This is a genomic window from Imperialibacter sp. EC-SDR9 (genome assembly GCF_902498805.1).
Taxonomy (GTDB): domain Bacteria; phylum Bacteroidota; class Bacteroidia; order Cytophagales; family Cyclobacteriaceae; genus Imperialibacter.
This window is the reverse complement of record NZ_LR701581.1, coordinates 1-57,671: the sequence shown is the minus strand read 5'-3', so window position 1 is coordinate 57,671 and position 57,671 is coordinate 1. Positions and strand designations below refer to the sequence as shown.

Below are 57,671 nucleotides of genomic sequence, written 5' to 3'. Positions count from 1 at the left end.
GCGGATATGAAGACTGTATTTGACGAAAACGTAAGGGCGGAATTAATCGGCAGGGTTAACACAATTACCGACTCAAATGTGGCTCAATGGGGCAAAATGAATGTATTTCAAATGTTGAAACATTCTACAAAGTGGGCTGAGTGGGTACTTGGCACTCACAAACCGGTTTATAAGCAGGAGCTATTGGGGCGAATCTTTGGTAAAATGGCGCTACGCAGCAATGTAAAAGACGACCAGCCAATGAAGAAAAACATTCCGGCAGGTCGGGACTTTGTGATAAAAGACAAAACCGGCGATGTGGAGCTTCAAAAAAAGGTCTGGGTAGAACGAATCGGCGAATATGAGCATTTTGACAACCCTGCCTTTATCCACGATTTCTTTGGAGAAATGACAAGAGAGCAAATTGGCATTTTTGCCTACAAGCACTCCGACCACCACTTACGCCAGTTTGGAGCATGAGCAAGAGCGGGGTAGTCAGGGCTTAGCCCAGGGCAACTTTCTGATTCTTTTCAAGCTAAACCGTCTGAAAAGAATCTCCTGCCACCACGTGAGTCGTCTTCAGTCCAGGAAACTTCTTGTTCATCCAGCCCACCAGGTATTTCATGCCGGGCTCTTCGCTGCGCTGATGACCTAAAATGATGAGGGCCTTGCGGATGCCAGCAGTTTGGGCGTCCCGCACATACTCAGCTGTTTCCCATTCGTTGATCTCTCCCACTACCAGCAGCTCAATGTCTTCTTTGCTCAGCATGTTGATTTGGCTTGTGCCGCCGGAAGCCCCGAGCCGCAGTCCTACTTTACTCACTTTCATGGAAGCATCGCCCACAATAAATGGCCGCTTCAAATCCAGTTTTTTCTTTAGCTCAAGGGCAACATCCTTCACAGAGGCACCGGGTATGGTCAGCAGATTGGATTTTTCGCTGTCTTTGCTCTGGTATTTCTTCCAGTTGGTTTCTTCAAGGAAACCCTCGGTAATCCCATCAGGCCGGTGGCGGTGCCAGTAGTCATGAAAGCGCCACACCACAATGCCATTGTCGGCAATCAGCTTCTTCTTGTACTGGTATACTGGGTCGCTTTCCAACCATTCGGTATTGTCGAGGTGGTTGTAGAAGGTAGGTTCATGGCTAATGATGAAGTTGGCACCCAGGCTGGCTGCTTTTTTTATCACTTCGGCATTGTCCATAAAAGTGGTGAGCACGCCAGTGCACTTTTGGGATCCATCGCCTTGTTTAATCGTATCCACCGTTTGATCCAATTTGCCACCAGGGATCGTAGCAATGATCTGATCGATGACCTGCTGGATGGTGAGGTCGCCCTGCACCGGGGCTGGGTTGGCCCAGGCAGTGAATGCACCCGTGCCGAGCAAAGTAGCTCCTGCAACCGAGGCGGTGGTGTTTTTGAGGAAGGTTCTTCTGGTGTTCATGGTAAGTTCTTGTTTCAATTGGTGACAGTTCAAAGAAATATGGGTTGCCCAACGCTCCCTAATACACGGTAATTGCGAGCGAATAAACAGATCTTCCTCTTATGAAGAAATGTAGATGAGCGTGGCAATCTGTTCAAGATACCGCAATCCTAATAGACAGATTGCCACACTCGCTTATTGATCACTGACATAGAACAACAGTATTTGGCTCGTTTCTCGCCGGTGGGCGGACAGGCGCAATGACCGGCTAATGTATGATCTCATTTACTTTATAAAATTCCACTCTTTCCTGTACTCTCTCGATAGATAGCCGTTGGCTTCGGCGTCACCAACGAACTGTTCTTTTTTAGCATTCCACTGTAGCGGCCTTCCCAGCCTGTAGCTAATTAACGCCAGGTGCATAGGTAACGTCATGGCCCTGGCATATTCCAGGTTAGACTCAGGCTGCGTGCGTGCTTTCACAGCATCCACAAAGTTTTGCTGGTGACCAGGAGAACGAATAATAGTTTTGGGCACTTCCGGAATATCTTTCACGGTTTCTCCATTGATGGTTATCTCCATCGAGCCGTAATCGCAAATCAGCGTGCCCTTGCTGCCCTCAAAGTAAGCGCCAATACCTCTGTCCTTAGCACCTGGCACATTAGGCGGCTCTGTTGTCCAGTAGAGTTTCAGCCCGTCAAATTGCATTTCCGCATCCAGCCATTTCGGTGCATCGGCAATACCATCGGGCTTTTCGCCCTTGGCAGCCACCGAAGTCAATCCTTTTGGCTCAATCGACCACCAGACAATGTCGGCAATATGGCACCAGAAATCTGCAAAAACCCCACCTGAATAGTCAAGGAAGTACCTGTAAGTGAAATGAGTTCTTTCTTTGATATAGGGCACTTTGGGTGCCGGGCCAAGCCACATGTCGTAGTTGAAAGTGCTCGGAGGAGTGGAAGGGCTGGGATTGCCCATGTCCGGGGCTCCGCCTGTTTTCCAAAGGCGAACGGTATGCACATCGCCAATCGCACCCGACTTGATGATCTCTGCCACCCGATGGTAGTTGTCGCCAGCATGTATCTGCGTACCCAGCTGGAATATCTTCTTTTCTTTCTTCAGCGTTTTCAGCATGATCTGCCCCTCGGCGATGTCGTAAGAGAGCGGCTTTTCGCCATACACATCCTTACCGGCCTGAAAGGCCATCGTGGCTATTTGTGCATGCCAGTGGTCGGGCGTAGCCACGCTGATGGCGTCTATTTCTTTATCGTCGAGAATCTTGCGGAAGTCACCATACAACTTGGCTTTCGTATTTGGTACCAGGCCTTGCAATATTTTGAAAGTGGAGTTAAGGTGGTCTGAATCTACGTCGCACAGCGCCACGATGTCTACGTCAGGCAGCTTCGCAAACCAGTTCATATGGTTGTTGCCCATGCCTCCCAAGCCTATGTGGGCTACCCGCAGCTTATCGCTTGGAGCTGCTTTGGAGATAAAGTTGGGGAGAATAGTCAGGCCAAGGGCTCCAGCAGCCGACTTGGTGAGAAAGGATCGTCTGTTAAGTGGGTTCATGTAGGTGGTGTTGGGTGTAACGTAATATAGTGACAGAAGTCGGGAGACGGAAGACAGAAGATAGGAGTGGCAACATTATTTGACGGGAGATTGGAAGACGGGAGAGACTTTGCTTAATGATGTAAGTGGTTAGGAGACAGAAGACGGAAGACAGGAAAGGCTGTAATACCCGATGTTATCAATTGGGAAATGGAAGCAGCTACGATACTTTTGATCTAAAGGCAATCATCATATTCATGAGGTTAAAAGAAAAATCATAAAGTACATTGAACTCGTCTTGCGAAATATAATTTCTTCTTTTTGCCTTATGAAGACAAGTAATCACTTCAGCAAGAGATCTAATGGAATAGCCTGTAAACTTCTTGAGTTCCAGATTTGACTGACCGATCGACCCCTCAGAGATATTCAAAGCAATCGAATCGCTGGCCCGCCTTATTTGAGAGCTAAGATTGTAAATTTCATCTTTTGGAAACCGTAGAGCAATTTTATAGATGTCTTCGCCAAAATCCATCGCCTTTTGCCAGATAATCAGCTTCTCAAATTTGAATCGAGCTTCTTCCATTTTAGCTTAAATGAGTTCACATAAATTTCTTTCTCTGTCTGTTTCTTGTCTTCTGTCTCTCTGCCACGAACCTTCCGTCTCCGGTCTTCCGTCTTCCGTCTCCGGTCTTCCGTCTTCTTAACTCCTCACTCCTCACTCCATATAGAAAACTTCTGCGAGCCCCACCGCCACCGGCGAATTATCCTCATTCGTTTCCATAATATCCGCCATATGGGCCCACCACTTCTGCACGATAGGGTTTTGCCCGAGGTTCTGCGATCCACCAGCGCCGCTCACACTTTGTACGGCAAACAAGGTATTGGACTCCTCATCAAGGAAAATGGAATAGTCCGATACGCCGGAATCACTCAGCAGCTGCTTCAGCTCGGGCCAGATCTCGTCGTGTCGCTTTTTGTATTCAGCTGCAAAGCCCGGCTTCAGCTTCATTTTGAATGCCTTCTTCATCGTTACTTCCCGTTTAAATACCCCATATCCATCAGCCAGTCGGCCATGCGCTGCGGCCAGCCCCTTAAGCTGACAAACTCCGACCGGTATCCCATATTGAAGGCGTGCGCACCTTTCGCATAAACGTGGGCTTCCACAGGGCGCTTGGCCTGGCGGTACCTGAGCAGCAGGCTCATGACGGGCTCGGAGCAACAGTCGTCGTTGGTGGCCACCACCATAAAAACGGGAGGCGCATCGGCGGGCACTTTTTCAGGAATGCCCAACGGGCCGGGATAAACCAGCATCTGGAAGTCAGGTTTGCCGTTTACTTTGTCGACAGGATTCTTGGCATTGGCGTCACCTTTGCCGTCTCCGTAAGCCACCCACGACACTACTTCGCCACCGGCAGAGAACCCCATGATCCCGATGCGCTCCGGGTTCACGCCAAACTCTTTTGCTTTGCTCCTGATCGTTCGCACCGCCCGGTAAGCATCTTCTTTGGCTTCCTTGCCTACTGTGTATGGTGAATTTTCTTCTCTGGCCAGGCGATATTTCAGCACAAAGGCAGTAATGCCTAACGAATTGAGGAAGTCCGCTGCCTCTTTTCCCTCTCCATTGTACACAAGGGTTCGGTGTCCGCCTCCTGGACAGATCACCACGGCCGTGCCATTGGCCTTGTCTTTGGGTGGATAATAAACAGTGATGGAGGGATTGTGCACATTCTTGACCCACCAGTCCTTAGCCTCCTCTGGTTGGTCTTTCAGGTTTTCGAAACCGGGTGCGCCATTAGGCCACAGGTACATTTGCTTGCCCGATTCCTGGGCAAAAACTACGAGGCTGGTGAACACAAGGCCCACCAGAACAGACATTCTTTTCATTTTAAGTAGGTTTAAAAAAGGTAAAAAACTCGATAATATCTTCAGCTTACAAAATCCATTTGGCCAGCACCTCCCCTACGAAATAGGCAAAAGCTGCTGCCAACCCACCCAGCGCCAGAGTCTGGATGATGCTTTTCATTTTATTGATATTAGTAACGACTCCCCTCAAGTAACCGACGAGAATAAGCGACAAACCGGTGCCCACGCATGAGATAGGGAAAAGCGCTGAAGGGTTAACATCCGTGAACATGGCGACCACGTACACCACCAGGGGGATAAAACCCACGATGTTAAAACTAATAAAGGTGGCGATGGCGGTACTCAACGGCGATTTACTTTCTCTGGTCATCTCCAGCTCCTCCTTCATCATGGTGTCCACCCACACCTTTTTGTCCGATATAATCGTCTCTACCACATCGTCCAACAATTTCCCTTTAAAGCCCTTGGCTTCATATATTTCCCTGACCTCCTCAATTTCCTTTTCTCTCAGGTGCTCAATCTCCCAGTACTCCACGGCTTCATGCTTGTCGTAATTATCCAGAGCAGCTTTGCTGGAAAAATAATTACCCACCGACATGGAAAAACCGTCTGCTATTAAGTTGGCAAAGCCGAATATCAACACCCACCGGATGTCAGCGTTGGCCCCGGCGGCACCAGCAACTACGGCAAACGTGGTGATGGAACCGTCGATCCCACCGTAGACAAACTCTGCAATGTACTCCTTGTCGAAAAAGAGCCATTTGCCCTCTTTATGTAATTTAGCTTCGTTCATTTATCAAAGATTAGCTGGCGAAAATCCCACACATTTGCCTGACCTGAATTTAAAAAACCATGACTGATAAATAAGGGCGAGGTGAAATTATTATTGTAGAGCTGACCTGTGCCCAAACCCTGAGGCATATCAAGTGGGAATTCTGCCGTAAACTGGGCAATAGCATTCAATCCAATATTTGACTCCAGTGCCGACGTCATCCACCAGCCAACGTTTCTCTTCTGGGCCAGGTCTATCCATTCTCTGGTTGCCATAAAGCCACCTAGCAGCGAGGGTTTCAGCACAATGAACTGTGGCTTGATAAAATCAAGCAGTTCCGCTTTCATGGCCTTTTGTTCCACCCCAATCAGTTCTTCGTCGAGGGCGATGGGCACCGGCGACCGACTGCACAACACATGGTAGGCCTCCCACTGCCCTGCCTGCACCGGCTGTTCGATGGAATGAAGCTGATACTGGCTGAGCTTCTCAAGCTTCACAAGCGCCTCTGCTGGTTTGAAGGCCCCATTGGCATCCACCCGGAGGGTGATATCATTTGGCCCAAATTCTTTTCGAATGCCAGCCAGAATCTCACATTCGGTTTCAAAATCAATCGCACCAATTTTTAGTTTTAAACAGGTGTATCCTGCATCAAGCTTCTCTTTGATTTGTTTCAGCATGAAGTCCTTGTCTCCCATCCAAATAAGCCCGTTGATCGGGATAGGCAAACTGCCGGTGGTGAAGGAGTTTTTGAATATAATGCCCGACCCGCCATTCATAAAGTCCAAAAGGGCTGTCTCCAGAGCAAATCTGAGTGACGGGTAGCCCGACGGCACCAACTGATGCGCACGGTGCAATGCATCCTCCACGGTACCAGGAATTCTTACAGGCAGGATGTCGCTCTGAAGAGTTTTGATAACGTCCGGCAGGTCATCTATGTCTTCCATGCTAAGCCCCTTCAACGGTCCAGCCTCTCCAAGTCCAAACATTTTTGGATCCGAGGGGTCATACAATTTGAGAAGTATACTGGGCTTTTCCTTTAACACACCTCTTGAGGTGCCTGCATCAAATGTAAACTGAAGTGTGTGGGTAGTAAAATCTAGTTTTAAAGGCATGCGGGTCGATTATGTAGCTTTTTGTTACAGACTATGGCCGTATTTGGTTTATTTTTGCCAAAAAAGGTCAATGCCTCCTCAAATTAACGTTTCCGAATATACTTATGATCTACCAGACGAAAGAATAGCTAAATTTCCGCTGGAAGACAGATCGGCATCGAAGCTACTTTTTTACAACAGAGGGAGCATTGAGCACCTTCGCTTTAAAAGCATTCCCAGTCTGCTTCCTGAAAACACCTCTCTCTACTTTAACAATACCAAAGTAATCCCCGCCCGACTTGCCTTTCAGAAACCTACGGGCGCTGTAATAGAAATCTTCTTGCTTCAACCAACTTTGCCGTCGCCTGTCATTTCTGTGGCGATGGAGGCCAAGAGCCCTGTGGTTTGGAAATGCATGATCGGCAATGCCAAACGCTGGAAAGAAGGTATTCTTGAAAGAAATATCAAACTCGAAGGAGCCACGGTGAAAGTTGAGGTAAAACGGCTGGGCACTGACGAAGTGCAACTAAGCTGGAATAAATCCGCTGCCCGTTTTGTAGACGTGGTGGATGCCATTGGCAAAACTCCACTGCCGCCCTATCTGCATCGTGAGGCAATAGAGAACGACAAAAAAACTTACCAAACTGTTTACAGTGAGAAGGATGGCGCCGTAGCGGCTCCCACAGCGGGTCTTCATTTTACGGATGAAGTCATACAACAACTGCGTGGCAAAGGGATTATTACCAACTTTCTGACGCTCCATGTCAGCGCAGGTACCTTTCAGCCGATAAAAACAACCACCGCCGAAGAGCATGTGATGCATTCTGAGCAAGTCATTATCAGAAGAGAGAACCTTGAGCAACTTTTAGTGCCGGAAAGATTCAACGTAGCCGTTGGCACAACTTCCATGCGCACACTCGAAAGCACCTATTGGTATGGGGTTATGCTGGGTCGCAATCCAGACGCTGACTTCCTTATACCCAAGCTCTTGCCGTATGTCCAACAGGCTTCGTTGCTTTCGTCAAAAGAAAGCATCATGAATATATTAAACAGAATGGATGCGTTGGGTGTTGATGAATTGACGGGCTCAACGGAGATTTTCATTTTCCCAGGCTACAAATTCAAATTGGTGAACGGGCTGATTACCAACTTCCATCAACCCAACTCTACGCTGATCCTTTTGGTGGCGGCATTTGTAGGCCCCGACTGGCGAAAGATATACAACGAAGCGCTTGGCACCGGTTACCGGTTTCTGAGCTACGGGGATTCCTCTTTGTTAATTCCCGGGAATTAGTCAATTTAAACCATGGAAAAAGCTGACAAGGTGGGAGAAAGTATCAAAGGCTGGTGGGCAAGTTTCAATGAATTATTACAAACACCACTCTTCTCCTTTGGGGATAGCCAAATAGACCTGGGGCATATATTCTATCTCCTGGTATCGGTCTCTGTACTTGTGATCGCAAGCCGGTGGCTAATGAGGCTGGTGGTTAACAAGCTGCTCAAAAACACTGACATGGAGAAAGGCATGCTTCAGTCGGTCGCTACCCTGGTCAGGTTTGGCATCCTGGTGCTTGGCTTTATCGTTATCTTCCAATCGGCTGGTATCGACCTGAGCTCGTTGAGTATTTTGGCTGGTGCACTTGGTGTTGGTATCGGTTTTGGCTTGCAAAACATCACCAACAATTTTATTTCCGGGCTCATTATTCTTTTTGAGCGTCCCATTAAAGTGGGAGACAGAATAGAGGTGGGTGACATAGCGGGCGACGTCATCAGCATCAATGCGAGGGCCACCACCATCATCACCAACGACAACATTTCGGTGATTGTACCCAACTCCGAGTTCATTTCAGGCACGGTGATCAACTGGAGTCATTCCGACAGAAATGTGAGGTTCCTGTTTCCTGTGGGTGTAAGCTATAAAGAAGACCCTGAGAAAGTAAAAAAGATCCTTTTGGAAGTGGCCGACAAAAACCAATATGTGCTCAAAAGCCCTCCTCCTACAGTCATGTTTGATGAATTTGGCGACAGCTCCTTAAACTTCTACCTTGGCGTTTGGACATCCACCCACATTGAAAAGCCCAGGGTGCTAAAAAGCGAACTCTATTTTGAAATATTTAAGAAGTTTACAGAACACAATATCGAAATTCCATTCCCCCAAAGAGATTTGCACATCAAGACTTCTCCCGTTACAGTGGAACAAATTCAATCAAAACTGAATTGACCTTATTATGACTCCACAACCCTTGAAATCGCAAGCCATTTTTGTTGGAAAAACTGTCGTTGCACATCTGGTCTCCTATGCTGTAGCGGCAACGGCAGGCTACTACTTCCTCCTTCGTGACCTCTACAACAACGAGGCCTCGCCACTGAAAGGCTACCTGGCAACACCTGGAGAACCTGAAGAATGGGCCTTGATAGGGGAAAAGCTTTTTCCCATCGAGTTGGTAAGGGGGTTTCTGATTGGCATCGTCTTTTTTTCTATCAGCAAAACCTTGCAGCGCTGGGGCCGAAAAAGAAGGTTCATCGCTATCATTGGCTTTTACTTTATTGTCGGGTTCCTTGCCAGCCCGGGCATATCTCCGGGTAGTTTGGAGGGCATGCTCTATATGCAAAATCAATTTGCTCCGCTGGTTCACGAGCGGTTTTTCTGGGTCACCTTCCTCCAATCAGTGATTATGGCACTCATTCTTAGCAACTGGATCAGAACCTCCTTGCCCGAAGAGAACTAGCAAATGCCTCAAATCAACATTTTCTAAGGCATTTTTTGTCACATTGTTTAATTTTGCCAATTCATTTCGAAACCAGGCATCATGCGGAAGCTCTTTCTTATAGTTCTCAGTGTTCTTCTTTATACTTCAACAACGGCTCAGTCGGCCGACAACCCAATCTCCGATTCAGTTTCTTTCAAGACACCTTATCAAAGCATCTACACCTTTCTACGCTATCTGCAGGAAGATTCTTACTATCCTGAGCTAGCGGCAGGCATTGTTAAGCAGACCCTTAGAGGCAGCGAAGAGGCCCAGGAGGTCGTTGTGCAATTAAAGCAGGTGCTGGATGGCGAGGGGCATTTTATCTACCTCGAAGATTTACCAAATGACCCAGACTACACGGATACTGTGTCGAGGCAAAACCGGTATGTACTGGTGAAAGACTACCCAAACATTTACCTGGAAAAGTACAATGACAAGTGGTTGCTAGCCGAAAAATCGGTAAGGGAGATTGGTAAACTTCACGAAAAAGTCTTCCCATTTGGCACCGACAAGCTACTGAACCTGCTGCCCAAGCTTGGTACAAAAAAATACCTGGGCCTGCAGGTATGGCAGCTTGTTGGCATTCTGGTGCTGATCCTCGGCTGCGTGCTGATTCACAAGCTGCTGACCTTCTTGTTTGAAAAAATCATCATGCAGGCACTGCTCCGGGCTGGCTATGAACGATTGGCGGATGAGTATATTCTACCAGTGGCCAGGCCTGTCAGTTTGTTTGTGGTATTCCTGCTACTGTTCATTTTCATTCCGGTATTGCAACTGCCGCCTGGCACCATGCAATATGTGGTGATGGGTGTAAAGGCCGCTCTACCGTTCTTCGGCACTATGGTGTTCTACCATCTGGTGGAAATCCTTTGTGTGTACCTGCAACGTTTGGCGCTAAAAACAAAGAGCACGCTGGACGACCAGTTGGTGCCCCTGGTAAGAAGAGCACTGAAAATTTTTGTTGTGCTGGTAGGTGGCCTGTTCATCCTCGACAACCTCAACATTCCCATACTTCCGCTGTTAACTGGTCTCTCCATTGGAGGCTTGGCATTTGCCCTTGCTGCTCAGGACACGATCAAGAACCTGTTTGGCTCGCTGATGATCTTCATCGACAAGCCTTTTCAGATTGGCGATTGGATTACCTCGGGCGACATTGACGGCTCAGTGGAAGAAGTAGGTTTTCGCTCTACCAGGATTCGTACCTTTCGCAACTCACTCACCTATGTGCCTAATGGCAAGCTGGCCGATGCCATGATCGATAACCATGGGCTGAGAGTGTACCGACGTTATTACACCAAACTGAGTATTACCTACGACACGCCACCACCACTTATCGAAACGTTTGTGGAAGGGCTGAAGGAAATAGTGAAAACTCACCCGATGACTCGCAAGGACTACATAGAAATAAGTTTCAATGAGTTCGGGCCATCGAGTTTGAACATCATGTTCTATATGTTCTTTGAGGTGCCCACCTGGTCAGAAGAGCTACAGGGCCGCCATGAAATCAACCTGGAAATAATGAAGCTGGCAGAGCACCTTGGTATCAACTTTGCCTTCCCAACGCAAACGCTTCACATAGAAAACATGCCCGGCAAACCAAGCCTGTCCCCGACCTATGAAGTGGAAAAGGCTGGGGAGAGGATGCGGGTGTATTTTGGCTCCCAAAAAAATGAAAAATAGACTGCAGATTACCTATTATTCTTTAATGACTGATTCCTGATAGTAAATTTGATCATCCAGGACGATAATCAATTGGTATACGCCCTTGCGAAGCCTGTCTGTTGCCATTGTTAGCGTGTTCTGATTTTCAAACTTTCGATTTTGCACCAGCTTTCCCGCCATGTCATAAATACTTATTGAAAGCATAGAGTAATTGACATCAAGCACCACATGAAGCAAGTTGCTGACCGGAATTGGGAATACCGAAATTTTGTCTTTTGGCAATCCAGAGAGAACAGAAGTCGCCTCTGCGAAAATGCATTCCGACATAGTCTCGCATTCGTTTTTGGTAATGCTGACTGAATATTCTCCCGTTTCACTGATAGTTAACTGCTGCCCTACCCCACCGTCGATTTTCTCCAGTCCTCCGTCAATGCACTTAAACCACTGATATTGTGCATTGGATTCTGTCGCCGTCAGCCTCTTTCCCGCTATTGTTATTTCGTTATTTAGCGATAGAATTTCGAGACTTAGATTGACCAAAGAATCGCAGCCCGACTGAGTTGTGAATAGCTCAGTGTAGTTGCCTTCCAGTTGTAAACTTTGCGATCCAAACGTGTACACCTCTCCATCGCAAATCGACATTTCCAGAGACTCCTCTATGGCGGGATCTACCACCAGTGTCACCACCACAGTACTATCACATCCATTGGCAGTTTTATATAGTTCGGAGTAACTACCTGATAACGAAAGAGTTTGAGACCCAAAGGAATAAGTTTCTCCGGCACAAATGTTAGCTGAAACAATTTCGCCCACGTCAGGGATGACTTGCAAATTGAGTACAACAGTACTGTCGCAGCCATTTGTTGACTGAAACAGTTCTGTGTACTCCCCTGTTGTTGTGAGGTTTTGTGAGCCAAATGCAAAGTTTTCACCAGTACAAATGGAGGCTGATAGTGTTTCACTGAAAATTGGATTGACATTCAAGGTTAGTACAACTGTGCTATCGCAGCCGCTGAGGGACTGAAACAGTTCAGAGTAGTCTCCCTGGCTGTCGAGGCTTTGCGAGCCAAATACAAAAGTTTCACCCTGGCAGATCGTCGCAGTCGTCGATTCCGAAAACCTTTGATTTACTTTTAAACTTAGCACAACAGTGCTATCACAGTTGCTGAGCGATTGAAAGAGTTCAGTGTATTCCCCAGTCGCAGTGAGGCTTTGCGAACCGAATAGATAAGTTTCACCCTCGCAAATGGTAGCAATTGCTGTCTCCGTAAAAATCGGATCCACTTTCAGATTGAGAACAACTGTGCTGTCGCAACTACTTGCTGATTGAAAAAGCTCGGTATACTCTCCTGTAGCAGTGAGGCTTTGGGTGCCAAATGTGTAAGTATCACCTTCGCAGATGGAAGCTGTGGCCGACTCGTTAAAAATAGGGTTGACTTTAAGATTGAGCATGACAGTGCTATCACACCCGTATTGTGACTGAAATAGCTCGGTGAATTCTCCGGCCGATGTTAGGCTCTGGCTTCCAAACTCGAAGGTTTCACCATTGCAAATAGCAACTGCCGCTGTTTCGTTGAATGTGGGACGTACCATCAGGTTAACGGTGACCGTACTATCACAACCATGTACCGTCTGAAAGAGCTCTGTGTACTCTCCCTCCACTGTTAGGTTTTGAGAACCAAACTCGAAAGTTTCACCATCACAGAGATCGACAGTTTCCTCTCTGACAAAAACAGGATTGATAGTTATGTGAAGTGTGAGGGTACTATCACATCCGGCCTTATTAATAAGCATCTGCTCAAAGTCGCCACTTTGAACAAAGGTTTCGCCGTTGATCGTCACACTTTCGCAAGCTTCCTCCGAGTGTTCGGCGGCTGTCGGAAAACACACTTCATACCATCGTGGCATGAATACGTCGGCGGATAATATATCAGGTGTACCGTCGTCGTTTACGTCCACAATTTCCAGCGGGTTGGCAGAATTGCTACCATCTGATTTGATGTCAAAGTGAGTAAAAACTTCCTCTCCATCGTTTATATACACTTTGATTCCGGAAGAATAGGTGATAGCAAAGTCCATGTCACCGTCTCCATCGAGATCGTCAGCCTTTATCTCTTCACCTTGTAGTATTCCTTCATTAGGCAGCAGGATTTCGAGCTCAAAAGTTCCAGCACCGTCCGTGTTCTCAAACCAGCTGGGCCTGCCTGTCAAAATATCAAGGTCTCCATCTCCATCTAAATCTGTTGCCGCTGCAGCCCGAAGCTGGTTCACAACTGAAACCGAATGTCTGCTACTTTCGGCAAAAACACCATCAGTGTTTTTAAAAACAACTACCTCATCTGTTCCGTCAGCGGTTGCCAGCACGTCTAAATCGTCATCCCCATCCAGGTCTCCAAATGTGACCGACGACACACTCTCGACATTTGTCGATAGTGACTTGTAACTGGCTATAGTGCCATCAGAGTCAATATTGTGAGCCCGAATGGCATTGAGGTAATACTGTGTAAACAGGATATTTGGCAAACCGTCGTCGTCCAGTTCTACTATATCAAATATATTGCTTGCATTCCCCGGGCCAACCACAGAAAGCCCCCCTGAGCGATCAGAAATAATCAGGTCTTGAATTTCGAACTCGCCATTGCCCATGTTTTTGAGCCACCCGAGGTCAACAGAATTTATATAGACGATATCTTCCAATTCATCCCCGTCTATGTCGGCAAAACCAATATCGAGAATTCTGCTGATCGTATCATTCAAAACAATTTGCTCTCCGTAAATTCCATCTCCCATGCCTTCGACCCAAGAAATATTCTGATCTTCGTAGGAAGCCATCAAAATGTCGTCAATCCCGTCATTATTCACATCCACGTGAAGCATCTGGGTCGTCTGATAAGATGTATTGGACAGGTAATCAGGTTCATCAAAAGTCCAATTATCCAAATTTTTGTAGTGAACAACCTTCAACTGATTGGAAGTCAAAATCAAGTCATCTAACTCATCGCTATTGAAATCCATAGTGAGGATATTAGCACTAGTATATGGCGCCACCCCAAAGGTTCTTTTCCTTGTGAACGTTTCATTTTGATTATTCTCAAAAACTGAAATCCTATTGTCAGTAAACCCAGATATTTCACCGGACTGAATAGCTGCCAGATCCAAAAAATCATCGCCATTGAAATCACCAATACTGATAGCTCCAGTTCCGAAAGTATTCAGGACGATCTCAGAATAAGAAGTATTAGCATTGTTTCGCAGCCACATGGCGCTCCCACTTGACCCCGAACTTTGTCCGATAACTAAATCGACAAAAGTATCATTGTTGAGGTCGGCTGTAGCAAATTCAACTTTCGATGATCCCTGAAAGGTGTATGCTATGGTGTCAGGCTCGTCAAATCCATCCAGATTTCCCGAGAAAAGCTGCACGTAAATTAACGAAGAAGAGTAAAGAACGTCTATGAGGCCATCGCCATTTAAGTCCTCCAGAATCATGTTAGACACATTTCGAACATTATTGATGATACCGCTGTTACCCGGGTTATTAACTAAGTCATAAATCGAATTAACGACAACCTCCTCATTAAAGGATCCCAAGCCATCGGTATTTTTGATCCACATGCCGGGCCCCATGATGTCAAGGTCACCGTCGTCGTCGATATCACCTAACCTTGCAGTGTTCCAATAACTACTTCCTGCCTGCTCTTGGATAATATTTTCCGTGAAGTTTCCGGCTCCGTCATTTTCATACCACCTGAGCCCATTGCTCGCCATGTTGACAAAAATGTCCGTTTTGCCATCACCATTAATATCGCCATAGTCAATATCTACTGGTGTGTCAGGCAACGATGAGATGGTATTTGCATCAAGAAAGTTCCCCGCTCCGTCGTTTCTGAACAACAGCAGTCTTGGAGTTAGCACAGTCGCCTCATACACTATCAAATCCTTATCCCCATCCGCATCAACATCAAAGGAAATGGCCTTGTCCGGGTAGTAGACAAACTTGTTGGCATCCAGCAAATCGTGTGGAAGAAACTGTTGAGCGGAAGTTAAACTGTAGCTAAACAAGATCGAAAGGGCAAGCGTGATGAGCTTCTTCATAGGGTAGTGAATGGTCGTATACAAAGAAGGCTATCTCAACACTCTCTGCCTATACTCCAAAAGCAGTATTTTTCATCTCAAAAAAATTAAAAGAATGCATGCTTTGCTTTTTGGCTAATGTCAAATATTGTTGTCAACTATGAACTTCATCATGGAGGCAAAACTCTTGAGGCCGAGCTTGGAGGCGATGTTTTTTCGATGAGTTTTGATGGTAAACTGACTCAAATTGAGCTGGTCGGCCATTTCCTTTGTCGTCATTCCTTGCTTAATGCGCTGAATGATCTCCATTTCTCTCCTGGTGAGATTAAACTGCTTCACAAAACTTTCATCCTCAGTAAAACTGGCAGTATGGTCAGGCTTCCGGGCAGGAAACACCGTTTCTCCACAAGCTACTTTTCTTATTGCCTCCACCAGCTTTTCCCTGGGGCTGGTTTTAAGCAAGTAGCCACATGCTCCATATTCCCTTGCTTTCTGTATCATATAGTCCTCCCCGTAGGTGGAAAGCATCACGATCTTAACAAGTGGATTCCATGAGTTAATTTCTCTAGTCACTTCAAGCCCATTCACACCAGGCATGTTAATATCCATCAATACCACGTCCACTTGCGTATCTCTCAGCAACGACTGGAGCTGCCTCCCGCCAGTGGCAGTACCCACGACCTCTAAATCAGGCTCCCTGGTTAGCATTAGCCTTAGACCATCAATAAACAACAAATGATCATCAGCAATAACGATTCTCACTTTAGCTGTCATTTTGTTTTGATTTAAGTGGAATAGAAACAATTACCGTAGTTCCAACCTTATTGGAGTCAATGGCCAACTCACCCTGAAGGTACTGCACCCTCGACTGAATGCTTTTCAGGCCGATTCCATTTCCTGATCCATCGGAAAAACCCTTCCCATTGTCCTCCACAACCATTTCGAAGGACTCATCATGGTAGAAAAGTTGAATCGTTGCTTCAGTAGCCTCTGCATGTTTCAGGATGTTGCTGGTGAGTTCCATCACGATCCTGTAGAGCATTAATTCCTCGTCCTTTCCAAAATACTTACTCCCACCCTTTTGATAAAAAGCAAAGCTCACCTTTGAGTCTTCATTCAAATGTTGAACGTAGGCGGCCATGACATCCTTAAGGTTGGTGTTGGCAAACTCCGGCGGCATGAGATTGTGCGATACCTGCCTTACATGCGCTGAGGTATCATCCAACAACTGCATAAGAGCCGATTTTTGCCCTTCATCCGAGTCCAACGACTGAAGGTTCAGTTTTATAACAGCCAGATTGCTCCCCAAATCGTCGTGAAGATCTTCGGCGATTCGTTTCCGCTCTTCTTCCTGTGCACTGATAATCCTTTTTACCTGCACTACTTTCTGCTTTTGAAGCTGCGCCGCTATCTTGTTCTTTTCACTTTCGTGCCTCTGGTAACGATACATAAGCCCAAATGAAATGACCATCGTTTCAACCACGATCCCAATTTCAAAAAGAGAAGGGGGTAGTAAATAAGAGTCTGACGTAAGGAACAGGATTCGCTCAATGCCACCGAAAAGGAAAATGCCCAGCCCGGCCAGAATTAGCCACCCGGGCTTAAATCCTTTGTATATTCCGTATATGCTATAGATAAGTATTGTCAGGAGCCCCACAAAGGTTGTTGCGTTAGTGGTCTTTACAACAAAAACCTCAATTGCATTGGAAGGCTCCATCAAAAAAACAAGCCATTGCGCAAAAGTCATAGCCAGTAGAAACCACTTCACAAAAGATACCCCCTTGAAAACATAATCGTCCTTCGCAATACTCACAATAAACAACTGGACAACATGCATAAGAAGAACGATAGCGATAGCACCAGAACTCGCCATAGAGGTGGCCCTGTAACCCAGCTCAGAGTCTAGTCCCAAAAACTCCTGATCTAAACCTTCATGTTTTAGGAGCAGAAATATTTGTGCAGCGATATATATGGTGTACCAGAAGTGTATTTTTTCTCGATTATTTAAAAACAAGTAAAAGTTAAAAATGAGAAACAATAACAATAGCCCTATCATAAGGCCAAATGAGAAGTAGAACCTGTTCTCCCTTTTTTTCATAGCTCTCGGGTGAAAAAGTGCGAATGCAAATGTCTTATAGGCATGGCTCTCATCTAAGCGAAGATAAAAGGAGTCAACGGAGTTGGCCGGGATTATAATTGGATAGAGGTAGTGGGAATGTAAGTAAGGTCGGCTCTCAAAAGGATGAGAATAGCCAGTATGGCCAAGGGATTTTAAGGTGCCCTGGTGATTTTGAAAGAGTTCGGCATCTCTGACGCCGAGCTGTCCCATAAAGAAAAACAGTTCTTTGTCCACAGAATCTTTATTTTCGACGGAGAACCTGTACCAATAAAAATATGGGTCATATCCCCAGAAAATCACCGAGGCCTCACCCATTGGCCTAAAATTTCCCCTTTGTTGCAATACTGAGTCAAGGGTTACCAAAGTATCAGCCTTAAAGATTTCGATATAGCTGTTAATGAAGGGAAATGTATCTTCTTTGCAAATAGCTGCATCTATTGGCTGTCCAATTGACCTGACTACACTAACCAGAAGTATAGTAGCCGAGAAAGCAGTTTTCAGAAGGGTTATCATTACCTAAACAAACTAAGGGGTTCTTTTCGGAATAAGAAATACAAACAAAGGAGTATAGTGGGCTTCCTATAGCCACATGCATTCTGACAACGAATTCTTCAGGAAGAAAAAGTCAATTTCAACGCAGTCTTTCTATAAATTCAATAGATTTTCACAACTTGTTCATTCAAAAAAGCTGCTTCTGAAAATGCGTGACTATTTAAGTAGAGTACTTTCGTTCAACAGCAAATCATCTCTGCTTTTGATGCTCCTGGTCTTTGTTTCGATGCTTTCAAATTGTGACAACGCCGCTGGTCAGCAAGAAAAGAAAACCACCGGTGCTGTTGATATCAAAGTCGACACCATCCCTACCCTCAACGCTACCAAGCTTGAACTGACGAAACAGTATTGTCTGGAAAACTACGGTGTGGCGAGCTACAAACTGGATAGCCCGAAAATAGTATTGGTACATTTCACAGTCATTCCAACGCTGAAAGAGACAGTCGAGTACTTTCAGAAAGACTCCATCGAATCGAGCCGCACCAACATCAGCAAGTTTAGTCAGATGAATGTGGGCATTCACTATATTGTGGACAAAGACGGTAGCATCTACAAGCTTGTGCCCGACACTGTGATTGCCCGGCACGCAATAGGCTTCAATCATATAGCCATTGGCATTGAAAATATTGCCAAAGACGCATCTGACCTCACTCCTGTTCAATTGGAGAGCAACGCAAGGCTGATCTCTCTATTGAAAGAAAGAAACCCGGGCCTCGAGTACATGGTAGGCCACCACGAGTACAACGATACCACACTGCCTCATTACAAGCTGTTTCTGGCTGTCGACGAGTCGTACAAGCCACACGACAAGCCTGATCCGGGGCCAAGGTTCATGTCAGACCTCAGGGAAAAGCTGAAAACGGAATACGACTTAACTTTCCTTAAATAGTGATCGCACGTATCTGGCACGGCTGGACTACCCTGGAAAACGAAATGGCCTATCAGACCATTTTGCTTAATGAGGTCATTCCTGGCATCAAGGCAAAGAAAATACCCGGCTTCAGAAAGATGGAAGTGATGAAGCGCTTGGTCGACGGTGAAATAGAATTCACAACTGTCATGTATTTCGAAAGTCTCGAAAACATCAAGAGCTTTACGGGAGATGACTACGAAACAGCCTATGTTCCAGACCGAGCCAGGGCCGTCCTCAAACGGTTTGACAAAAAGGCCATTCACAAAGAGTTAGTCGAAGAAATTTCTATTAGTTGAGTGGATTGTGCGCCAAACTAGCCCTTGGTGACATCGTTTCGACAAGCAAAATCAAACTTCTTTTGTATCCAATGGGTTCGGAACAGAATACTGCTTTCTTACCCTATAATCAAAAATTACCAAAGCCTCATGACTATTGACTTATTCTCAATTTAATTGTCATTTTTTGTTGCCCGCAACAACCTACCATGCTTTTTCGATAGACAAATCAACAAACTCGCATTCTATGCATTTCTAATTTTCTGTTAGAAAAACTTAAAAGCACTATGAAATAACATTATCATAACGTACTTTATTGTTCGGTATTTGTCTAGTTTAGTAATATTGATTGAAAATAGTGTTAACGCCCACAAACTAATAGATCGAAGTATTTCGGAGATATTAGCTCACAAAGGCGGACATTGTATCTCATCAATACCTATTGACCGTGTTGCTAAGCGTTCATTTGCCTCAACCAGCTAAAGTATGTCTCAATTCGGTACTATAAATGAGTATAGCGATGAGTCCCATCTCTGGGATCAGCTGGTTCGGCATGGAGACAAAACGGCACTTAAATCAATCTACTCTGCCTATGCCCGACTACTGTTCAACTACGGCATGCACGTCACCCAAAACAAAGATTTGGTCAAAGATTGCATTCAAGACTTATTTTTAGAGTTACTCAAAAACCACGCAACGCTCAGCAAGACATCTTCAATTAAGTACTACCTGTACAAGGCACTCAGGCGAAAGATTGTTTACGAAGAAAAAAAGATTGCACGCCAAATGTCGAGCCAGGAGCATTTTTTAGATACAGACGGGGCTGAGGTATTTTTCGAGTTTTCAGAAACAGTTGAAAAAAATAATGCATTGAACCGGAAGAAAATTCTTCAGTCGGTACACGCCCTACCAAAAAAGCAGCAGGAGGTTATTCAGTTGATTTTTTTTGAAAACCTAAGCAGAGACGAGGTTGCTGAAATTTTGGAAATTGACGCCAACTACTTGTACACCATTACATGGAAGGCCATTAAGGCCCTGCGAAAGGCACTCTTACCCAAGCAAGTTATTATTCACATAGTCCACATCCTGCTCGGCCTGTCACTATTGACTTAAGCGAGCTCCGCTGCAAAAACTCTCTCAAAATAACCTGAGTTGCTGTCCACAATTCTAGTGGACGAAATTAATTTCCCCGAAAAAGGTAGAGATTCCATTTTTGCCTCCTTTTAGTATTAAACGTAGTCATAAAGCAAATATTTATGAACCCTACCTTTAATACCGTAGAAGACCTAATCGTAGACAATTCCTTTAGAAAGTGGGTGCTTCAGAACGACCCCAAAGCCAAAGCACATTGGCAGCTCTACCTTTCTGCAAACCCCGAAAAGAAAGAATTGGTTGAAGAGGCGAAAACTTTCCTCAAAAAACTTCCAAGGGTAAACTATCAATTGCCCACTTCCGATTTTGAAACTATTTGGGCTCAAATTGAAAAAACGTCCGAGTCTGATATATATAATCACGGTGAGACAATGGCGTCGGCCCCAACGGGTGGCCGGGTGCGGCCAATTTCCTCCAAATGGTACTACTTGGCCGCCTCTATTGCCTTAATTCTAATTGCCGTCGGAATCAGTCAGCAGTACACCGAGCTTATCGGAAACACAACCGTGTCTTTTCAGACAAAATATGGCGAAAACCAGACGATTGAATTGCCCGATGGGTCAGTGGTGACTTTGAATGCCAACTCTACCCTTACCTACCAAGCTGATGGTTTTTCTAACGACATCAGAAAAGTCGAAATTGATGGCGAAGCCTTTTTCAAGATCAGCAAGCACACTTCTCCAAAAGGTGACAGGATAAAGTTTACTGTTGAGACGGCTGACCTTGAAGTGGAGGTACTAGGCACAGAATTCAATGTTAACACCAGAAGAGCCAGCACAAAAGTGGTGCTAACAGAGGGGCAGGTTCAGGTCAAACTAACCAAAATCGACAGTGTGAGGCGCATCTCAATGGTGCCCGGCGAAAAAATCACCTATACATCCGGTCAAAAATCAGCAACAAAGGAACAAGCCAAAGTAAATGTTGCGACCGCCTGGAAACAGAATGAACTCATTTTCGAAAACACCCCGGTGGGTGAAATTATTCACGTGCTGGAAGACAACTACGGCCTGCGAATCAAGCTGAAAAAGCCTGGAATTGCCGAAAAGCATTATACAGGAACATTCAAAAATCCTGACCCTGAAGTCATTTTAATGGCACTCTCAGGTCTTTTCGACTTGAAACTGGAGCGCCACAACGGAACTGTTACCCTAAACTAAAGCTGCCTATGGAAAACCATTGTAGAACAATCAATGATCGAACCAGTACCAAGGAAATTAAACTGCAAAACTTATGAAAATCTCTACGAAAAAATTTATGTACTCGGTAGGATTTACTTTCCTACTCTTACTCTACCACAGTGGAATTGGGCAACCTGTCGACGACCTATTGTTGTCAGCAGATGCCAGCCTATCCAACACCTACACTATAGAAAAAGCTCTGGAACATCTTGAAAAGAGGCACCAGGTATCGTTTCATTACGAAACACAAATGGTCAGAGATGCAAAAGTTTCTGGCGATCTGTCTGATTTTGATCAGGAAAACCTTCAGGATGCACTGAGCATTTTGCTGGAGCCATTAAAACTCAACTTTCGCAAGCTGGACGATAACTACTACCTGATTGTAAAAGACAATACCCCAAAAAAAATTGAAGGTCAAAAGACAGCGGGATTTACCACCTCGCTTGACAGAGGGCCACTCTACGCTTCAATTGCCAAGATCAATTCATATCAGCTACCAAAAATTCCGGTTTTAAGAGAGCAAACCATATCTGGCAAAGTAACAGATGACAAAACTGGAGAAGGGCTACCAGGCGTAACTGTACTGGCCAAGGGAACTACAACTGGCACAACTACTGACATAGATGGTCAGTATCGTCTTACTGTTGCTGATGAAGTAACTACCCTTGTATTTTCATCGATTGGATTCGCTACAGTGGAAGTACCTATTGCAGGCAGAAGCACGATCAACTTTGCCATGAAGGAAGACGTGACCAGTCTCGATGAAATCGTGGTTATCGGCTACGGAACTCAAAAGAGATCAGATTTAACAGGCTCTGTTGGTTCCGTCAACACCGACCAGCTTCAGCAGCGCCCGGCACCTTCCCTTAACCAGGCCATAGCTGGCAGAATACCCGGCGTGCAGGTAAACATCAACTCTGGCCGCCCCGGTGGGAAATCAAACGTAAGAGTTCGTGGCTTCAGTTCCATCAACTCTTCCAATAACCCACTGTATGTTGTAGACGGTGTTCAGCTACCAGTGGGCAACCAAACTCAACGCAGCTCGGCCATTGACTACATCAATCCAGCCGACATAGTTTCAGTAGAAGTACTTAAGGATGCCTCATCTACGGCTATTTACGGTGCTAGGGGTGCCAATGGAGTTATCCTGATCACTACGAAAAAAGGAAAGTCGGGTGAAGGAAAAATTACTTATGATGGAATTTTCAGTGTGAATACCTACGGACCAAATAAGCCTGAAGTGTTAAATACCGCAGAGTATCTGGCAGTGGAAGATTTATCCTGGGCTAACATGGAAAAGTTTGACCCGGCCGGCTGGGCTGCTGGTAGATGGGCCTCGCTAAATCCTGCGCTAAAGCGGACTGACCCTCGCCTTTTTGATGCCAATGGTAATCCCTACTATGATACCGACTGGATCAAAGAAACAACGCAAAGCAAACTTTCGCAGAGCCATCAATTGAATTTTAGCGGAGGGGATGATCGCACTACCTACTCGTTTTCGATGGGTTACAGGGACGATCAGGGTCTGTACAAAACGTCTTTTATGACGAGGTACTCAGGCCGACTTTCCCTGGAAACAAAGGTTAAAAAGTGGTTGACTGTAGGTGCCAACCTAAACTATAACTACCAGAAAGAAAACAATGTCGACTTCAGCGATCAGGTTCCCCGACGCATGGTGGAAGATTTCCCTTTTCTGCCCGTGTACTACCCAGATGGAACCTACGCCGACAACAGGGATTATCCTTTTGCTGAAGGTACAATGAGCTCGGTTCATAATTTAATGGAAAGAGAATACCTCATCGGAACCCAAACGCTTCTTGGAAGTGCCTTCACGAATATTACACTGGCGGAGGGGCTGGTTTTACGCAGCGTATTGGGTACCAACGTTGTGCAGCAAAGTGAGCAGCGCTACGAAGGAAGAACCATTCAGTTAGGCTCTCAGGGTAGGGCGTGGCTTACTCAGGGACAGGACGATTTCTGGTCCTTCGAAAACTACCTGACCTACACCAAAACCTTTGCTGAGGTTCACGCATTCACAGGCATGCTTGGTTTGTCATGGCAAGAGTCTAAAACCTTCAATCAGAATTCAGAAGCCAGAAACTTCTCAACCGACTATTTCTCCTACAATAACCTTGGATCAGGAAGCCAAAATATCCTTGTCGGGTCTGGAGCCAGCCGAGAAGCCCTAAACTCCTACTTCGGGCGCTTCAACTATACCTTAATGAATAAGTATTTGTTCACCTTTACCGGCAGAGCAGATGGTTCATCCAAGTTTGGAGACAACAATAAGTACTCGTTTTTCCCTTCAGCCGCTGTGGCATGGAAACTTACTGAGGAAGGATTTATGCAGAACCTTCCTGTTGTTTCGAATTTGAAGGTTCGTACAAGCTATGGACTTACCGGCAACTCCGAAATTCCAGCCTATTCTTCATTGTCGTTGCTTAGTTCAAATTATGCTACCATTTTCAATAACAACAGAGTAAGCGGTACGGGAATTAATCGCCTGGCTAACCCCGATTTAAGATGGGAGAGAACATCTCAAGCAGACCTTGGCATGGAAGTGGGCTTGTTTAAAGGAAGGCTAAACTTCGAAGCCGATTTCTACTATAGGAAAACCACAGACATGCTGCTGGATGCCCCCGTACCACAAACAAGTGGCTATGCAACGATCAGACGAAATGTGGGATCGATGGAAAATAAAGGCATAGAACTCGGGTTGAACACCATCAATGTTGAACTCAGCAGGTTCTCCTGGAGCACATCGTTTAATATTTCATTCAACAGGAATAAAGTACTTGAGCTTGCCACCCGTTCAGACATCTTTGGAGTTGGAGGGCCTGGTATCACCAACCAAACAAGTATCATTCGTGAAGGCGAACCAGCAGGTGCCTATTGGGGGCTAAACAGGCTGGGCGTTTGGGGTACCGATGAAGCTGCGGAAGCTGCGGAGTTTACCAGCTATCGGAACGGTTTGACCATGTTGCCGGGTGACATCAAATACGAAGATGTAAACGGAGACAAAGCCATAACAGATGCTGACCGTATGATTATTGGCAACGGTAGCCCCAAGGGCTGGGGTTCATTCATCAACAATGTCCGTTTCGGAAACTTCGACCTCACATTTGACGTGCAGTTTATGTATGGCAACGACATAATGGACATGAACCTTCACTCCAGTGAGGATCGTCAGACCTTGGCCAACAGCTACCGCACTGTGCTGAACGCCTGGACGCCGGAAAATCAGAATACCATGATTGCTCAGATAAGAGACACCCGTGCTGGCTACGTAACCAATGTTGACACGCACTGGGTTCAGGATGGTTCGTTCATTCGGGGCAGAAACCTTCTCATTGGCTATTCATTGCCTACCACTGCTGTCGAGAGAATCAAGCTAAGTAACCTGAGAATTTATGCATCTACACAAAACTTTTTCCTGATAGTGAGCGATGAAGTTATCGGAGATCCTGAAATCACTCCGATTCGTGGTAACGATGGCAACAATGTATTCTCTCAGGGTATGAAATGGCACGAATATCCTAAGCCCACGGTGTGGACGATGGGAATTCAGATCGGACTCTAGTCTATGTCATGTTTTTTGAACCAAAAAATTTAACTATCATGAATCATAACATATTCAAAAATATCGCAAAAATCGTCCTCAGTGGCACACTGCTACTATGGACTGGCTGCTCCGACTTCCTCGATGAAGAGGATCCGTCTAACCTGACTCCCGAAAGCTTCTATACGATACCGGCCCACGCAGAAGCTGCTATTGCCGCAGTGTATGCGGATGCTCGTTTTTTTGGCGATGGAGCTGGTATATTCTCGTCGAACTGGCAACTGCTCGAAGGACCCACTGGCACTTCGACGACTGAAACTGCACAAAATTCCGACTTGAACAACCTTTACTCCCTCACCTGGGATGGCAATACAGGTCATATCCTCAACTGGTGGCGAGGACTCTACCGAGTGATTGCGCAAGCCAATCTGGTGCTGGACAGAGTTCCAGCGATAGACCCCATGGACGCAGCCCAGAAAAATAGAATTCTTGGAGAGGCCCGGTTTCTCAGGGCCTGGGCATACTTCTATGCCGTGAGATTATGGGGAGATGTGCCATTGATTACTTCACCACAAACGGCTGTGTCGCCAGATTTCTACCCTATTCGTGCTTCACAGCAGGCGGTATACGACCAAATTGTGGCGGATTTGATTGCCGCTGAATCAGCGGAGCTACCATGGACTGATGGAACTGGCAGAGTGTCTACATCTGCTGTTAAATCAATGCTATCCAAAGTGTATTTAACCATGGCCGGTAAACCGCTGGACAAAGGTGCTACGCATTATGACTTGGCGGCAAGAAAGGCAAAGGAGGTAATAGACAATGCTGGAACAATCGAGCTTTTTGATACCTATGCCGAAGTACACGACGAAACCCTTGGCAACACGAAAGAGCATATCTTCAGCTTGCAGTACAATAACCTGGTAGCTGATAACCCAATGGGCAACATGTTCCCAAACTTCAAGCCGGTTACTTATCGTGGACCCTCAGGCACTGGCAGCAGTGTTCCCACGCTTTCATTCTATGAATCTTATGAAGATGGGGATATTCGGGCAGTGAATCAACAAGGTTATTTCTATACCACCTACTATATCAATGGTAACGGAAAACCCTTTGATCTTGGTGCCCCTTACATCTTCAAACATTTCAATACGAGAGCTAACGGCACCGTAACGGTCAACGAAGAAGGGGATTCAGTAAGGGTGGCAGGAACCAGGACGGACAACCTGAATGTGCCTATGATTCGCTATGCCGAGGTGCTGCTGATATATGCCGAAGCTCAGAACGAAGTCGCAGGCCCTTCGCTTGCAGCTTACGATGCCCTTAAAGCCATAAGAGACCGTGCTGGGTTGGCTACGCCACTGCTCGGCACCCTCACCCAATCTTCTTTCAGAGAGGCTGTTTGGAAAGAGCGCTGGTATGAGTTCTGTTACGAAGGGATCACCTGGTTTGACATGGTCAGACTACAAAAAGTGTTCAATGAAACCACTGGTGGATTTGACAACTTTGTTGGCCATGTCAATTTAAGTTCCAACCAGGCCCTGCAAGCCAAGCATCTTTTGTTCCCTATACCAATACAGGAAATAGTGAATAACCCAGATTTAGCTCCTCAAAATCCTGGATATAATTAAGTCTGAATGCTCACACTCCCTGGTTGCTTTCGTAGGGTTTGCAATCGGGGAGTTCTTTGTCACTTCTCCGCAATATTCAAATCCTTTTAATGGGTTGGCTCAAACCCTGCGACGATTGAAGACCCAAACCCGCTAAAGCCTTCTATCGAAGGAAAACTCATCAGAACTAATAAGCTTAATCCTATTAAACTCCCTGTGGTTGGCATTTAAAATGTAGTTAAACTCCTCGGTGATAATAGCCGATGGAACTTTGAGAACTGCTGCCTTACCATTTGCAACCCATTTGTCACCCATAACCCTTGTCGACACTCGTTGGGAAAATTCCTTCCAGTTGACTGGTAAATCATTTAAAACCACCCTATCAATAGCAAGATCATCGGGTATCTCAATCGTCATTACCCTAAATCCACCATCAAGCCCTTCCCCACTCCTGTGCACCAAATTCTCAAGGCAGGCCAGCGATCTTGATCCCGCCGTATAGATGACAAAAGTACCTTTTGAATTCCACCTTGCCACAAATCCGGAAGCATACAGGCCTGTGCTAAACTTAGCCAGCGTAATCCGGTAAACCTTCATGCTGTATCACCATGCTGAATGCGATCCAGCTCTTCGCTGATGAGATCAATGCCATCAGAGGTTTTGATAAGATGCAAAGGTATACGACTATCAATGCCAAAGGCGGGCTTGGACAACCAGTTAAGGAATGACTCTCTTTGGCCAAAGGTATCCACACCCTTCCGGTAAAGAGCGACTAACTTGAGCATCAGCTCACTTTTGGCTGGGCTAAACTTGATTTGCTGCACCTGGTATTTACGAATGGTTTTGGGGTTGAGCTCCACCACCTCGGCAAGGTAATCATGATGGCCAAAGAGCCCCACCACATCGTCAAAAATGGTAGCAGGCACCCCTTCCAAAGCTTCAAAAGCCAGTATTGTGTAACTCGACACCCTTGGTCTTAGCCTTTTATAGATCATTTCAGGCTCTTCAACCATATTCACTTTGTACTCGATTTCTTTATACTTTTTCACACCCCTAATGTATGGAATTTTTTCCCAAATTTAAAGAAATATTTCTCTACTCCGCCCTTAATGCCTCTACGGGGTTTCTCCATGAGGCACGGAGCGTTTGAGAGATGATCGTTAACAAACCTAAGCTCAGCAAAATAAGGGAGCCTAAAAAGAGGGTACCAAATCCCAGCGTCACCCTGTTAGGAAAGTTCTCCAACCAAAGGTTGTTGATGAAATAGCTCAGAGGCGCTGCTATGATAACTGACACCACCAATAGGACTAAAAACTGTCTGGAAAGCAGCAGCGCAATGCTTTTTGCATCTGCTCCCAACACTTTCCGAATTCCGACCTCCTTTGCACGCCGTTCTGTGGTGAAGGTGGTCATTCCCAGCAGCCCCAGGCAGGAGATTATTATCGCCAGAAAGGAGATGAAACCAATGATAGCCACCAGGTCGCCCATCCACTGGTTGACATTCACGAGCTGATTGTCATAAAACTGATACTTGAACGGATGTACGGCGTCGACAGCCTTCCATTTGGCCTCCAACTGTTCTAAAGTAGCCGGTAAATCATTCGAAGCTATTTTGACATTGAGATAGCTAAAATGGGATGGTTCGTTGATGAAAAGCAATGGCCCCACCTTGTCCTGCATAACGGGTGTTTGAAACCGAAAGTCTTTCATCACGCCTATCACCTCCCTGGGTGTCGCATACCCCACAACCTCCACAAGATGTCCGACGATGTCCGACGATGTTTCATACCCAAGTGCCTTTGCCCCGGCTTCGTTGACGAGCACAAGTCGACCTGCATTGCCAGCAGCCGGCAGGTTCCGCCCTGCCAAAATGGAAAGACCAAGGTTCCTCACAAATCCTGAGTCAACCCGCAGGTATTCAAAGCCAGTCATTTCATCGTCTCTGTTGGCGTTTTTCACACCTATGCCATTGGTCATGGCCATAGCCGGAATGAATTCACAAGCCGAAATACCGGAGACCCCTGCCACTGAGCCCAGCTCGTTGGCGAGAAGCTGATAATCGTTGCCCTGGAGGGGAATATTAACAATATTCTGCGAGTCAAACCCGTACTCAAACTCAACAAAGTGTTTGAATTGGCGGGCTATGACAATGGAGGTGACAATGAAAAAAAGCGAAATAATGAACTGGAACGAAAGTAGTACTTTCCTAAATCCCAGCTTGCCAGGCCCCTCGTTGTTCAGCTTCTTCAGCGACTTTAATGGCGAATACCCCGACAGCCGCACAGCGGGATAGAATCCGGCAACGATTCCCACAACTATCGCCAGACCAAGGAAAAGTGTATAAATAACGAGGTTACCATTGAGGTCAAGGTGAAGTAATTGGTTGGCCCACAGCCTTTCAAAGGCAGGCTTGATCGCCACCAGCAGCGCAAACCCCATGGCAAGTGCCAATAGCGATATCAGCACAGATTCTGTCAGAAACTGAATGACCAGATTCAATCTTTTTGCTCCATTCACCTTCCTCACTCCAATCTCTTTTGCCCTGGTGAGTGATCTGGCTATCGACAAATTTGTGTAGTTGAGGCAGGCAGTAAACATAATCACGAGCGCAAGAAAACCCAGGATATAGTACGCCTCGATGGGAAGCTGCAAGCTTGACGGATTACCAACAAAAATACCAGGCGTGATCTCGGTCAGTCTTTGTGGGATAAGCCTGATGTCTTTCAGGTCGTCTTTGCCTGCATACTTTTGAGTAGCCAGCTGCGCCAGATCAGATGTTAAATCGGCCTGCGTCTTGCCAGCTTTCACTTTCGCATAAGTATAGCTATAGGAATACCTGTCCCAATCATCGGTATGGTTCTGCACCTTCTGTTCCTGCTGCAGCAGTGCCATGCTGGCCGACGAAATGAGCGCATCAAATTTCAGATGCGATTTATACTTTTCGCTGTCCAATATGCCCGTGATGGTAAACTGGCCCCAGTCCACGGGAGTAGTTCCAGTCTCACTGCCAAAATCTAACTGGATCACCCGCAATCCCCGGTCGAAGAATCTGGCCGACCTCCCAATCAGGTCTATCGAAGACTCGCCTTCACCGAACAGACGGGTAGCTGCCTCACTGGTAATAATCATCGAATTAGGCGCACCTAGCGCTGCGGATTTGTCTCCTGCCAGCAAACCAAAACCTAAAACTTCAAAAAATGACTCGTCTGCAAAATAGCCTGTCAGCTCAATACTCCGTTCTCCCATCACAAAGTCGCCACCCACTCCAGGCACAAGCTGTGTAGCTGTCTCAACGATCGGAGACTCACTCGTTAGAGCAGCTGCGAGCGGAAATGGGCTGGATGCATTAGGATTCGATGACCTCGGTATTTTCGACAAAATCCGGAACGTCCTTTCCTTGTCGGGTGAAAACTGATCATAGCTTCTTTGGTCAGCCAGCATCAGCAGGATAAGCATGCCAACCGACATGGCCGCCGCCAGACCAAAAATGTTAATGAACGAGAAAGCTTTGTATTTGAGGATATTTCTAACTCCTACCTTCAGATAATTTCTAAACATACCGTATTTGTTTAAAGAGTAATGGCCTTCTACCGGGCGGATCATCGCCGGGCGCAAAAGCTGTAAAACATCTACAATAAATCGACGGTTGGCCTTCGCTTGACCTGAATCGGCCAGCCTTTCATGGTACAATTCCATCAGGTCTCCTTCCACGCCTGGCAGCAAATCGGGGTGGCAAAACCAGCGAAAAAACCTTAGCGCCCATTGGGGCGGTGCGTGACTAGTTGGCTTCGGCATCTTATTCCATTCTCAAAGCATCCACTGGATTCCTTTTCGATGCCCTGAACGTTTGGGAACCAATCGTGAGCAATCCCATCAGCAAGAGAAGGCTTGAACCTATAAAGACCGTACCAAAGCCAAACTCGACCCTATTGGGCAAGTACTGAAGCCACAAGTTATTCAGGATATAGCTCAGCGGCGCAGCGATACCCACCGAGATGGTCAGCATCCATAAAAGCTCTTTGCTCAACAGAACAGCAATGGCCAGCTCGGGTGCGCCCATTACTTTGCGAATGCCCACTTCTTTTGTGCGGCGCTCTGCAGAATAAGCAGCCATGCCCAGGAGGCCAAGACAGGCAATCACTACGGATAAAAAGGCGATAAAGCCAAGGATGGAAACGACATCAAAAATTGCCTGATGAGTCGCCGCCAACTGTTCGTCAAAGAACCGGTACTTAAACGGATGTACCGGATCGACAACCTCCCATTTTGCCTTCAGCTTATCCACGGTGCCCATGAGGTCATCCGACGAAATTTTTACGTTCAGAAAGCCGTAATGGTCCAGACCAGCACGCATGGCAAGAGGCGATATTTTGTCTTCATTCAGGAGCAGCTTAAACTGAAAATCTTCCACCACACCAACTACCTCCAGCGCATTTGTACCCCATTCTGTTTCGTACACCTGGCCAATGATCTCGGATGGGTACTCAAAACCCATCGCTTTCACAGCCGCCTCATTCACCAGTATATACTTGTCCAGGCCGCCCCTGTCAGCAGGGAGTGGTCGGCCGGCAACCAGTTTGATCTCCAGCGTTTCTATGAAATGCTCATCGGTATGCAGGCTACCAAACCTGGTATATTCGTCTTCCGATCCCAGCTTTCTCAGCGTGAAGTTATTATTGATGCCCCCGGCCGGAATAATATCACAAGCCGACACCGATGTGACTCCCGGCACAGTAGCCAACTCGCTGGCTATGATATCGTTGTCAACGCCCTGCAGCTCTATATTGACTACGTTTTGAGTGGCAAAGCCATACTCAAAATTGAGATAGTGTTTGAACTGCCGGAAAATCAAAATAGAAGTAACAATGAAGAGCAGCGACACGACAAACTGAGAAATACCGAGCACCTTTCTCAATCCCATTTTTCCTTTTCCGCCGGCCAAATTGCTCTTCAATACCTTCACCGGCTGGTATGATGCCATGACAAAAGCAGGGTATACACCTGCAATCAAGCCGATGGTTAACGCAAAGGCGAAGAAAACCAGATAGACTGACCAGGTAGTAGGCAGCTCAAAATTTAAGTGCTGGTTAAGCCATAAGTTCGTAAAGGCGGGTTTGAGGAAAAGAACTAGAATTAACCAGGCGATACCTAAAGACAGCAGGGAAGTCAATATAGACTCAGTTAAAAACTGAAACACCAGATTTCCCCTGTTGGCACCATTTGTTTTCCGCACGCCGATTTCCCTTGCCCTGGTGGTAGCCCTGGCAATGGACAGGTTGGTGTAGTTGAGGCAGGCACAAATCAACACGACAAAGGACAGCAGGCCAAGGAAATAATAGCCGAAGTCGGGCAGCCGGTAATTGGTATCGTTGTTTTCCAGTCCCATGGCAATATCCGCCAAACGCTGACCTTTGAAGATGATGTTCTTTTTCTCTTCATCTTCCATGTCTTTGTATTTGCGAACGCCAAGTGACTGCAAATCGGCTTGTAAGTCTGCCTCTGTTTTCGATGCATCCAGCACCACGTACGTATAATTTTGCCAGTAGTGCTCCCAATTGCTGGTGAGATTCTCCAGCTTCTTTTCTACGTAAAGCCGCTGCCGGGTAGCCTCCGACATCAGCACATCGAAATGGATATGCGACTTGTGTTTCTCGTCTGCAATAACGCCGGTCACTGTAAAAGTCCCCCACTCTACCGGCGCCGATCCGCCACCACCATGATCGAGCGGGAACGGCAGCTGCCTGTCGGAAAATGACACTACTTTGCCCAGTGGATCCTCCTTCCCAAAAAGATTGGCAGCTAATTCACTTGTGATCACAATTGAATTGGGAGCCGACAAAGCTGACACCTTATTGCCTTTTTGAAGGTCAAAGTCGAATACTTCGAAGAATGCAGGCTCTGCAAAGTAGCCCCGCATCTCAAACAACTTTTCGTTATAGATCACATCACCACCTACGCCGGGCATCAGTCGGGTGCTCGTTTCTACAGACGGATACTCGGTACGCAGTACATCCGCCAGAGAGTACGGGGAGGTAGCATATGCTTGCCTGAATTTCTCGGAGTCGGTGAGAATGCGATAGATTCTGTCCTTCTTTGAATGAAACTGGTCATAGCTGTGCTGGTCGGCCAGCATGAGAATTACCAGCATACACACCGACATGGCCACGGCCAGTCCAAACACATTGATAAAGGAAAATGCCTTGTGTTTAAGGATATTCCTGAAGCCAACCTTTAAATAATTTCTCAACATACCGTAACTGTTTAAATGGTAAGCGCCTTCCACCGGTCGTATTATCGTCGGACGGAAAAGCAGTAAAACATCTATAATAAACCTTCGGTTGGCTTTTCGGCGACCCGTTTCTGATAGTCGCTCATTGTACAATTCCATCAGATCGCCCTCTACCCCCGGCAGCAATTCGGGGTGGCAGAACCACCGAAAGAAACGGTGCCAAAACCTTGGCGGAGAGGTCATTTCATTCATATTAACTTGCAAACTTCACATCCAGCGCCACCTTGGGTATGGCATTCCAAAGCTCGTTTCTGGTGCTTCTGATATACTCCATGGCCTTTTTGCCCAATGCTGTAATTTGGAAAAACCGCTTCGGCCTTCCCGCCCTCTCCTGGGTAGCTTCTCCATCTTGCGATTGCAGGTAGCCCTTTTGCTCCAGCCGTTTCAACGCCGTTTGTAACGCACCCACACTCACATTGCGGCCAAGCCTGGCTTCTATTTCCTTTTTGATCGACACCCCGTAAGCATCACCATGTAAAATACCGACCGTGAGCATGACTACCTCTTCAAACTCACCTAGTTGAAATTGCTTCATTTGCCTGATAATTAATTCCTAAATGTAGTATTTCAAAGCAAGAGATTTTTTTGATAATTTCCTAATTGTAGTAATATTTTATTTGAAGGCGTGTAGGTAGGTATGTGCAATACTTTTGACGCCCGGTAAAGACAATGCGTTACACCACACCTGGAAAAAAGGTGAACCAAAGCTATGCCGCAATCGACCCTTCATATTGCCGTATTTACACATCGAATGTATCGTCGGAGCCCCGCACCTTTGTATCGCACCAAAAAAGAGACAACCATGACTACTTTAACACTAGAAAAGACATCCAAAAGCGACAAGGTCATCTTTTGGGTATTCACGAGCATTTTCGTGCTGTTCGATGGCGTGGGTGCCATCGCTTTCAATACACAGCCCGCCATCGAGGGCATCGCTCACCTTGGCTTCCCGGATTTTTTCCGTGTTGAGCTTGGCATTGGAAAAATCATTGGAGGTGTTCTCCTTATTGTTCCGCAAGTGCCTCACCGACTAAAAGAATGGGCCTATGTAGGATTTGGCATTTCCACACTTTCAGCGATTATAGGCCACCTGGCTGTAGACAGCAGCATGGAACATGTGTACCTGCCTCTAATTGTCCTGCTGGTGCTGGTCGTTTCCTATGTATACTACCACAAAACCAGGGTATTCTGAAAAAATAAAGATTTGACGAGTTCATAATATCCAAGTTCACTAATGGTGCGGGCCTACCTGCACCATTTTTCATTTACTCGAATCAAGCAGTTAAATTGCATAACAATCTTCAGCTATGACCGATATTCCACTCATTAACGGCGACTACCTCCTGCAAAAATTCCCCGGCAAAGGCGGCTGGACTTACGCTCAGATTCCCGAAGTGCTACAGGATAAAAGCTTCCCGTTTGGATGGGTACGGGTATGTGGAAGCATCGACGACTACGAGTTGAAAGGCTATAAGCTTGCACCAATGGGCAATGGCCAACTTTTTCTGCCTGTGAAAGCTGAAATCAGGAAGAAGATTGGCAAGCAAGAGGGCGACGCCGTAAAGATCATCCTTTACAAAGACACTCTCCCGCTGGAAGTACCACAGGAAATCATCGATTGCTTCTCAATGGAGCCACCAAAAGCCTACGAAAACTTTCAGAAGTTCTCAGAAAGTGAACAAAAATACTACCTCCAATGGGTATATGATGCAAAAACGGAAGACACCAAAGCCAGCAGGATTGTGAAAATGATGGATCGGATGGCTGTTGGTAAAAAGTTCTATGAACCGGATTAGTTAGGCACTATATTTAACACAAAATCAACCCGCTATTGCATGTCAAACATTGACCTCATCATCGAAGAACGCCCCGCCGACATCGGCCATTTCTTAGTCGGCCGACTCCTCCCCTTTCGGGGCCGCCGCATGGTAGGCCCGTTCATCTTCATCGACCACATGGGCCCTGCTGTCATGGGCCAGGACGACAACCTGGATATCGGCCCGCATCCTCATATTGGACTTTCTACCCTCACCTACCTGTTCGAAGGACACGTCGTGCACAAAGACACACTAGGCTCCCACATGGAAATCAATCCCGGCGAAGTCAACTGGATGACGGCTGGAAAAGGCATCGTTCATTCTGAAAGAACTCCGGAGTATTTGAGGCATGCGGGCAAAACGCTGCACGGTTTACAGATTTGGGTGGCCCTGCCTAAACACCTGGAACAGATGGAACCGGAGTTTTTTCATGTGACCAAAGAAGACATTCCTACCTGGGAAAAAGACGGAGCCAGCTTCAAACTCATAGCCGGTGAGGCATTTGGCAGAAAGTCGCCGGTGCCGGTTTACAGTCCGCTCTTTTTGCTGGAAATAAAAACTAAAGAGAAAAAGACCATCGACATTAACAAAGACCTTTTCGGTGAGGTAGGTCTGTATATTCTTGAGGGACAAATAGAAAACGAAGGCAACGTGCACGAGCCCAAACGTATTCTTGTAGCCAAAGACAGCAGCCTCTGCCATTTTGAAATGCATGAAAACACCACGGTGTATGTCTTCGGCGGGGAGCCCTTCCCGGAAACAAGACACATTTACTGGAACTTCGTTTCGTCAGACGCACAACTGATAGAAAAGGCGAAAAAAGATTGGCAGGAGCAGAACTTTCCAATAATCGAAGGCGAGACCGACATTGTTCCGCTTCCTCCTCAGGCTTTTGGACTGAAGCCGAAAACTTAAGCTGAAATAGTAAGAACAACCTTCCCAATATGCTCGCTGCTTTCAACTAGCTTATGAGCTTCAGCCGCTGATGCTAACGGAAAAGTCTGGTAAATCACGGGCATAATCCTGCCCGCATCCAGCAGCGGCCAGATATGCTTTTCAAGGTTGGCGGCGATAGCTCCTTTGAAAGTAGTTTCACGCACCCGCAGCGTGGAACCTGTGATTGTCAATCTTTTAACCATCACCCGCATCAAATCAATCGGGCTGTTGGCACCACCCATCGCATTGATGATCAGTAACCTGCCCTCTGTGGCAAGCAACCCAACGTTTTTTGGTGTGTAGTCCCCACCAATCATGTCAAGGATGACATCGACACCTTTAGGCTCAAGGATCTTGATCACTTCAGCAAAATTCTCTTTCTTATAATTCACACATTTTACAGCGCCTAGCTTTTCTGCGAAAGCACATTTTTCGTCTGTACCGGCGGTAGCGTACACCCTTCCTCCCAGGGCTTTCACCATTTGAATAGCGGCCACTCCAATACCCGATGTACCTCCATGCACAAGAAAGCTTTCACCAGACACAAACCTCCCACGGTCAAACACATTCGTCCATACGGTGAAAAAGGTTTCGGGAAGAGACGCCGCCTCTTCGAAAGAAAGTCCTTCAGGTACCGGCAAACACTGTACGCCTGGTACAGCCACGTACTCCGCATAGCCTCCACCTGCCAGCAGAGCACATACTTTGTCGCCAGGTCTCCACCTTTTTTCGTCGACACCGACATGCTCCACCACGCCCGCCACCTCCAGGCCGGGTATGTCAGCAGGCACGCCGGGAGGTGCAGGATAGCGTCCTTCTCTTTGAATAATGTCCGGACGGTTGACTCCGGCCGCAGCTACTTTGATCAGCACCTCCTCCGACTTGATTTCAGGAATTGGTCTCTCTGCCGACTGCAAAACCTCCGGGTCACCTGGGCTTGTAATAACAATTGCTCTCATGTTCTCGCTTGTGAATAGTTATTCAAGTTAATACCCTGTTACCGAACGCCACACATTCTGGCAAATTTCTCCTATTGACATTCAAAATTTGATTGATCACTTTGTTAATACATTGCATAGCGATATATTGCATTACAACTTATTAACTATGTACTCATCGCAACTCCTCAAAGGCACCTATCAAACCGTGATTCTCAAACTATTGAACGAGAACAAAAGAATGTATGGCTATGAAATAAGCCAGCGGGTAAAGGAGGAATCGAAAGGGGAAATACAACTGCCTGAGGGCTCTCTTTATCCTATTCTGCATAAGATGACAGAAGAAGGATTCCTGAAAATGGAGAAGGTGAATATTGGTCGCAGAGTGCGGCGCTATTACTCCATCACCACGGCAGGCACCTCCGAAGCCGTCGTGCGTATGGAAGAGCTTGAGCGTTTCATGTCAACCATGAAGCTTTTGATGCAACCTAATACTGGCACGGCATGAAACTGAAAGACTCGCAAATCGAACTGATCGAAAAAGACCTCAGGAGGAAGGGTGTTACCTATGATCCTTTACACGAAGACCTGGTAGACCATGTGTGCAGCGAAATAGAGGATCGCATGGCGGTGGGCGAGTCGTTCAGAGATGCCTACGATCAGGTGCTGGGCAGGTTTGAACAAAGAGGCCTGCCCGAACTCAATAAAGAAACTATTTCCATCTTAAGTCATTTTACCATGCTCAGCAATTTCCTTACCTCCTCCCTCCGGCTGTTCAAAAGAAACCTGCTATACAGCGTCATCAGAGTAATAGGGCTTTCGTTGGGTCTAGCGGCCCTGTTGCTCTCCCTGTTCTATAACAACTATGAGCAGTCGTTCGACTCCTTCCATACTCAAGCCGATCATATTTATCGGATCGGTCGAATCACAGAGGCTGGCAAAGTAGCCACTACCACATTTCCGCTTGCCAACACGCTGCAGAGTGAATACCCGGAATACCTGTTCACTCATTTCTTCAAAGACCGCTCAAAAACGCTCTTCAGAAAAGAAGACAGATTTTTTTATGAAGAAAAAATGATGTGGGCCGATGGCAATTTTCTGCAGGTATTCCCATTCGACGATTTTCAGGGCAACCCTGCTACTGCCCTTCAGGAGCCTTACAGTGTGGTGCTGACCAGCGCAGCGGCAGAAAAATATTTCGATCATCCGGTGGTGCCCGGCGACCTGATCGAGTTCAAATGGAACGGAGACTTCGCCAGCCTTAAAGTAACAGGCGTTATCGAACGCTGGCCCGACAACATGCACATCAATTTCGACTTTCTGGTGTCGTTCAGTACAACGGAAGCGCTTTTCCCACCCAGCATTACCGACAGTTGGAACATGAACTACTGCTACACCTATGCAAAGCTTACTCCTGCAACGAGCAAGGATCAATTGGAAGAAAGCTTCCCAGCTTTTGTAGCCAAATATGTGAAGGACACTGAAAAGCCGAGCGAAGCCTACCTTGGATTTCTGCAGCCTGTGCAGTCCATTCATACCGACCCTTCGGTCATTACTAACTATGCCAACGTGATCGACTCCATCTACCCTCAGCTGGCTGTGGCAGTAGGGCTTTTGATCCTGATCATTACGTCGATCAACTTCGTGACACTCACGGTGGCACAACTGCATGAGCGAGCGAAAGAAGTGGGCATCCGCAGGGCCATTGGGGCATCAAGGGCGCAGGTGATTTCGCAATTTGTATTTGAAACATTCCTCCTCGTCACAGTCAGTTTTGGAATGGCCCTTTTGATGCTGCCACTGAGCATCGACGGATTCAATTACCTGATGGTGTCCAACGTGACGCTGGACCTCGCCCAGCACCTCTGGTTACTCCTTGCACTGCCGGGTCTGATCATCGTTACGACCCTGGTGACCGGGCTTTATCCTGCCATTATTTTTTCCAGGTCCAATATTGCGGAATCAATTCAACTGAAAAGAAGGAAGGCCGGCGTCTTCCTGCGAAAAGCGTTGCTCACGCTTCAGTATGTATTTGCGTCAGCCCTGATCATTTTTTGTTTGGTGATTTTCGAGCAAATCAACTACGTGCAAAATCAATCCATTGGGTATTCCAAAGACCAGGTGATCTACATCCCTCATGGCCGTCAAATCCGTGAGAACCCGGACGTTTTCAAAAACAGCCTCATGACCAATCCGGCGATCGAAAATGTCTCTCTTTCCTTTTACAAACCCACCGACGGCATTGGCAACACCATTGGTGTGACCTACAACGGGCAGGAAGAGATCAAAATAGCAGCCAATTCGGTAGACGAAGACTTTTTCACTACCTACAAAATTGATTTTCTCGAAGGCCAGGGCTTCGAAAGGATAGCTGGTGGCGATAAGAGGTCATTTATTCTCAATGAAAGCGCCGTGAAGCTGCTGGGAATCGACCGCCCGGTTGGAGCTACACTGGATACCGAATTCAACACAGGCGACCCGGGCGAACCAGTCGAAAAAAGAAAAGGCAAAGTGATAGGTGTGATACCCGACGTCCACTTTGAGTCGCTCCATTCGACCATCAAGCCGATGATTTTTCTGGTCAAGCCCTACTGGTACTTCTATATCAACGTCAAGCTCGACGGCAACCGTATTCCCGAGGGGCTCGCTCACCTGGAAGCCACCTGGTCAGACAAGTTTCCTGAGTTTCCTTTTGAGTACACTTTTTTGGACGACGAGTTTGCCAGACTGTACCAAACTGAAAAGCGCCTTGCTGGCGGATTGGGAGCTATGGCCTTGCTGGCACTGATCACCACCTGCCTAGGATTGTTTGGCTACATAAGGTTTGTGACGCAGCAAAAAACCAAAGAGGTAGGGATTAGGAAAGTGCTGGGTGCCAACTACCTGCACATCTCCAACCTATTCTCGAAACAGTTTCTCACCGCTATTCTCCTTGCCAGCGCCATTGCCTGGCCGGTTGGCTATTACGTTGCCAACGAGTGGTTGCAGAATTTCGGCTACCATGTCTCGCTGACAGCCACGCCATTCGTGGCCACGCTGGTCCTGCTGTTGGTCATTTCAACAGGTACCGTCTCCAGAGAACTGCTGCGTGTAATGAAGCTGGATCCAAGCAAGACCCTGCGGTATGATTAGTCGAGTACTCCAGCATCTCACATCCTAAATATCGGTCATTGCTTATATTAGCTGTTTGATTAAGCGATTCACCCTGATGAGCATGCAATATCGGTTGGTCTTTTATTATTCCTGTCTGGCACTAACGGTTTTAGGCTGCACCGCTCCTGAAAAAGGGCTGAGGGATGAACTAGTTGCATTGGAGAAAGAAAGGGTGCTCACCGCAGCCGACGACTACCTGACAGCCGACATTCAAACCATCACCGAAGTCACAAGCCCCCGCTCGGCTGGCGGCCCGCACGACTTCTACTCAGAGGGCGATTACTGGTGGCCTGACCCTGAAAATCCTGCGGGCCCGTACATCAGGAAAGACGGCCTCACCAATCCCGATAACTTTGTGGAGCACCGCAACCGCATGCGGCGGCTGAGCATCATCGTACCCACATTGGTCGCTGCCTGGACAATCAATCACGAAGACAAATACGCCCTGAAAGCCATTGAGCACAGCAATGCCTGGTTTGTGAATGAGGCTACCCGCATGAACCCCGACATGCTGTGCAGCCAGGCTATTTTCGGCCGGGTGACTGGCAGGGGCATTGGCATCATCGACGCTATTCATTTGGTAGAAGTGGCGCAGGCGCTGATGGTACTGGAAGAAAATGGTTTACTGAAAGATGATGCGCTGGAAAAAACCAAAACCTGGTTCGCTCAATTCAACGGTTGGATCACCACCCATCCTTACGGCATCGAAGAGCGGGACAATGGCAACAACCACAGCACCTGCTGGGCTATGCAGGTGGCTATGTATGCCCGGTTTACAGCAAACGACTCGCTGCTGTTGAGCACCAAAGAGTTTTTCGAAAAAACACTCCTGCCGGAGCAAATAGACGCCAACGGGTCTTTCCCCAAAGAGCTGGGCCGCACTAAGCCCTATGGCTACTCCCTCTTCAACCTCGATGCCATGTACACTTTGTTACACATCCTGGGGGAAAGGTATCCAGAGGTCTGGCAATACCAAACGGATAGTGCGTCGATCAAAAACGCAGTCGATTTCATGTTTCCATATATCGAAAACAAGACTTCGTGGCCCCATCAGGCCGACGTGATGTACTTTGAAGACTGGCCCATGAGGCACCCGGCGCTGCTGTTTGCCAGCTTGGCCTACAACGACAGGAAGTACCTGGATTTCTGGAAAACCCTCCCGGCAGAGTCGGAAAAGGATGAAGTAATAAGGAATTTCTTTGTCCGACAGCCACTGTTGTGGGTGAAAGAATGATGACGGCGACTTTGCCGTGGTTCGGAGGCAATTAGCTGCATTTTTTATATATTGTATTGAATCAAATGGCAAAACAAGTGAAGAACAGGCTCGTCCTTACCCTATTCATGTGTTTAGCGGCAACAGTTGCAATGTCTCAAGCTGGCATAACGCCGGGCACTGGCAACATAAAACCCACGCCTGTACGACCCTTTGATACCTTCTCATATTTGTCGCCTTTGAATATCCCTGGTAATAAAGTGCATCCGTTCGTCTTCAAAAATTTTAACTCTGACAACGAGATAGATATTACCATTGCGGACGACCTGCCTGGCCAAATCGCAGAGTCATCCAACGACAGAATGCCTGTGTTTGTGCCAAAAGGCGACTATACGATGCCCATTTTGACTCCGGGAGACAGCACTAAAAACTATACACTCTTAAGGAAACACATCGAATAGGATGTCCTCAGGAATGGCTCCTGTTTATTTTTTTTAGAAAAAACTCCCCACTGTTGTGACATTTCTGCACCTCATGCGAATAATGAAGTAAAAGCATTAAAAAAATCGCTTAAACTCAGCAAGGTGAAACGAACGCAACAACAGGAAGCCCTCTTCATAGACTACCTCGAAAGCTGCAAAAAGCTGATCGCCAAAGTAGCCAGGGTCTACTGCAAAGACGAAGAGGAGCGCAAGGACTTGATGCAGGACATCACCCTACAGTTGTGGAAAGCATTTCCCAATTACGACGACACCTACGCCGTTTCTACCTGGACCTACCGAATCGCTCTTAACACTTCCATCTCTCATCTGAGAAAAGTAACGACAAGAAGTGCGGTGCAGGCAAGCAAATACAGCGAAGGAGAAATTATGCAGGTGCAGGCCGAAACGACAGATGAAAACCTGGAGCATCTTTACCGTGCCATCGACCTGCTCAAGCCTGTCGACAAGGCGATTGTGGTATTGCAACTGGAAGGGTGTAGCAACAAAGAAATAGCAGAAGTCATGGGGCTCTCGGCATCCAACATCTCCACCCGGAAGCTGAGAATCAAAGAAGAATTAAAAACCCATTTTGAAACAACTAAATAAAAAGGTCATGGAATTTGAACAACTAACAAGCATATGGAACAACGCTAATCCAACGCTGGATCAAACGGTGAAAATCAACAAAGAGCTGGTAAAGACAATCAGCTTCAGTAAGGTGAAATCCAGTCTTTCAGAGATCAAATGGACAAGTATTGTCCAAATTGTGGTAGGCATCTGGTTCCTGGATTTTTTGCTGGGCTTTGCCTTCAGGCACCACGCCGAGCCCTTGTTTCTCATCCCAGCCATTATGTTAATAGTCATCACGCTGTACAGCCTGATTTTTGACATTGGGCAGTTGGTTATGCTTTTCACGATCAACGCTAAGGCCTCGGTTGCAGAGGCTCAGCGGAAGCTGTCAACATTGAAAAAGCTTGAAGCATATGACGCTTATAGCCTGCTGGTTATCATACCATTGTTTTCAGCACCTTTTCTGATCGTGATAGCCAAAGCGGCAGCGAAGGTTAGCTTGTACGAGTTTGGCAGCCAATGGATCTATTCATATGTAGCGGGCAGTGTTGTGGTGGCAGGTATTGTCGTTTTCTTTCTGCGGATGTTCCCCAACAAGGGGCTTCAGGAGTCTATTGACTTTTTGAGGGAGTTAAAGGAGGAAAAGTGAGCTTCCACTGGTATCCGAAAGCCTTCAAGTCCACTAAGTGTGTGTTTTAACGGTAGTACCATATACCCTCTCCGGGGTATACTATTGCCTCATTCATAGACCTAAATTTGCCACCATACAAAATTTAGACTTATGAAAAAGTTATTAGTTCTCGCACTGCTTTGCATGCCTTTTTTAGGCAATAGCCAAATTGTCAATGAAAAAAATGTCAAAGACTGGGGCTATGGTGAAAACAAGATCAAAAAGGCTCCTAAAAAGATTTATGTCAAAGACTTTTTTGTCAACTATCAGGTACTTTCGTCTAACTCAGAAACCACCACTAACTCAGACTTGGACAGAGCCACGTCGATGATGTCTGTGGGGCTGGTCGGCCTGGAGACTGAAGACTTTCAGGAAATTACTGATGCAGCCTACAAAAGAATGGTGAGCAAACTGACCGACGCAGGTTATGAGATAGTTGGCAGTGAAGAAGCTGGTAAAGCAGAAATGTTCCAGGATTATACCAAATTGACTGGTGGCACCCCGAGCCAGGCGCAAATTATTGGTTATATCTCAACAGCGCCGACAGGCTATGATTACTACGTAAAAAGAGTGACCAACAAAGGAAAAGCCAAGGATGCCTTTTTTGATGTTACACCCAAACTATCAAAGGAGCTTGGCGACATTCCGGTACTGGAAGCCAACGTAAGTTTTCAGTTTGTGACCATTGATGGCAGTAGCTTTGCGGGAGCGGCCAAAATGAAAGGGAACGTCAATTTTGTATTAGCCGCAACAGCAATAGGCACTTCATCTGAAGGTTTTTTCGGCTCAAAAATCGAAACTTCTCCTTCACTTGAAAGAGTGGTTTGGAAAGGCGGTGCAGTGGGTGCTGGTGCGCTATCCATCATACAATTCAGTCCTAAAAGTGATATTTCCATTGAAGGAGTTGTTGAGCAAAAGAAGTTTAAAGAGTATGTATCAAGTAATAGTTACAAGCCATCTTATGCGAACATTGTGATTACTCAAGACAAGAAGATAGAGGTGAGCCACCAGGTAAAAGCAGACAGAGAGGCCTATAAAACCAAATCACTTCAAGCATTAAATGAATATTTGGATCAAATGATCCAAAAGCTAATTGATAGTGCAAACGGGTAGTTAACAGCAGAAGAAGTCAAAAGCGTGCCTTTCCAGGTACGCTTTTTTTATGGCTTCTTACAAAAAATGCATGGAAGTCAGCCTGATACCGCCCCCTACCTCACCGGATGATACACCCTTTCCGCCGTCCGTAGCACCTCCTCCTTGTCGAGGGTCATGTGCTTGGGCTGCTGCTTTTGGAACCGCTCCAACTGGTCTTTGAAATGGGGCGAATCGGGGTGCATGCTGGCGCCATAGGTGTTCACGGTTTCAATGATGGGCAAGCCCTCTTTTGGGTAGCGGACAAGGGCAATATAAGCATCGCCCGACACCGCTTTGCGGGTGCCGTCGTCCTGCTGCCGGGAGTGAATGGCCGTCAGCGCATCGGGCAAGCCCCAGATGGGGTATGCCACACCACCCCGCACCAGCTTCTGCACGTCACCCAGGGCCACCGTGTCGCTGCCGAAATGCTCCATCATATAATCATGCACATATTGGTAAGTGGCCACCGCCGCCTCCCCTGGCAGAAATCCGGTAACGTTGCGATACTTGCTGTAAAGTTTGTAGTACATCAGCAGAAAGACGGCCGCTCCCCTGCTGTCCACAGTGGCTTTCCTGTCCCACTGCTGCAGGCTATTGATCACATTGGCCAGATCGGGATACCTGCCTGCATCCAGCGTCCAGAAGGCGTCAAGATTGATTTCGTACTGCAACTCCTGCGGTAACTGCTGGTCAAATTTGATCCGCTTGAAGGTATCGTAATCCAGCTTGCCTTCGGGCATAATCTCTGTTACCCGCTTACTGCGGTTATTATGGCGGCGGAAGAAGCCATCGTTGGGATCGAAGTTGGCCGTGTCCAGGTTGTCGGCCAGAGCCGTGGCAAGGAACGGCGAATGGTTGGTGTTGAAAAGATACCCTGCCTTTGGGTTCACATACTGAGGTAGCTCTTCAATTGCTTTAAACTCAGTCCACAGTGTAGAGGAGGTGTTCCCCGGTAAAGTGCTGCCCCAATCGTACTGTGGATCAGGGTTGCGGCGGGGCAACTTGCCATTACTCACGTAAAAGATGGTGTCGTACCTGTCGGCATACACAATATTGAACATGGGAAGGCTGGTCATGCTTAACGCCTGGTAGAACTCAGAGAAGTTCCTGGCTTTGTTCATTCTGTACCACTCCTCCAGGGCGCTGGCATCCATAAGCGCTGGCATCCGCACAGAAAAAGTACCGTTGTCGGCCTTTACTGTGGGGCCATACACACTCCAATAAGCCTTTTTACCAATCCGAACAGGAATGCCCTTCACCTTCAGTTTCACCTTCTGCTTTTCAAGTTTCAGCCATTGGTCGTCAAACCGGTATTCGTTGCTGTTGGACGGGTTCATTTGCAGCTGAAACACATCCACCTTGTCGAACATATTGACCGTGTGGGCCCAGCCCAGGTTTTCGTTGGTACCGTGAAAAATGACGCAGCCTCCCGGAAAAACACCGCCAAGCATGTTCCAGCCCTCCTCACTTTGCACGTGAGCCTCATAAAAAGCTACCGGCCCCTCCTGTGGCTGGTGAGCGTTGATGGCCAGAAAAGCCTCGCCAGTTGTGGTCTTGCTGGGGTGTATGGCAAAAGCATTCGACCCCCGGGAATCGAAGCCGGGAAGTGCGGGCACCTTGCCTGCAAAGAGGTTGGACAGGGCACGATCGGCCCCACTGAACACAGCCACAGAAAAAACCACCGCCGACAGGTAGTCCTTCTCGTCGGCCGGGAACACATGCTTGTTCAGCACCTCGTCGGGATGGGCATCGGCGTAGGCCTTCAACCCCTGGATATAGCCATTAACCAGGGCTTTGAGCTCAGGGCTAATCGTACTCCACTGCTCCTCCACAAGCTGCCTGCACCTCAGTAGTTTGAAGGCATAATCAGCCTTGGCTCCCTCCTTCCCAAGATATGAGCCCAGCATCCCCTTGCTAATGAGTGCCACCTGCTGAATGGTTTCAAAGTCATCCTCGGCATGTGCCCAGGCCAGGCCGTAGGCCACTTCCGGGTCTGTTGGTGCAAAGATGTGCGGCACACCGTAAACATCCCTGGCAATGGTGATGTTGGCGGGATCGATTTGGGCTTGTGCCACAGTGGCAATAAGTAGAAAAAGAAGGGTAATGTGTTTCATGTTTTAGTGAATCGTAGTAGTCCAGACTAAAAGTAGCAACAAAATGTTTTTAAACAGTTCAGGGCCTGTCACTGTCAGTCTGAGCCTGTCGAAGACCATTGATGGGAGGTGAACTGCCTGCAGTTCCCGGTTGTTCCTTCACACCGGGCCTCCCGATCCATTCGCCAAAACACCCTTTGTTATTCGCCAAAGATCACCTACTTTATGCTAGTCAAATGTAACCAACGGAGGTTGCATAGCACAAGCAGAATTCACCTTTCTATGAACAAACACCTCCTTCCATTAATAGCCATCGTTGCCATTGCCTGCACCTCATCGTCAAAGGAAGCGAAGCGTTACGATGTGGGCCAAATTATCACGCCCCAGGGCGAAATGCTCTTCTGGCTCTACGACGACACCCCCACCCACAAGGATAACTTCATCAAACTGGCCAATGAAAAGTACTGGGACAGCCTGAGCTTCAACCGGGTGATCGAGAACTTCGTCATCCAGGGGGGCTGCCCCGACACGCCTGAGGGCTTCAGCGATTCGCCCTACCTGCTTGATCCTGAAATTCTACCTAGCCACAACCATGTGTATGGTGCCGTAGGGGCTGGCAGAGACGGCAATCCCGAAAAGCTGTCAGCTGGCTGCCAGTTCTATATTGTGCACGACAGCGACGGTATCCCACGATTGGATGGGGACTATACCATCTTCGGACAGGTATTCAAAGGGCTCGATGTGCTGAACAAAATAGCGACCATGGAAACGGACTCTCTGGATGCACCGCTGGATCGGGTGCCCCTGGACGTCAACATCATCCAGATGACTGAAGAAGAGCTTAAGGAAAGCGGGTTTGAACTGGAGATCGAAAAAGGCTCTTAACGTTGCCGCCTCCACGAACCCTCGTTTCTGAGTGTGTCTTTACACGATAACCCTGGTCTGTGTCTTTGTAACCCCCTCCACTACTGGCCTGCCAGACTATTTTGATCCGCTAAAAAATTTAGAGCGGGCAGGCTACAATTGGTATTGCCGGGCGGTTTCGGCGAGAAGCCTTGTCTTCTGATGCAACCTCCGGCGACTCTAACGCATCCTGCTACCAACCAATCCAATATAAAAATGACTACAAAAGTACTACAGGAACCCAGCATCAATGTGAAACACAAACTCTCGGCCTTGTGGGCGTCAGTCATGTTTTGCTTCATATACGGCGATTATTTTGAGCTATACGTGCCCGATAAAGTCAACGGGCTCCTTACCGGTGACACTATTTTAGACACTCCTGCAAAATTATTGACTGCCTCTGTCGTGCTGGCTATTCCTGCATTAATGATTGGCCTGTCCCTTCTGCTCAAAGCGCCTGTTAGCAGGGTTCTCAACATCATTTTTGGGACTTTTTTCACACTAATGATGCTCCTGATAGGCGTCAATTCACTCACCCCCTGGTATAGCTTCTATGTTTTTCTGGCCATTACGGAATGCATCATTACCGCAGTCATTGTCTTTTACGCCTGGACGTGGCCAAGGGAAGACAAGGCAGCTGCAGCATAGCACATGATTGCCTGACCCGTCCCCGGTTCGCACTCGGATCACTTTCGTACCCTGATCACATAAAGCTTCGGTTTTAGGCCTGGGCTTTTAGAAAAGTCCAGCAAAATATTATCGCCAGGCTGAAGCACCTGCAACACGGGTTGCGCATCAAGCTCCTCATTTTGGCGAACCCCTCTATAATATCTGGATCTGACAGCTGTTGCAGACCTCACAACAGCCAGGTCCATAATGAAAGTCAAGTCCTCTTTGTTGTCGATCTCTGCGTCCAAAGTGAAACTCAGGGTTGCCTGCTTGGAAGGGCTTGGAAAATCAGCGAGGCTTATTCCTACCTTCGGATCCACAAGCTGGCCGTTGTAATAAACGTTGAGAGGGTAACTATCTGATTGTACAGTAAAAAACATCAGAGCGAGGAAGAATGAGATATGCATGGCTTGGTCTTTTTTTAAGTTACTCATTTTAAGAGCGTTTGATCTATCACTGTGGGCTATTTTTCGGAAAAGCTCACTTTCTGCTCCAAGAACTGCTGCATCATCCCTCAGCGACGCCACCTTGCAAGGATTATGTCATCACAATTCTTCCTTCACTGCATGCCGAACCAACTTTCACGAGTAAAAAAAACTATTTCAGCGATTAATACTGCTCACCGATACGAGCAAAATAGCATAATTCTGTTGCCAATATTGTACTATATTGTGGCGATAAACTCAGCTGGTTAGGCTGACGCAATGATTACGTATCATTTAAAACCAATAAAACTATGGAATGGGCATTTAAAAAAATGATTACTGCCGAGAAACAGCTCCGTGATCTGATGGGGTATCCCAGCGAAATAGTGACCCGAAAAACCATTGACCATATTGATGAGCATTGCAAAAGCTTTATCGAAAAATCACCATTCATTACCATAGCAACATCCGACTTGAAGGGTAATTTAGATGTATCTCCAAAAGGAGATCCGGCAGGGTTTGTGAAAATATTGAGTGACAAAGTGCTGGCCATCCCAGACAGGCCCGGAAACCATAAAGCTGACACATTAACCAACATCATTCAAAATCCAAACATAGGGCTGATCTTCCTGATTCCGGGAATCAAAGAAACCCTGAGAGTAAATGGGGAGGCTAAAATAGTGACTGACGAAAAGGTTTTAGAGCTCTTATCCTGCCAGGGTAAAAAACCGGGATTTGCAATCATTGTAACAGTGAAAGAGGCATTTATACACTGCGCCAAATGCATCATCAGGTCTAACCTGTGGACAACAGTTGATGAAAGACAAGAACGCTCTATTGCGACCCTGGGCAAAGCCCTGGTTGACCATGGAAAACTTGATATTTCATCCGAAGAACTGGATGAGATGATAAAAGACGATGAAAAAACGAATTTGTATTAGGTGTGCCATCAACCGGTAAACAGCCGTGAGTGATGAGCCCCCCTGGTGCAAGCCTCCACTAGTATCAATACATTACAAACACAATGACTTCACCCTCGCTGGCGCTAGCATTCGTTTGTTCCTGTGCATTACTCGACTCGTCCTTTAGCGTGTCTTCATGCAAAATCCCACACCGCTGGCTTATCTGAATATTTGGCTATTTTAGTGAGCCAACGTTGTAAGGTGAATAAGGCTAATGCCCATACCTGTTGGCAAGTGGTTTTTTAGAACAACAGACTGAACATCAAAGCAATAAATGGAAGCTGAACTAATACAATTTTTTAACCTCCTCCCCGTCCATGTGAGTGTCTTCACCCGCCGTCTGCCGCAAGGCCCAATCTTTTCCGGGAATTGGCAGCAAATTTAGCAGCCTACATAGGTAAAAAGTGGCCCCTGTCGTTGACATCATGCTATATTGCGAAGGTAAATCCAACCAGTTGGGTTTGTGCAATTGCTTGAATGCCCTATAAAACAGTACTGAAAAGTGAAATTAAAACGAAGAAGAAAATTAGTCACGTACTTAAACATTTTAGACCAGCCTATCCGATTCAACCCCTTCGTTTTTAGCCGGACTTTTTTGTTGTGGGCTTTTCTGGGACTATTGGGTGGGATCATAGCTGGGGTCTATTGGATAGTACTTGAATTCCTGACTCACAAATTGGCGTTTTTTGAAGGATGGCATGTAATTCCTGTGATGGCAACTTGTGGGCTTTTGGCGGGCTTAACAATTCACTTCATTGGAGACCCAGGAGAAATACATTTGATTGTAAACAACATCCGCTTCGATAAAGGAAAGCTTGAGCCAAAAAATAACCCTTCAATGATTCTTTCCTCTTTACTATGTGTAGCATCGGGAGGAAGTCTTGGCCCTGAAGCACCCCTGGTACAAGTAACAGGCTCTACAGGTACGTGGATTGGTAAATTGTTCCGGCTAAAAGGAGAAGAATTGAGGTCGTTAAGTATCGCAGGAATGGCTTCTGGTTTTACCGCACTATTTGGTGCTCCTTTGGGCGGTAGTTTATTTTCTTTAGAAATACTTCACCATAAACATGCCGTTGAATACTACCAGGCAATTATCCCTGCGTTTGTAGCAAGCTGTTTTAGCTACCTGGTATTTGCCTTAATCATCCATTTGGGACTAGCCCCGATATGGGATTTATCTGCCTACACATATTCAGGGATTTTCGATTTTGGCTACGCAGTTCTATTCGCAGTAGTCGGGGCAGCTTTTGGTTGGGGCTTTATTTATTGCGTGAAGTTTTTCAAATCCATTTTCGAGAAAAGACCGCTACCCATTTATATCAAGACTTTAATCGGTGGAATGCTACTTGGTATCATCGCATTTTACTTTCCAATAACCCGATATTTTGGTCACCACGAGATCAACGAGTTACTGACAGGGGATTTCTCCCTGACCCTGTTGTTCGCCATACTGGTTTTTAAAATTCTCGCCATTTCAATCACTGTGACATCCGGTTGGAGAGGTGGCTTTATCATTCCCTTGTTTTTCGTTGGGGCAACTTTGGGCTTAATACTCCAGCACCTGTTTCCTACCATCAACCTAACACTAGCCATTGTCAGCTGCATGGCGGCAATCAACGCTTGTGTGACCCGAACCCCCATGAGTACCACGATTCTATTAGCTACGTTAACAGGTTTCGGACATTTTATCCCCATCCTATTTGCGAGTTTGACAGGATATTTTCTGGCACCCAGAATACCTTTTATAAGTTCACAGATGGAGAAAGAACAAAAATAGCGATCCCCATCCCCCTGGCAGAAGCTTGCGTTTAAAGCCATCCCGTCTTATGTGTGTCTTCACACATTCCACCCTAGCACGCCTGCCCCAATCATTTTTCCAAAATTGGTGGTAGATTAACCGAATGATAAAAAAGGGATATGGATCCACCCATGCCCGGATGTTGGTAAAAATTAGAATGATGAGGAAAGTTATACTATTCGTTATTTCATTGGCATTTAGTTCGTCAGTATTTGGACAAACCCCAAGTGAAAAATATGCTGATGACGTAAAATCAATAAGTGCCATCATAGAGGCATACTATGGCGTGATTTCAGGCTCAGGTCAAGCCCCCTGGCAATTTGAAAGAGATAGTTACATTCATTCACCAAATGCTGTCATTACAAAGTTAGATGAAAATGGGAAGGCTGAATCACATTCATTAGAAGCAGAATACATTCCGCTGTTATTATCAACCAAAGAGGATTTTTACGAAAAGGAACTCAAAAGGGAAGTTAGTCACTTTGGGAATATCGCCCAGGTATGGAGTGCTTTTGAAGTGAGAACTGACCTAAATATTGCTTCAAACATTAGAGGATTGAATAGCATCCAACTTCATTTTGAAAAGGGCAGATGGTGGATAGACAGTTGGACAAGTGAAATGGAGTCTGACAAGAACTCTTTGGTAACAGATTTTCTGACGAGGGAATAAAACTTTTGCCAGTCGTTTAGGCGGCCGTGAGCCACCCACTTCCCCCCTGCCGCAATGCACCCGCCGGGCAGAGTAGGCCGGCGCAGGCATGTGCCTAATCCCTACATCCCGTCCTTATGTGTGTCTTCACACATTTTCCAGCACAATGTCACCAAATAACCTGCAGCCCTCGGCTCGGAAGTAACAGCTGTTGCCAAATAACCTACCGCTGTTGGCAAAAAGGTGATACAGTTCATAAAAAAGACGAGTGCTCTCACCAAAAAGATGACAGCGACCACAAAAGAGATGACCCAGTTCACCAAAAAGATGACAGCTGTCACAAAAAGAAGGGCGAGGGGGTATCTGGAAGGGGGGTAGGCACTTTTTAGTGCGTTTGCGGTCAACATGGCCCCATACACGGCCCGGCTCAGTGTCCTACCCTCAATGCACTCATGCTAGCCAGATTCTCGGACATTAAACTACTTAGGCATCATAACTAAAACTCAAAACTACCACCAAAGCTAAATTAACAATAAGATAATTTAGCTAAATTAGTTCGACAAAACATCTCACTATGACATTACTCAAAGGAGAAAAAATAACTTTTGCACATCTTGAAAAGACATTTGAAGCAAGAATGTCAGACGAAGACATTAATCAAAAATACATAAAAGGTGAAGTCAGAATAGTTACAGAACAAGCGAGGTATCCGCTCCCGTCCATCGTTACGATGCTTGAAAGTGGTGACTATATGCTGAATCCAGAATTTCAGCGACGTCACCGATGGAATCAAGAACAAAAGTCCAGGCTTATTGAGTCCTTTATTATGAATGTACCGATTCCTCCAATTTTCCTTTATGAGGATAAGTACTCTCATTATGAGGTAATGGACGGTCTCCAAAGGCTATCAGCTATCTATGACTTCTACACCGATAAGTTGACTTTGGAGGGCTTAGATCAATGGCCGGAACTTAATGGAAAAGCTTGTTCTAATCTTCCAGTTCAAATTAGGAAAGGTATTGACAGGAGGTACTTGTCATCAATAATACTACTTCAAGAAACTGCGAAAGATGAGTTCGAAGCGAAAAAACTAAAACAACTAGTATTTGAACGGATTAACAGTGGCGGAGTACGATTAAAACCACAAGAGGCAAGAAATGCAATTTACAATGGTCCACTAAATGAATTGTGTATTAAACTAGCAAGAAATAAATATCTGTGCAAAACTTGGGATATTCCAGAGCCAACAGGTGATGAGACAACACCGCCGGAGGATCTATTGCGTAATAATTCATTCAGAGAGATGGAGGACGTTGAATTAGTTCTAAGGTATTTCGCAAATAGGCAAAGGGAGGAACTCTTCAAAAGCAGCTCCAATTTTAGCAATTTCCTAGACAACTACTTGCGATACGGTAACAAACTCCAAACTGAAACGCTAAAAAAAATGGTGCAGCTCTTTGAAGCAACAATCGAGTTTGTTTATCAACTGATGGGGGAAAAGGCTTTTTGGCTCTACCGACAAAGGGGCGCAAATTGGAATTGGTATCAAAGGCCGACTACTGTTGTATTCGACCCCTTGATGTTGGTGGCAACTAACTATATAAATGATTCTGAAAAGATACTTTCCAAAAAAACCCAAGTTGAGAGTATAATGGCAGATTTCTATAAAGTAAACTATGCAACCTTTGAAGGAAGAAACACTAACCCGAGTCTCGTAAAGGATAGGGAGGGCAAGTTTGATTTGCTGTTTCAAAAACTATCCAAGTAAGATGGAGGTGCTAAAAAACAAGTTCCATAGAGAATTAAGCGACCTTGATAAACTAATTTCATTTTATAATTCGGAGTTGAAATTGCTTGGCGATCTAGAACTAAATGATTTTAACCTTAATAACAAACTACTCAGCGAACTTTCCACGAACCTTAAAGCGTTTTCAATTTCCAAAAGGCAATTCAACTATAACAGCATAATAATTTCGCTTTATGGCGCATTTGAAAGGTTCATTGAGAATACCCTGGTATCCTTTGTAGACAAAATCAATAAAATTGTAGACAAATATGATCAGTTACCGGAAGCTATAATCAAGAATCATTTGACACTTTCGCTAGCCCTATTGAATAAAATTGAACAGACAAGATATAGTGGTACTTTAAAGAAGAATGACATCATCAATAATCTTCACACTTGTATCAACATCAATCAAGATTATCAACTCAATAAGGACGCTTTCGCATATCATACAGCAAATTTCCGACTTCAAGTGATTGATGAAACCTTTGCTCGTGTTGGAGTTCAAGGCATTAGCAATTTGTTAATAAAGAATCACGAGTTTTCACGCCACATAATTGCAAAAAATGAAAAAAGCAGCTCTAAATCTGTAACGAACGAGGAATCCTTCTACTTTTTAAATGACTTGGCGGAGCGAAGAAATGATGTTGCTCATGGCGTTGCCAGCGAAATTCTGCAAAATGATATTCTAAGAGACTACATCGAATACTTTAAATTTTACTCTGAAGCCTTATCCCAGGTTTTAGAAAACAAGATTCTTCATACTGAGTTAAATTACTCTGGGAAAGAAATCGGTGAAATAACCAATGCTTTTAAGAATGGAAGGGTCATATGCATTTACACCAACAAGTTTCCAATAAAAGTCGGAGACACTGTAATAGGAAAAAATAAGTCAGAAATTGTTAAGGCCAATATTGTTGGAATGAAGATAAATGAGATCAGCGTCAACAACTGTGATGATCAAGATAATTATGAAATTGGAATAGAGCTCGATCAAAAGTTCAAAAAGAACTTTAGAGTTTCTTTAGTTCCCACCCTCGCTTGAGCACTAGCGGAAACGCCCACCCTCCCGGGAGGATGCATGAGGCAAGCAATCGTATCGCCCACTGCTGCCATACCCTCCCCGCTGGTGCGAGCCTGTGGCTCGTATCTTATCAACTACTGCCGTTTTCAGGGTTGTCTCCACACACTGATGTAACACCTCACACCATCGCCCACCACTCAATCCTCTACAATACCCTCCCCCATTTTTCTTACATTGAAGCCATATTAATTGACTAATCAAGCGATGGCTCAACCAAAAACACCTACAACCATGAGAAAGCATATCAATTATTGGGCAGTGCTATTGCTTCTGCTGCCGGGCAGTGTTTTGGCCCAAACCAGGCCGGACGCAGCGGCCATCAAGGCCTCGGCCAATTATGGCAAGTCGGTGGCGGTGTTTGGTGGCTCGGTGTCGGTGATCCCTGACAGCAACAGCGCCAAAGTACAATGGGAAAGGCAGCTCGGCATGAAAATCACCAACTACGGCGTGTCGGGCGCAGGCTTTTCATCGTTGCAGGGCAAGTCGCTGCAGCAGCAGGTGGATGAAGCCGGTGTGTTCGACATCTACATCTTGTGGGCCTCCACTAACGACTACACCAACAACCGGGCAGTAGGCACCTACACCGACTACACCGAGTTTGATGGCTACGACAAAACAAAGCTCACCACCCAGGCCGGTGGCATCAACTATTGCATCAAAAAGATCTACGAGCTGAATCCAAAGGCCACGATCTATTTTTTCACCTCCAGCAAAGCGTTTAACGACCGGGGTGCTTATGACCCGTTTTATCCAAAAGGCATGGTGGAGCATGTGAACATGCAAAAGGCAATCTGCGAACTCCATGGCATCCCCTACCTCGATCAGTTTACGCTTGGCGGCTACAATGTCTACAACAAGGACTTGTACTACGACGACCCCATCCACATGAATGTGCTGGGCTACAAAAAGCTGGGCGAGCTGCAGGTGGCGTTTCTGGCCTTTCCGCAGTAATTAAAGAGGTTACTCTGTGCTCCCGTGCAAGAGTAACCTCTTTAATCGTTGTGCTACCGTACAAGAGTAACCTCTTTAATGGGACTGCTGGTGCGAGCTGGCGGCTGCTAGCCTACCCCAATACCCAGTTCCTCATTCAACTACCACGGCAAACAGTAATGTTATCAGGAAACAAATAATCGGAAGATTTTGGTAAATTTGATATATGAGACAATCCATCGACATAGAGACCAAACTACAGGAGTTAAAACCTCTTTTGTCAGACAAATTTCATGTGAGCAAAATCGGGTATTTTGGTTCATACGCCACCGGTGGACAATCAGATAAAAGTGACCTCGACTTACTGGTTGAATTTTCGCAGCCTATTGGCTGGGAATTTTTTACGCTTGAGAAGTTCCTTGAACAAGAGTTCGGGCTAAACATTGACCTGGTGACCCAGGAGGCTTTGAAAGAGCGAATCAAAAGACCCATCTTAAACCAGGTTAAATACATTTGAAACCTGGCGAAAGGGATAATGTCCTCTATCTTGAAGACATCGTACTATCGATGGATCGAATCCAGGAATATATTTCGGGGCTGGATTTTATTCAATTTAAGAGAGACTACAAAACTGTAGACGCAGTAATCCGAAACTTTGAAGTGATTGGCGAGGCTAGTAAAAATTTATCCAAATACATCAAAGATAGCTACCCAAATGTCCCCTGGGAAGAGATGTACAGACTCAGAAATAGGATATCCCACGAATATTTCGGGATTGACTATGAAATAATTTGGGATATCATTTCAAGGCACCTACCGAACAATCACAAAGACATCAAAATAATTCTACAGAACGAACGTCTAAAGAAATAAGGGCAATGCCTACGCCCCATCGTCGGTCGAGTGCTTTTCTGGCCTTTCCGCAGTGATTGATTAAAGAGGTTACTCTGTCCTGAAGCACAAGAGTAACCTCTTTAATGGGACTGCCTGCCGTTCTGCCGTTTATTGTTCTGGCGTGTGTCGCACACGACCGCACTCACATACCTCCCCACCCACAAAAATCACCTCAACTGCTGACACAGGTCATGATGTGGCCGATGGATAAATACCAGATTTACCCAACAAACCACATCAGTCATGAACACGATAATTATAGCCACCGATTATTCACCCGCCGCCACCAATGCACTTCAATATGCCGCCAACGTGGCGTCGGTTGTCAAAGCCGACCTGGTGCTTTTCAATTCTTACCACCTCAGCCCCCATGCTGCCAACGGCCTGGTTAGCCCGACCGCCATAGAGCAGATGATCGAACAAAACAACAGCGACCTGCAAAAGTTAGCGGACGAAACCGCCAAAAAATACGGACTGAAAGTGAGCGGGGTTAGCAAAACGAGTGATACTATTGGAGAACTGGCGCAATACGTTGCTGATCGTAACGCCGACCTCGTAGTGATGGGCATGGAGACCAACCTGATAGAATACGAGCTGTTTGGCAACACCACCACGGCAGCCATCAAGCGACTGAATTGTCCGGTGCTGGTGGTGCCCAGCGATGTCCCTTTCAAGGGCATCGGAAAAATTCTGTATGCCTATGAGCACACCTGCCTCGATCAGGACAACCACCTTAATGTGATGAAGGAAATTGCCCGGAAGTTCGCCGCAGAGCTCCAGATCTTCCATGTAGACACCAAAGCCAAAGAGGGGGTAGCTGTTGCGGTTGAAGAAAGTGTGATCGATACTGTCGATGGGCTGCTGGAGGATGTAGACCATACATACAGCTTTGTAGGGTACCCAAAAATTGGGGAGGGCATTGCCCGGGGTGTCGAAGCCTTTGAGGCTGACCTGCTGGTGATGGTGCCTCACAAAACCGGCTTTCTGGAGTCGCTACTAAAAGGCAGCAACACCCGCAGCATGACGCTAAAGACCAGGGTGCCCTTGCTGGTGCTGCCTAACCCAAACATGAATTGAAGCAGGCGTTGATCTCGAAGCAACGATTAAAGAGGTTACTCTGTGCTCCGGCACAAGAGTAACCTCTTTAATGGCCAGGCTCTGCGCAAGGTTATTGAAAATCAGTTGAGGCTTTTAGCCTCTGTCCGCCGCCAGCACAATCAAGCAAACCACATCAGGCAGCTGTACTCTGCGCCGCCTGTGCTCGGGCCCACTACATACCAGCCGTTGGGTAAATGCACCAGAAAAATGCCAGGCACGATCACCAACAACCAGGTGAGGCTGATCCATTTCTGAAAGAAACCAAAGGCTAGGGTGATACCTCCTACCAGCTCAAATAATGTGATGCCCCAGGCAATATGTGTGCCTATCATCAGCCCAAGCGAGTCGAGGTAGCCCCCAAAGTCGGCCACTGTGCCGTAGTATAGCCGTTGAAAGCCATGAGCCATCATAATGATACCGACCATGATGCGCAAGGCAAGGAGCGCATGCCGCTGCGAAATAAACCCGGAATTGTCATTAGGAATTAGGACGGAGCAAAAGGCCAGTTGAAATTTTGGGACTCTGTCCAGATTCCTTCAATCCATTTTCTTCGTTTCATTGCCAGAGAAAGGTTGAGTATTTTCTGACTGCCGGATTTGGTTATATAGCCCCCAATAGCAAAGATTTTATACCTGAGTGTTTTGAGTTGATGGAGCTTGTC

52 protein-coding genes and 1 pseudogene (1 of these 53 running past the window's edge) are annotated in these 57,671 nt (G+C 46.5%); 33 read left to right on the top strand and 20 right to left on the bottom strand.

Annotated features, from left to right (window positions below; genetic code table 11):
- Position 1: a 1-nt sliver of a VOC family protein gene (locus GC130_RS10650; protein ID WP_151998287.1), read on the top strand. The gene continues 428 nt to the left of window position 1, outside the view; a 1-nt sliver of its 429-nt coding sequence is all that appears in the window; the start codon falls outside the window, past its left edge; only part of the stop codon is in view: it crosses the left edge, with 1 base visible at position 1.
- A 5-nt stretch (positions 2-6) separates the two neighbouring features.
- Positions 7-459 carry a DUF1569 domain-containing protein gene (locus GC130_RS10645; protein WP_151998286.1) on the top strand — a complete coding sequence of 151 codons (453 nt, stop codon included), beginning with the start codon at positions 7-9 and terminating at the stop codon, positions 457-459.
- A 55-nt stretch (positions 460-514) separates the two neighbouring features.
- Here GC130_RS10645 and GC130_RS10640 read toward each other — a convergent pair whose 3' ends face one another.
- The 7 genes from GC130_RS10640 to GC130_RS10610 all read right to left on the bottom strand — a co-directional run bounded on the left by GC130_RS10640 (position 515) and on the right by GC130_RS10610 (position 6,694).
- Entirely contained in the window at positions 515-1,420 is a 906-nt protein-coding gene (locus GC130_RS10640) for a Nif3-like dinuclear metal center hexameric protein (protein ID WP_151998419.1), read from the bottom strand.
- A gap of 264 nt (positions 1,421-1,684) precedes the next feature.
- Positions 1,685-2,968, bottom strand: a complete 1,284-nt coding sequence (locus GC130_RS10635; protein ID WP_151998285.1) for a Gfo/Idh/MocA family protein — start codon at positions 2,966-2,968, stop codon at positions 1,685-1,687.
- Between the two features lie 199 nt (positions 2,969-3,167).
- The gene (locus GC130_RS10630) at positions 3,168-3,530 is read right to left on the bottom strand and encodes a four helix bundle protein (RefSeq protein ID WP_151998284.1); all 363 of its coding nucleotides are present in this window, start codon (positions 3,528-3,530) and stop codon (positions 3,168-3,170) included.
- Positions 3,531-3,662: 132 nt separating this feature from the next.
- Entirely contained in the window at positions 3,663-3,974 is a 312-nt protein-coding gene (gene rhaM, locus GC130_RS10625) for an L-rhamnose mutarotase (protein ID WP_151998283.1), read from the bottom strand.
- A 2-nt stretch (positions 3,975-3,976) separates the two neighbouring features.
- Positions 3,977-4,831, bottom strand: a complete 855-nt coding sequence (locus GC130_RS10620) for an alpha/beta hydrolase (RefSeq protein WP_151998282.1) — start codon at positions 4,829-4,831, stop codon at positions 3,977-3,979.
- A gap of 46 nt (positions 4,832-4,877) precedes the next feature.
- Complete coding sequence (locus tag GC130_RS10615; RefSeq protein WP_151998281.1) at positions 4,878-5,603, bottom strand: VIT1/CCC1 transporter family protein; 726 nt, start codon at positions 5,601-5,603, stop codon at positions 4,878-4,880.
- Positions 5,600-6,694 carry an o-succinylbenzoate synthase gene (locus GC130_RS10610; RefSeq protein WP_151998280.1) on the bottom strand — a complete coding sequence of 365 codons (1,095 nt, stop codon included), beginning with the start codon at positions 6,692-6,694 and terminating at the stop codon, positions 5,600-5,602. The genes GC130_RS10615 and GC130_RS10610 overlap by 4 nt, the downstream gene beginning before the upstream one ends.
- 70 nt (positions 6,695-6,764) lie before the next feature.
- Between GC130_RS10610 and GC130_RS10605 the strand changes: the two genes are divergently transcribed.
- The 4 genes from GC130_RS10605 to GC130_RS10590 all read left to right on the top strand — a co-directional run bounded on the left by GC130_RS10605 (position 6,765) and on the right by GC130_RS10590 (position 11,103).
- A complete protein-coding gene (locus tag GC130_RS10605; protein WP_151998279.1) occupies positions 6,765-7,967 on the top strand; it encodes an S-adenosylmethionine:tRNA ribosyltransferase-isomerase in 1,203 nt (400 codons plus the stop codon).
- Between the two features lie 12 nt (positions 7,968-7,979).
- The gene (locus tag GC130_RS10600; RefSeq protein ID WP_151998278.1) at positions 7,980-8,894 is read left to right on the top strand and encodes a mechanosensitive ion channel family protein; all 915 of its coding nucleotides are present in this window, start codon (positions 7,980-7,982) and stop codon (positions 8,892-8,894) included.
- Positions 8,895-8,901: 7 nt separating this feature from the next.
- Complete coding sequence (locus GC130_RS10595) at positions 8,902-9,402, top strand: hypothetical protein (protein ID WP_151998277.1); 501 nt, start codon at positions 8,902-8,904, stop codon at positions 9,400-9,402.
- 81 nt (positions 9,403-9,483) lie between these two features.
- Complete coding sequence (locus tag GC130_RS10590) at positions 9,484-11,103, top strand: mechanosensitive ion channel family protein (RefSeq protein WP_151998276.1); 1,620 nt, start codon at positions 9,484-9,486, stop codon at positions 11,101-11,103.
- Between the two features lie 15 nt (positions 11,104-11,118).
- Here GC130_RS10590 and GC130_RS10585 read toward each other — a convergent pair whose 3' ends face one another.
- The 3 genes from GC130_RS10585 to GC130_RS10575 all read right to left on the bottom strand — a co-directional run bounded on the left by GC130_RS10585 (position 11,119) and on the right by GC130_RS10575 (position 17,791).
- The gene (locus GC130_RS10585) at positions 11,119-15,180 is read right to left on the bottom strand and encodes a T9SS type A sorting domain-containing protein (RefSeq protein ID WP_151998275.1); all 4,062 of its coding nucleotides are present in this window, start codon (positions 15,178-15,180) and stop codon (positions 11,119-11,121) included.
- Between the two features lie 120 nt (positions 15,181-15,300).
- Positions 15,301-15,933, bottom strand: coding sequence for a response regulator transcription factor (locus tag GC130_RS10580; protein WP_151998274.1), 633 nt, complete (start codon positions 15,931-15,933; stop codon positions 15,301-15,303).
- Positions 15,923-17,791 (bottom strand): 7TM diverse intracellular signaling domain-containing protein, encoded by a 1,869-nt coding sequence (locus GC130_RS10575; protein WP_151998273.1) that lies wholly within the window; start codon positions 17,789-17,791, stop codon positions 15,923-15,925. The genes GC130_RS10580 and GC130_RS10575 overlap by 11 nt, the downstream gene beginning before the upstream one ends.
- 187 nt (positions 17,792-17,978) lie before the next feature.
- Between GC130_RS10575 and GC130_RS10570 the strand changes: the two genes are divergently transcribed.
- The 6 genes from GC130_RS10570 (at position 17,979) to GC130_RS10545 (ending at position 26,538) form a co-directional block, all read left to right on the top strand.
- Positions 17,979-18,719: a peptidoglycan recognition family protein gene (locus GC130_RS10570; protein ID WP_193217828.1), complete on the top strand. Its 741-nt coding sequence runs from the start codon at positions 17,979-17,981 to the stop codon at positions 18,717-18,719.
- Complete coding sequence (locus tag GC130_RS10565; protein WP_151998271.1) at positions 18,719-19,039, top strand: antibiotic biosynthesis monooxygenase; 321 nt, start codon at positions 18,719-18,721, stop codon at positions 19,037-19,039. Before GC130_RS10570 ends, GC130_RS10565 begins: the two co-directional genes overlap by 1 nt.
- Positions 19,040-19,504: 465 nt before the next feature.
- Positions 19,505-20,131 (top strand): RNA polymerase sigma factor, encoded by a 627-nt coding sequence (locus GC130_RS10560; protein WP_151998270.1) that lies wholly within the window; start codon positions 19,505-19,507, stop codon positions 20,129-20,131.
- 143 nt (positions 20,132-20,274) lie between these two features.
- Positions 20,275-21,327 (top strand): FecR family protein, encoded by a 1,053-nt coding sequence (locus GC130_RS10555; RefSeq protein ID WP_151998269.1) that lies wholly within the window; start codon positions 20,275-20,277, stop codon positions 21,325-21,327.
- 73 nt (positions 21,328-21,400) lie between these two features.
- Complete coding sequence (locus tag GC130_RS10550) at positions 21,401-24,928, top strand: TonB-dependent receptor (RefSeq protein WP_226940433.1); 3,528 nt, start codon at positions 21,401-21,403, stop codon at positions 24,926-24,928.
- Positions 24,929-24,966: 38 nt separating this feature from the next.
- Complete coding sequence (locus GC130_RS10545) at positions 24,967-26,538, top strand: RagB/SusD family nutrient uptake outer membrane protein (protein ID WP_151998268.1); 1,572 nt, start codon at positions 24,967-24,969, stop codon at positions 26,536-26,538.
- A 132-nt stretch (positions 26,539-26,670) separates the two neighbouring features.
- On the opposite strand, the gene GC130_RS10540 is transcribed toward GC130_RS10545, so the two are convergent.
- From GC130_RS10540 to GC130_RS10520, 6 genes and pseudogenes are all read right to left on the bottom strand, one after another.
- The gene (locus tag GC130_RS10540) at positions 26,671-27,114 is read right to left on the bottom strand and encodes an RES family NAD+ phosphorylase (RefSeq protein ID WP_151998267.1); all 444 of its coding nucleotides are present in this window, start codon (positions 27,112-27,114) and stop codon (positions 26,671-26,673) included.
- Positions 27,111-27,566, bottom strand: coding sequence for an antitoxin Xre/MbcA/ParS toxin-binding domain-containing protein (locus GC130_RS10535; RefSeq protein WP_151998266.1), 456 nt, complete (start codon positions 27,564-27,566; stop codon positions 27,111-27,113). The genes GC130_RS10540 and GC130_RS10535 overlap by 4 nt, the downstream gene beginning before the upstream one ends.
- A gap of 46 nt (positions 27,567-27,612) precedes the next feature.
- Positions 27,613-30,312, bottom strand: a complete 2,700-nt coding sequence (locus GC130_RS10530) for an FtsX-like permease family protein (protein WP_151998265.1) — start codon at positions 30,310-30,312, stop codon at positions 27,613-27,615.
- Position 30,313: 1 nt separating this feature from the next.
- Positions 30,314-32,767: an ABC transporter permease gene (locus GC130_RS10525; protein WP_193217827.1), complete on the bottom strand. Its 2,454-nt coding sequence runs from the start codon at positions 32,765-32,767 to the stop codon at positions 30,314-30,316.
- A 48-nt stretch (positions 32,768-32,815) separates the two neighbouring features.
- Positions 32,816-32,989 (bottom strand): annotated as a pseudogene (locus GC130_RS29230) (permease prefix domain 2-containing transporter); the annotation flags it as partial.
- Between the two features lie 10 nt (positions 32,990-32,999).
- Positions 33,000-33,341, bottom strand: a complete 342-nt coding sequence (locus GC130_RS10520) for a PadR family transcriptional regulator (protein WP_151998263.1) — start codon at positions 33,339-33,341, stop codon at positions 33,000-33,002.
- Between the two features lie 267 nt (positions 33,342-33,608).
- Between GC130_RS10520 and GC130_RS10515 the strand changes: the two genes are divergently transcribed.
- The 3 genes from GC130_RS10515 (at position 33,609) to GC130_RS10505 (ending at position 35,538) form a co-directional block, all read left to right on the top strand.
- Positions 33,609-33,998, top strand: coding sequence for a DoxX family protein (locus GC130_RS10515; RefSeq protein WP_151998262.1), 390 nt, complete (start codon positions 33,609-33,611; stop codon positions 33,996-33,998).
- A 115-nt stretch (positions 33,999-34,113) separates the two neighbouring features.
- On the top strand, positions 34,114-34,602 hold the full coding sequence (locus GC130_RS10510; protein ID WP_151998261.1) for a YdeI/OmpD-associated family protein: 489 nt from the start codon (positions 34,114-34,116) through the stop codon (positions 34,600-34,602).
- Between the two features lie 39 nt (positions 34,603-34,641).
- Positions 34,642-35,538 carry a pirin family protein gene (locus GC130_RS10505; RefSeq protein ID WP_151998260.1) on the top strand — a complete coding sequence of 299 codons (897 nt, stop codon included), beginning with the start codon at positions 34,642-34,644 and terminating at the stop codon, positions 35,536-35,538.
- Here GC130_RS10505 and GC130_RS10500 read toward each other — a convergent pair.
- Positions 35,535-36,518, bottom strand: a complete 984-nt coding sequence (locus tag GC130_RS10500) for an NAD(P)H-quinone oxidoreductase (RefSeq protein WP_151998259.1) — start codon at positions 36,516-36,518, stop codon at positions 35,535-35,537. The two genes, GC130_RS10505 and GC130_RS10500, sit on opposite strands and share 4 nt — an antisense overlap.
- Positions 36,519-36,666: 148 nt before the next feature.
- Between GC130_RS10500 and GC130_RS10495 the strand changes: the two genes are divergently transcribed.
- The 7 genes from GC130_RS10495 to GC130_RS10465 all read left to right on the top strand — a co-directional run bounded on the left by GC130_RS10495 (position 36,667) and on the right by GC130_RS10465 (position 43,698).
- Positions 36,667-37,005, top strand: coding sequence for a PadR family transcriptional regulator (locus tag GC130_RS10495; RefSeq protein WP_151998258.1), 339 nt, complete (start codon positions 36,667-36,669; stop codon positions 37,003-37,005).
- A complete protein-coding gene (locus GC130_RS10490; protein ID WP_151998257.1) occupies positions 37,002-39,629 on the top strand; it encodes an ABC transporter permease in 2,628 nt (875 codons plus the stop codon). The genes GC130_RS10495 and GC130_RS10490 overlap by 4 nt, the downstream gene beginning before the upstream one ends.
- An 82-nt stretch (positions 39,630-39,711) precedes the next feature.
- Entirely contained in the window at positions 39,712-40,884 is a 1,173-nt protein-coding gene (locus tag GC130_RS10485) for an alginate lyase family protein (RefSeq protein ID WP_151998256.1), read from the top strand.
- 77 nt (positions 40,885-40,961) lie between these two features.
- Positions 40,962-41,324 (top strand): hypothetical protein, encoded by a 363-nt coding sequence (locus tag GC130_RS10480; protein WP_151998255.1) that lies wholly within the window; start codon positions 40,962-40,964, stop codon positions 41,322-41,324.
- Positions 41,325-41,447: 123 nt separating this feature from the next.
- The gene (locus GC130_RS10475) at positions 41,448-41,951 is read left to right on the top strand and encodes an RNA polymerase sigma factor (RefSeq protein WP_151998254.1); all 504 of its coding nucleotides are present in this window, start codon (positions 41,448-41,450) and stop codon (positions 41,949-41,951) included.
- Between the two features lie 7 nt (positions 41,952-41,958).
- A complete protein-coding gene (locus tag GC130_RS10470) occupies positions 41,959-42,564 on the top strand; it encodes a hypothetical protein (protein WP_151998253.1) in 606 nt (201 codons plus the stop codon).
- A 132-nt stretch (positions 42,565-42,696) separates the two neighbouring features.
- Complete coding sequence (locus tag GC130_RS10465; protein ID WP_151998252.1) at positions 42,697-43,698, top strand: hypothetical protein; 1,002 nt, start codon at positions 42,697-42,699, stop codon at positions 43,696-43,698.
- Positions 43,699-43,793: 95 nt separating this feature from the next.
- On the opposite strand, the gene GC130_RS10460 is transcribed toward GC130_RS10465, so the two are convergent.
- Positions 43,794-45,833: a penicillin acylase family protein gene (locus GC130_RS10460; RefSeq protein WP_151998251.1), complete on the bottom strand. Its 2,040-nt coding sequence runs from the start codon at positions 45,831-45,833 to the stop codon at positions 43,794-43,796.
- A 261-nt stretch (positions 45,834-46,094) separates the two neighbouring features.
- Between GC130_RS10460 and GC130_RS10455 the strand changes: the two genes are divergently transcribed.
- Together GC130_RS10455 and GC130_RS10450 are read left to right on the top strand one after the other, a co-directional pair.
- Positions 46,095-46,697: a peptidylprolyl isomerase gene (locus tag GC130_RS10455; RefSeq protein ID WP_151998250.1), complete on the top strand. Its 603-nt coding sequence runs from the start codon at positions 46,095-46,097 to the stop codon at positions 46,695-46,697.
- Between the two features lie 234 nt (positions 46,698-46,931).
- Positions 46,932-47,363, top strand: coding sequence for a DUF6326 family protein (locus GC130_RS10450; RefSeq protein ID WP_151998249.1), 432 nt, complete (start codon positions 46,932-46,934; stop codon positions 47,361-47,363).
- Positions 47,364-47,401: 38 nt separating this feature from the next.
- Here GC130_RS10450 and GC130_RS10445 read toward each other — a convergent pair whose 3' ends face one another.
- Positions 47,402-47,818, bottom strand: a complete 417-nt coding sequence (locus GC130_RS10445) for a hypothetical protein (protein ID WP_151998248.1) — start codon at positions 47,816-47,818, stop codon at positions 47,402-47,404.
- A gap of 302 nt (positions 47,819-48,120) precedes the next feature.
- On the opposite strand from GC130_RS10445, the gene GC130_RS10440 reads away from it, so the two are divergent.
- The 9 genes from GC130_RS10440 (at position 48,121) to GC130_RS10400 (ending at position 56,989) form a co-directional block, all read left to right on the top strand.
- Positions 48,121-48,750 carry an MSMEG_1061 family FMN-dependent PPOX-type flavoprotein gene (locus tag GC130_RS10440; RefSeq protein ID WP_151998247.1) on the top strand — a complete coding sequence of 210 codons (630 nt, stop codon included), beginning with the start codon at positions 48,121-48,123 and terminating at the stop codon, positions 48,748-48,750.
- A gap of 523 nt (positions 48,751-49,273) precedes the next feature.
- Positions 49,274-50,548 (top strand): chloride channel protein, encoded by a 1,275-nt coding sequence (locus tag GC130_RS10435; RefSeq protein ID WP_151998246.1) that lies wholly within the window; start codon positions 49,274-49,276, stop codon positions 50,546-50,548.
- Positions 50,549-50,672: 124 nt separating this feature from the next.
- Positions 50,673-51,239 carry a hypothetical protein gene (locus tag GC130_RS10430; protein WP_226940432.1) on the top strand — a complete coding sequence of 189 codons (567 nt, stop codon included), beginning with the start codon at positions 50,673-50,675 and terminating at the stop codon, positions 51,237-51,239.
- Between the two features lie 553 nt (positions 51,240-51,792).
- Positions 51,793-52,986: a DUF262 domain-containing protein gene (locus tag GC130_RS10425; RefSeq protein ID WP_151998245.1), complete on the top strand. Its 1,194-nt coding sequence runs from the start codon at positions 51,793-51,795 to the stop codon at positions 52,984-52,986.
- Between the two features lies 1 nt (position 52,987).
- A complete protein-coding gene (locus GC130_RS10420; protein ID WP_151998244.1) occupies positions 52,988-54,049 on the top strand; it encodes an MAE_28990/MAE_18760 family HEPN-like nuclease in 1,062 nt (353 codons plus the stop codon).
- 270 nt (positions 54,050-54,319) lie between these two features.
- Positions 54,320-55,039 carry an SGNH/GDSL hydrolase family protein gene (locus tag GC130_RS10415; protein ID WP_151998243.1) on the top strand — a complete coding sequence of 240 codons (720 nt, stop codon included), beginning with the start codon at positions 54,320-54,322 and terminating at the stop codon, positions 55,037-55,039.
- A 205-nt stretch (positions 55,040-55,244) separates the two neighbouring features.
- Complete coding sequence (locus GC130_RS10410; RefSeq protein WP_151998242.1) at positions 55,245-55,535, top strand: nucleotidyltransferase family protein; 291 nt, start codon at positions 55,245-55,247, stop codon at positions 55,533-55,535.
- The gene (locus GC130_RS10405) at positions 55,532-55,891 is read left to right on the top strand and encodes a DUF86 domain-containing protein (protein WP_201568558.1); all 360 of its coding nucleotides are present in this window, start codon (positions 55,532-55,534) and stop codon (positions 55,889-55,891) included. Before GC130_RS10410 ends, GC130_RS10405 begins: the two co-directional genes overlap by 4 nt.
- 264 nt (positions 55,892-56,155) lie before the next feature.
- The gene (locus tag GC130_RS10400) at positions 56,156-56,989 is read left to right on the top strand and encodes a universal stress protein (RefSeq protein WP_151998241.1); all 834 of its coding nucleotides are present in this window, start codon (positions 56,156-56,158) and stop codon (positions 56,987-56,989) included.
- Between the two features lie 140 nt (positions 56,990-57,129).
- On the opposite strand, the gene GC130_RS10395 is transcribed toward GC130_RS10400, so the two are convergent.
- Complete coding sequence (locus GC130_RS10395) at positions 57,130-57,444, bottom strand: DoxX family protein (protein WP_226940431.1); 315 nt, start codon at positions 57,442-57,444, stop codon at positions 57,130-57,132.
- Positions 57,445-57,671: the final 227 nt, after the last annotated feature.

Coding starts and splice junctions, on each gene's coding strand:
- GC130_RS10645 (WP_151998286.1), top strand. CDS start 7: ATGAAGACTGTATTTGACGAAAACGTAAGGGCGGAATTAATCGGCAGG.
- GC130_RS10640 (WP_151998419.1), bottom strand. CDS start 1,420: ATGAACACCAGAAGAACCTTCCTCAAAAACACCACCGCCTCGGTTGCA.
- GC130_RS10635 (WP_151998285.1), bottom strand. CDS start 2,968: ATGAACCCACTTAACAGACGATCCTTTCTCACCAAGTCGGCTGCTGGA.
- GC130_RS10630 (WP_151998284.1), bottom strand. CDS start 3,530: ATGGAAGAAGCTCGATTCAAATTTGAGAAGCTGATTATCTGGCAAAAG.
- rhaM (WP_151998283.1), bottom strand. CDS start 3,974: ATGAAGAAGGCATTCAAAATGAAGCTGAAGCCGGGCTTTGCAGCTGAA.
- GC130_RS10620 (WP_151998282.1), bottom strand. CDS start 4,831: ATGAAAAGAATGTCTGTTCTGGTGGGCCTTGTGTTCACCAGCCTCGTA.
- GC130_RS10615 (WP_151998281.1), bottom strand. CDS start 5,603: ATGAACGAAGCTAAATTACATAAAGAGGGCAAATGGCTCTTTTTCGAC.
- GC130_RS10610 (WP_151998280.1), bottom strand. CDS start 6,694: ATGCCTTTAAAACTAGATTTTACTACCCACACACTTCAGTTTACATTT.
- GC130_RS10605 (WP_151998279.1), top strand. CDS start 6,765: ATGCCTCCTCAAATTAACGTTTCCGAATATACTTATGATCTACCAGAC.
- GC130_RS10600 (WP_151998278.1), top strand. CDS start 7,980: ATGGAAAAAGCTGACAAGGTGGGAGAAAGTATCAAAGGCTGGTGGGCA.
- GC130_RS10595 (WP_151998277.1), top strand. CDS start 8,902: ATGACTCCACAACCCTTGAAATCGCAAGCCATTTTTGTTGGAAAAACT.
- GC130_RS10590 (WP_151998276.1), top strand. CDS start 9,484: ATGCGGAAGCTCTTTCTTATAGTTCTCAGTGTTCTTCTTTATACTTCA.
- GC130_RS10585 (WP_151998275.1), bottom strand. CDS start 15,180: ATGAAGAAGCTCATCACGCTTGCCCTTTCGATCTTGTTTAGCTACAGT.
- GC130_RS10580 (WP_151998274.1), bottom strand. CDS start 15,933: ATGACAGCTAAAGTGAGAATCGTTATTGCTGATGATCATTTGTTGTTT.
- GC130_RS10575 (WP_151998273.1), bottom strand. CDS start 17,791: ATGATAACCCTTCTGAAAACTGCTTTCTCGGCTACTATACTTCTGGTT.
- GC130_RS10570 (WP_193217828.1), top strand. CDS start 17,979: ATGCGTGACTATTTAAGTAGAGTACTTTCGTTCAACAGCAAATCATCT.
- GC130_RS10560 (WP_151998270.1), top strand. CDS start 19,505: ATGTCTCAATTCGGTACTATAAATGAGTATAGCGATGAGTCCCATCTC.
- GC130_RS10555 (WP_151998269.1), top strand. CDS start 20,275: ATGAACCCTACCTTTAATACCGTAGAAGACCTAATCGTAGACAATTCC.
- GC130_RS10550 (WP_226940433.1), top strand. CDS start 21,401: ATGAAAATCTCTACGAAAAAATTTATGTACTCGGTAGGATTTACTTTC.
- GC130_RS10545 (WP_151998268.1), top strand. CDS start 24,967: ATGAATCATAACATATTCAAAAATATCGCAAAAATCGTCCTCAGTGGC.
- GC130_RS10540 (WP_151998267.1), bottom strand. CDS start 27,114: ATGAAGGTTTACCGGATTACGCTGGCTAAGTTTAGCACAGGCCTGTAT.
- GC130_RS10530 (WP_151998265.1), bottom strand. CDS start 30,312: ATGCCGAAGCCAACTAGTCACGCACCGCCCCAATGGGCGCTAAGGTTT.
- GC130_RS10525 (WP_193217827.1), bottom strand. CDS start 32,767: ATGTTGAGAAATTATTTAAAGGTTGGCTTCAGGAATATCCTTAAACAC.
- GC130_RS10520 (WP_151998263.1), bottom strand. CDS start 33,341: ATGAAGCAATTTCAACTAGGTGAGTTTGAAGAGGTAGTCATGCTCACG.
- GC130_RS10515 (WP_151998262.1), top strand. CDS start 33,609: ATGACTACTTTAACACTAGAAAAGACATCCAAAAGCGACAAGGTCATC.
- GC130_RS10510 (WP_151998261.1), top strand. CDS start 34,114: ATGACCGATATTCCACTCATTAACGGCGACTACCTCCTGCAAAAATTC.
- GC130_RS10505 (WP_151998260.1), top strand. CDS start 34,642: ATGTCAAACATTGACCTCATCATCGAAGAACGCCCCGCCGACATCGGC.
- GC130_RS10500 (WP_151998259.1), bottom strand. CDS start 36,518: ATGAGAGCAATTGTTATTACAAGCCCAGGTGACCCGGAGGTTTTGCAG.
- GC130_RS10495 (WP_151998258.1), top strand. CDS start 36,667: ATGTACTCATCGCAACTCCTCAAAGGCACCTATCAAACCGTGATTCTC.
- GC130_RS10490 (WP_151998257.1), top strand. CDS start 37,002: ATGAAACTGAAAGACTCGCAAATCGAACTGATCGAAAAAGACCTCAGG.
- GC130_RS10485 (WP_151998256.1), top strand. CDS start 39,712: ATGCAATATCGGTTGGTCTTTTATTATTCCTGTCTGGCACTAACGGTT.
- GC130_RS10470 (WP_151998253.1), top strand. CDS start 41,959: ATGGAATTTGAACAACTAACAAGCATATGGAACAACGCTAATCCAACG.
- GC130_RS10465 (WP_151998252.1), top strand. CDS start 42,697: ATGAAAAAGTTATTAGTTCTCGCACTGCTTTGCATGCCTTTTTTAGGC.
- GC130_RS10460 (WP_151998251.1), bottom strand. CDS start 45,833: ATGAAACACATTACCCTTCTTTTTCTACTTATTGCCACTGTGGCACAA.
- GC130_RS10455 (WP_151998250.1), top strand. CDS start 46,095: ATGAACAAACACCTCCTTCCATTAATAGCCATCGTTGCCATTGCCTGC.
- GC130_RS10450 (WP_151998249.1), top strand. CDS start 46,932: ATGACTACAAAAGTACTACAGGAACCCAGCATCAATGTGAAACACAAA.
- GC130_RS10445 (WP_151998248.1), bottom strand. CDS start 47,818: ATGAGTAACTTAAAAAAAGACCAAGCCATGCATATCTCATTCTTCCTC.
- GC130_RS10440 (WP_151998247.1), top strand. CDS start 48,121: ATGGAATGGGCATTTAAAAAAATGATTACTGCCGAGAAACAGCTCCGT.
- GC130_RS10430 (WP_226940432.1), top strand. CDS start 50,673: ATGATAAAAAAGGGATATGGATCCACCCATGCCCGGATGTTGGTAAAA.
- GC130_RS10425 (WP_151998245.1), top strand. CDS start 51,793: ATGACATTACTCAAAGGAGAAAAAATAACTTTTGCACATCTTGAAAAG.
- GC130_RS10420 (WP_151998244.1), top strand. CDS start 52,988: ATGGAGGTGCTAAAAAACAAGTTCCATAGAGAATTAAGCGACCTTGAT.
- GC130_RS10415 (WP_151998243.1), top strand. CDS start 54,320: ATGAGAAAGCATATCAATTATTGGGCAGTGCTATTGCTTCTGCTGCCG.
- GC130_RS10410 (WP_151998242.1), top strand. CDS start 55,245: ATGAGACAATCCATCGACATAGAGACCAAACTACAGGAGTTAAAACCT.
- GC130_RS10400 (WP_151998241.1), top strand. CDS start 56,156: ATGAACACGATAATTATAGCCACCGATTATTCACCCGCCGCCACCAAT.